The sequence below is a fragment of the Ancylomarina sp. YFZ004 genome (assembly GCF_054254355.1).
Genome location: NZ_JBTCHQ010000001.1, coordinates 519,041 through 576,711, shown reverse-complemented (window position 1 = coordinate 576,711; position 57,671 = coordinate 519,041). Strand labels below are relative to the sequence as shown.

At 34.9% G+C, this 57,671-nt stretch carries 39 protein-coding genes and 2 tRNA genes (1 of these 41 cut by a window edge); 25 read left to right on the top strand and 16 right to left on the bottom strand.

Features of this window, described 5'->3' with window-relative positions:
• Window positions 1-914 carry the 3' portion of an alpha/beta fold hydrolase gene (locus tag ACXR6G_RS02280; RefSeq protein WP_458359779.1) on the top strand. Its footprint begins 37 nt before the window's first position, so 914 of the gene's 951 nt are visible here — the last part of the coding sequence; the start codon falls outside the window, past its left edge; it ends in the stop codon at window positions 912-914.
• A gap of 356 nt (window positions 915-1,270) precedes the next feature.
• A complete protein-coding gene (locus tag ACXR6G_RS02275; protein ID WP_458359778.1) occupies window positions 1,271-2,512 on the top strand; it encodes a sensor histidine kinase in 1,242 nt (413 codons plus the stop codon).
• Window positions 2,513-3,421: 909 nt separating this feature from the next.
• Here the strand turns inward: ACXR6G_RS02275 and ACXR6G_RS02270 are convergent.
• Window positions 3,422-3,496, bottom strand: a tRNA-Arg gene (locus tag ACXR6G_RS02270).
• Window positions 3,497-3,529: 33 nt separating this feature from the next.
• Window positions 3,530-3,604, bottom strand: a tRNA-Arg gene (locus ACXR6G_RS02265).
• Between the two features lie 234 nt (window positions 3,605-3,838).
• Here ACXR6G_RS02265 and ACXR6G_RS02260 point away from each other — a divergent pair.
• Complete coding sequence (locus ACXR6G_RS02260) at window positions 3,839-5,023, top strand: MFS transporter (protein WP_458359777.1); 1,185 nt, start codon at window positions 3,839-3,841, stop codon at window positions 5,021-5,023.
• Between the two features lie 838 nt (window positions 5,024-5,861).
• On the opposite strand, the gene yidC is transcribed toward ACXR6G_RS02260, so the two are convergent.
• The 3 genes from yidC to ACXR6G_RS02245 all read right to left on the bottom strand — a co-directional run bounded on the left by yidC (window position 5,862) and on the right by ACXR6G_RS02245 (window position 11,489).
• Window positions 5,862-7,715: a membrane protein insertase YidC gene (gene yidC, locus ACXR6G_RS02255; RefSeq protein ID WP_458359776.1), complete on the bottom strand. Its 1,854-nt coding sequence runs from the start codon at window positions 7,713-7,715 to the stop codon at window positions 5,862-5,864.
• Between the two features lie 94 nt (window positions 7,716-7,809).
• Window positions 7,810-9,414: a CTP synthase gene (locus ACXR6G_RS02250; RefSeq protein WP_458359775.1), complete on the bottom strand. Its 1,605-nt coding sequence runs from the start codon at window positions 9,412-9,414 to the stop codon at window positions 7,810-7,812.
• A gap of 194 nt (window positions 9,415-9,608) precedes the next feature.
• Entirely contained in the window at window positions 9,609-11,489 is a 1,881-nt protein-coding gene (locus ACXR6G_RS02245) for a DUF349 domain-containing protein (protein WP_458359774.1), read from the bottom strand.
• A 303-nt stretch (window positions 11,490-11,792) separates the two neighbouring features.
• Here ACXR6G_RS02245 and trmD point away from each other — a divergent pair, with 303 nt between their 5' ends.
• Window positions 11,793-12,470 (top strand): tRNA (guanosine(37)-N1)-methyltransferase TrmD, encoded by a 678-nt coding sequence (gene trmD / locus ACXR6G_RS02240; protein ID WP_458359773.1) that lies wholly within the window; start codon window positions 11,793-11,795, stop codon window positions 12,468-12,470.
• Window positions 12,471-12,513: 43 nt separating this feature from the next.
• Here trmD and rbr read toward each other — a convergent pair whose 3' ends face one another.
• Complete coding sequence (gene rbr, locus ACXR6G_RS02235; protein ID WP_458359772.1) at window positions 12,514-13,086, bottom strand: rubrerythrin; 573 nt, start codon at window positions 13,084-13,086, stop codon at window positions 12,514-12,516.
• A 228-nt stretch (window positions 13,087-13,314) separates the two neighbouring features.
• On the opposite strand from rbr, the gene ACXR6G_RS02230 reads away from it, so the two are divergent.
• The 5 genes from ACXR6G_RS02230 to ACXR6G_RS02210 all read left to right on the top strand — a co-directional run bounded on the left by ACXR6G_RS02230 (window position 13,315) and on the right by ACXR6G_RS02210 (window position 20,028).
• Window positions 13,315-13,935 (top strand): CPBP family intramembrane glutamic endopeptidase, encoded by a 621-nt coding sequence (locus ACXR6G_RS02230; protein WP_458359771.1) that lies wholly within the window; start codon window positions 13,315-13,317, stop codon window positions 13,933-13,935.
• Between the two features lie 41 nt (window positions 13,936-13,976).
• Window positions 13,977-16,097, top strand: coding sequence for a thioredoxin domain-containing protein (locus ACXR6G_RS02225; protein WP_458359770.1), 2,121 nt, complete (start codon window positions 13,977-13,979; stop codon window positions 16,095-16,097).
• Window positions 16,098-16,114: 17 nt separating this feature from the next.
• Window positions 16,115-16,906 carry a M48 family metallopeptidase gene (locus ACXR6G_RS02220; RefSeq protein ID WP_458359769.1) on the top strand — a complete coding sequence of 264 codons (792 nt, stop codon included), beginning with the start codon at window positions 16,115-16,117 and terminating at the stop codon, window positions 16,904-16,906.
• 225 nt (window positions 16,907-17,131) lie between these two features.
• Window positions 17,132-17,986 (top strand): hypothetical protein, encoded by an 855-nt coding sequence (locus ACXR6G_RS02215; protein WP_458359768.1) that lies wholly within the window; start codon window positions 17,132-17,134, stop codon window positions 17,984-17,986.
• Window positions 17,987-18,225: 239 nt separating this feature from the next.
• Complete coding sequence (locus ACXR6G_RS02210; RefSeq protein ID WP_458359767.1) at window positions 18,226-20,028, top strand: MutS-related protein; 1,803 nt, start codon at window positions 18,226-18,228, stop codon at window positions 20,026-20,028.
• Here ACXR6G_RS02210 and ACXR6G_RS02205 read toward each other — a convergent pair.
• Together ACXR6G_RS02205 and ACXR6G_RS02200 are read right to left on the bottom strand one after the other, a co-directional pair.
• A complete protein-coding gene (locus ACXR6G_RS02205) occupies window positions 20,025-20,681 on the bottom strand; it encodes a rhomboid family intramembrane serine protease (RefSeq protein WP_458359766.1) in 657 nt (218 codons plus the stop codon). The two genes, ACXR6G_RS02210 and ACXR6G_RS02205, sit on opposite strands and share 4 nt — an antisense overlap.
• Window positions 20,674-21,483, bottom strand: a complete 810-nt coding sequence (locus tag ACXR6G_RS02200) for a cell division ATP-binding protein FtsE (RefSeq protein WP_458359765.1) — start codon at window positions 21,481-21,483, stop codon at window positions 20,674-20,676. Before ACXR6G_RS02200 ends, ACXR6G_RS02205 begins: the two co-directional genes overlap by 8 nt.
• A gap of 186 nt (window positions 21,484-21,669) precedes the next feature.
• On the opposite strand from ACXR6G_RS02200, the gene ACXR6G_RS02195 reads away from it, so the two are divergent.
• The 4 genes from ACXR6G_RS02195 to ACXR6G_RS02180 all read left to right on the top strand — a co-directional run bounded on the left by ACXR6G_RS02195 (window position 21,670) and on the right by ACXR6G_RS02180 (window position 29,663).
• The gene (locus ACXR6G_RS02195; protein WP_458359764.1) at window positions 21,670-24,870 is read left to right on the top strand and encodes a tetratricopeptide repeat protein; all 3,201 of its coding nucleotides are present in this window, start codon (window positions 21,670-21,672) and stop codon (window positions 24,868-24,870) included.
• Window positions 24,871-24,912: 42 nt separating this feature from the next.
• On the top strand, window positions 24,913-26,616 hold the full coding sequence (locus ACXR6G_RS02190; protein ID WP_458359763.1) for a hypothetical protein: 1,704 nt from the start codon (window positions 24,913-24,915) through the stop codon (window positions 26,614-26,616).
• 416 nt (window positions 26,617-27,032) lie between these two features.
• The gene (gyrB, locus tag ACXR6G_RS02185) at window positions 27,033-28,994 is read left to right on the top strand and encodes a DNA topoisomerase (ATP-hydrolyzing) subunit B (protein WP_458359762.1); all 1,962 of its coding nucleotides are present in this window, start codon (window positions 27,033-27,035) and stop codon (window positions 28,992-28,994) included.
• 96 nt (window positions 28,995-29,090) lie between these two features.
• Window positions 29,091-29,663 carry an LOG family protein gene (locus ACXR6G_RS02180; protein WP_458359761.1) on the top strand — a complete coding sequence of 191 codons (573 nt, stop codon included), beginning with the start codon at window positions 29,091-29,093 and terminating at the stop codon, window positions 29,661-29,663.
• 77 nt (window positions 29,664-29,740) lie between these two features.
• Here ACXR6G_RS02180 and dapF read toward each other — a convergent pair whose 3' ends face one another.
• Window positions 29,741-30,532, bottom strand: a complete 792-nt coding sequence (gene dapF / locus ACXR6G_RS02175; RefSeq protein ID WP_458359760.1) for a diaminopimelate epimerase — start codon at window positions 30,530-30,532, stop codon at window positions 29,741-29,743.
• Window positions 30,533-30,923: 391 nt separating this feature from the next.
• Here dapF and ACXR6G_RS02170 point away from each other — a divergent pair, with 391 nt between their 5' ends.
• A complete protein-coding gene (locus ACXR6G_RS02170) occupies window positions 30,924-31,241 on the top strand; it encodes a hypothetical protein (RefSeq protein WP_458359759.1) in 318 nt (105 codons plus the stop codon).
• A 111-nt stretch (window positions 31,242-31,352) separates the two neighbouring features.
• Window positions 31,353-32,213 carry a sigma-70 family RNA polymerase sigma factor gene (locus ACXR6G_RS02165; protein WP_458359758.1) on the top strand — a complete coding sequence of 287 codons (861 nt, stop codon included), beginning with the start codon at window positions 31,353-31,355 and terminating at the stop codon, window positions 32,211-32,213.
• A gap of 86 nt (window positions 32,214-32,299) precedes the next feature.
• Here ACXR6G_RS02165 and uvrB read toward each other — a convergent pair whose 3' ends face one another.
• Both uvrB and ACXR6G_RS02155 read right to left on the bottom strand, forming a co-directional pair.
• Entirely contained in the window at window positions 32,300-34,309 is a 2,010-nt protein-coding gene (gene uvrB / locus ACXR6G_RS02160; RefSeq protein ID WP_458359757.1) for an excinuclease ABC subunit UvrB, read from the bottom strand.
• 118 nt (window positions 34,310-34,427) lie between these two features.
• Window positions 34,428-35,447 (bottom strand): endonuclease/exonuclease/phosphatase family protein, encoded by a 1,020-nt coding sequence (locus ACXR6G_RS02155; protein ID WP_458359756.1) that lies wholly within the window; start codon window positions 35,445-35,447, stop codon window positions 34,428-34,430.
• A 365-nt stretch (window positions 35,448-35,812) separates the two neighbouring features.
• Here ACXR6G_RS02155 and hcp point away from each other — a divergent pair, with 365 nt between their 5' ends.
• The 3 genes from hcp (at window position 35,813) to ACXR6G_RS02140 (ending at window position 40,644) form a co-directional block, all read left to right on the top strand.
• Window positions 35,813-37,459, top strand: coding sequence for a hydroxylamine reductase (gene hcp / locus ACXR6G_RS02150; protein WP_458359755.1), 1,647 nt, complete (start codon window positions 35,813-35,815; stop codon window positions 37,457-37,459).
• 238 nt (window positions 37,460-37,697) lie between these two features.
• Window positions 37,698-39,203, top strand: a complete 1,506-nt coding sequence (locus tag ACXR6G_RS02145; RefSeq protein ID WP_458359754.1) for a PepSY domain-containing protein — start codon at window positions 37,698-37,700, stop codon at window positions 39,201-39,203.
• Between the two features lie 124 nt (window positions 39,204-39,327).
• Window positions 39,328-40,644 (top strand): cation:proton antiporter domain-containing protein, encoded by a 1,317-nt coding sequence (locus ACXR6G_RS02140; protein WP_458359753.1) that lies wholly within the window; start codon window positions 39,328-39,330, stop codon window positions 40,642-40,644.
• 1 nt (window position 40,645) lies between these two features.
• Here ACXR6G_RS02140 and ACXR6G_RS02135 read toward each other — a convergent pair whose 3' ends face one another.
• The 3 genes from ACXR6G_RS02135 to ACXR6G_RS02125 form a co-directional block, all read right to left on the bottom strand.
• On the bottom strand, window positions 40,646-43,039 hold the full coding sequence (locus ACXR6G_RS02135) for a TonB-dependent receptor plug domain-containing protein (RefSeq protein WP_458359752.1): 2,394 nt from the start codon (window positions 43,037-43,039) through the stop codon (window positions 40,646-40,648).
• 152 nt (window positions 43,040-43,191) lie between these two features.
• On the bottom strand, window positions 43,192-44,841 hold the full coding sequence (locus tag ACXR6G_RS02130) for a dipeptidyl-peptidase 3 family protein (RefSeq protein WP_458359751.1): 1,650 nt from the start codon (window positions 44,839-44,841) through the stop codon (window positions 43,192-43,194).
• Between the two features lie 242 nt (window positions 44,842-45,083).
• Window positions 45,084-47,201: an HD family phosphohydrolase gene (locus tag ACXR6G_RS02125; RefSeq protein WP_458359750.1), complete on the bottom strand. Its 2,118-nt coding sequence runs from the start codon at window positions 47,199-47,201 to the stop codon at window positions 45,084-45,086.
• A 223-nt stretch (window positions 47,202-47,424) separates the two neighbouring features.
• Between ACXR6G_RS02125 and ACXR6G_RS02120 the strand changes: the two genes are divergently transcribed.
• Window positions 47,425-48,219 carry a C40 family peptidase gene (locus tag ACXR6G_RS02120; protein ID WP_458359749.1) on the top strand — a complete coding sequence of 265 codons (795 nt, stop codon included), beginning with the start codon at window positions 47,425-47,427 and terminating at the stop codon, window positions 48,217-48,219.
• Between the two features lie 74 nt (window positions 48,220-48,293).
• On the opposite strand, the gene zupT is transcribed toward ACXR6G_RS02120, so the two are convergent.
• Window positions 48,294-49,112: a zinc transporter ZupT gene (gene zupT, locus ACXR6G_RS02115; RefSeq protein WP_458359748.1), complete on the bottom strand. Its 819-nt coding sequence runs from the start codon at window positions 49,110-49,112 to the stop codon at window positions 48,294-48,296.
• Between the two features lie 155 nt (window positions 49,113-49,267).
• Between zupT and ACXR6G_RS02110 the strand changes: the two genes are divergently transcribed.
• From ACXR6G_RS02110 to ACXR6G_RS02085, 6 genes are all read left to right on the top strand, one after another.
• Complete coding sequence (locus ACXR6G_RS02110; protein ID WP_458359747.1) at window positions 49,268-49,435, top strand: DUF362 domain-containing protein; 168 nt, start codon at window positions 49,268-49,270, stop codon at window positions 49,433-49,435.
• Between the two features lie 621 nt (window positions 49,436-50,056).
• Window positions 50,057-53,209, top strand: coding sequence for a SusC/RagA family TonB-linked outer membrane protein (locus tag ACXR6G_RS02105; protein WP_458359746.1), 3,153 nt, complete (start codon window positions 50,057-50,059; stop codon window positions 53,207-53,209).
• 21 nt (window positions 53,210-53,230) lie between these two features.
• Window positions 53,231-54,739 (top strand): SusD/RagB family nutrient-binding outer membrane lipoprotein, encoded by a 1,509-nt coding sequence (locus tag ACXR6G_RS02100; RefSeq protein WP_458359745.1) that lies wholly within the window; start codon window positions 53,231-53,233, stop codon window positions 54,737-54,739.
• A gap of 17 nt (window positions 54,740-54,756) precedes the next feature.
• Window positions 54,757-55,359, top strand: a complete 603-nt coding sequence (locus ACXR6G_RS02095; RefSeq protein ID WP_458359744.1) for an immunoglobulin-like domain-containing protein — start codon at window positions 54,757-54,759, stop codon at window positions 55,357-55,359.
• A 15-nt stretch (window positions 55,360-55,374) separates the two neighbouring features.
• Window positions 55,375-55,881, top strand: coding sequence for a lipid-binding protein (locus tag ACXR6G_RS02090; RefSeq protein WP_458359743.1), 507 nt, complete (start codon window positions 55,375-55,377; stop codon window positions 55,879-55,881).
• Between the two features lie 113 nt (window positions 55,882-55,994).
• On the top strand, window positions 55,995-56,756 hold the full coding sequence (locus ACXR6G_RS02085; protein ID WP_458359742.1) for a hypothetical protein: 762 nt from the start codon (window positions 55,995-55,997) through the stop codon (window positions 56,754-56,756).
• A 234-nt stretch (window positions 56,757-56,990) separates the two neighbouring features.
• On the opposite strand, the gene ACXR6G_RS02080 is transcribed toward ACXR6G_RS02085, so the two are convergent.
• The gene (locus tag ACXR6G_RS02080; RefSeq protein ID WP_458359958.1) at window positions 56,991-57,560 is read right to left on the bottom strand and encodes an AbgT family transporter; all 570 of its coding nucleotides are present in this window, start codon (window positions 57,558-57,560) and stop codon (window positions 56,991-56,993) included.
• Window positions 57,561-57,671 lie beyond the last annotated feature (111 nt).

Below are 57,671 nucleotides of genomic sequence, written 5' to 3'. Positions count from 1 at the left end.
CCTGGAGTATAATACAAGGATCGCGCTTAATATCAGTTTTCGTGCTGATACTTGCAAGTTTGTTGTTTACAGTTTGTGATGCCAAGGCTCAAACAGAATGGCCTCAGGTAGTTGCTTCGAAAGACGGTGCTCTGATTTCTTATGAAGTTTATGGAGCAGGAGAACCTATACTTGTATTTGTTCATGGCTGGAGTTGCGATACCCGGTATTGGCGTAATCAAATACTTGCTTTTTCCATGGAACACAAAGTTGTTATGCTTGATCTTGCTGGGCATGGACATTCGGGGGTGACACGCGAGACCTACTCAATGAAAGGATTTGGAGAAGATGTTTTGGCCATTATTGAGGCAACAGGAAGTCAAAACGTCATCCTGATAGGGCATTCGATGGGAGGAACAATTATTGCAGAAGCAGCCCGCTTAATGCCACAGCGTGTAATAGGAATCATCGGTGTTGATACGTTCCACAATATTGAATACCCCTTAAGTCGAGAAGAACTGAACATGATGTTGACGCCACTGCAAAAAGATTTTCAGTCTGGAACGCGTCAATTTGTTCAACAGATGCTCTCTCCCAATACGGATGCAAAACTTCGTGAGTGGATAATCGCAGACATGTCTGCAGCACCCCCTTCAGTAGCCCTGAGTGCTATGGAAGAGTTAATGTCGCAGAGTATTACAGGACAAGCGGCTAAAATTTTCGAAGAAATCCACATCCCAATCATAACTATCAATGGCGATTTGTGGCCGATTGATTACGAAGCAAATCGGAGACATATGTTCTCTTTTGATGCAATTGTTATAAAAAAGGCTGATCATTTTCTTATGATGAATCGCTCTGATGAATTCAATAAAGCTCTGAAGCAGGCTATTAAGTCTATTGCAGAAAATGTAAAGGAACATAACAAGTACTAAGCACAACATTTCCGATATAGAACAAAATGAAATTTTGATTAAAAAATTGAATACTAGTATTGATTGAAAATGAAAAACGGGCTGTAACAACGGCTTTACTCAATAAGAATTTTGATGTTAATTTGAACTTAATTGCAAGTAGTAAATTGAAACGGAAGTGATTCTTAATCCCTTAATCTAAGCAAGCTTACGGCATTTTTGTTGCGATGAGTTTGCTCGATTTGGCAGTATGATTATTAATAGAAAATTTGTATCTTTCTAAGAGAACTCATTAGGGTAAAGTATCATGTGATATGCCAGTCACATGTTTGTTCCAAAATAGTTAGTCACAAGTCAATAAAGGGAGTTATATCGATATGGGAGATATTAATAAACTTAAAAATCGGATCATTTCATTGAAAAGAGAAAATAAAGAATTGAAGAATTCTTTTCCTCTCATTCAGGCAGAACAAAACATGGATTTTTATTATTTGGAAGATTTGAATGATAAAGTTTCTATTCATGATATCATCAACTCAATAGATGACCTTTTGTTTATTCTTGATATGGATGGGAATTTTATTGAATATTTCAAATCTGAAAATACAGATTTATTATTAAGCCCAGAAGGTTTTATTGGCAAGAATTATAGAGACGTAATGCCTCAATCAATTATCGAACTTTTTGATGAAGCATATGAACATATCCTTGAAGGAAATAAAACTTATAGTCGCGACTATAAAATAGATCTGAAAGGAAAAGTTCAATGGTATAATACTAGAAATACACCATTGAAAAACCACAAAGGAGAGATAATTGGAGTCGTGTCATTATGTAGGAATATTTCCGATCGTATCGAATTACAGAACAACCTTAAGAATCGTGAAAAATTATTAAAAGAATCAAATGCTTCAAAAAATAAGTTGTTTTCTATCATAGGGCACGATTTACGAGGTCCAGTTGGTAGCTTAAAACAACTCACAAAGATGATGCTCACAGACTGCGATTTAAATGATACCCGTGTAATTACAGAAATGTTAAAGGCGCTTCAGAAATCAGCAAATTCGACTTATGATCTTTTGGAAAACCTTTTGGCATGGGCTAATAGTCAGCGAAATGAAGTTCTTTTTTTTCCGACGAACGTTAATTTATATAAAATAATTGAGGCTTGTATATTATTGGCATCGGATCTTGCGCAGAAAAAAGATATTACCATTCATAATCAAACTTCACCCAGTCAAATTATTTACGCTGACCGAAATATGCTTATGACCATTCTTCGGAATTTATTAACCAATGCAATAAAGTTTTCTCATTCAAAGACTAATATTTATTTATCGGTTATTGATACCGAATTGGGTGTTGAAGTCAGCGTGAAAGATGAAGGAGTTGGGATTAATTCTGAAAATTTAGTCAGATTATTTAAACCCACTGAATTTTTAACAACTTTTGGTACTTTAGGTGAAAGAGGGACTGGATTGGGATTGTTGTTGTGTAAGGAATTTGTAGAAAAACACGGTAGCGAAATTAGGGTGAAAAGTGATATTGGGAAGGGAAGTGTATTCTCTTTTTTCATTCCTTACAAAGAAAAGAATATAACAACATGTGATCTGAAATAATTGCTATATGATAGTAAAGACCCTTTTTTTTTGAACTAAACCAAAAGCTACTTATGGATCACCAGTAAAAGTTGGGTCTAATTATATAATTACTCAAATGTTTTTATTAAACACAATAAGAAAGACTCAATATCTACAACTCCTTTCAAAGAAGATCAAGAGAGATTTCTGGGTATAGATGAATAATCTTACTTTGTTAAAATAGGGAGAATTTCACTTTCATCAATTCTTGGGAAATTTGTTTCACAGCAAAATCAGATTCATAATACAAACTTTTTTTTTATTTACTTTTATTCATATTGTTATTTTAAATTAAGGAATTCATGATTTGTCAATGCCTTGATGAAAAGTAACAAAAATCAATGGCTCCGGCACTCAGTGACCCATCACGGTTCAAGGGCTAAACTACCGAACGAAGTGAGATAATGAACACCTATTAAGATTTATATTCGTGAATAAACTGAACTCGTTCGTACCTCACTCAAACAGCATTCTGTTTTTAACACCTTTTTCACCTATGGGGCCCCACTTGCGCTGCCGAGGCCAGATATAAAAATCCGTCTCACAATCTTAATCATATTTTTATCAAAAAAGTTTTGGGCGGGCTTTGTCAGCCTGCCGTGAGGCGTGCTGAAGCTCTGTTTCAGAGGCAGAACAAGGATCAGGCTGACTTGATTCTTTTGTTTACTTTTCTCATCTAAGGAGAAAAGTAAAAGCCCAGCGGCTCTAGCGAAAGATTTAAAATAGAATCCAAAATATATGCTTAATTAGAACGATTCCGAACCAGACCCAGAAAATGAATGTGATCCTAATTTCCTTCAAATATTTGTTTGAGTTTTGGGGTAGAACCCAAAGGATAATGTGGTGTTTTTAGGCATAAAAAAAGACGATACTTTCGTATCGTCTTTGTGATCCAGCCAGGGCTCGAACCTGGGACCTATAGCTTAGAAGGCTATTGCTCTAATCCAACTGAGCTACTGGACCATCCTATAAATGTAATGTTGCAAAAAAATAAAGTGATCCAGCCAGGGCTCGAACCTGGGACCTATAGCTTAGAAGGCTATTGCTCTAATCCAACTGAGCTACTGGACCATTTTTCCTTAATTGCGATGCAAATATAGGGATTAATTTTTGTCTCTCACAACTTATTTTGTCCTTTTCTCTTAGGTTTTACTGCAAGTACAAGCTAATTCTCTAACTGTCAGAATATCTATTTTCAAATTTTTATTTATTTTTTTTCAAATACATGTCTATTTTCGTTCTTCCCTTTACTAAATTCGCATGTTTCGAGCTTTTTCGGATGCTAAAGAATAAATAAAAAGACCTATGGCCAGGAGCTATTCCTCTAATATTCCCAAACTCTATATTATCAAATTGGCAAAATGGTTCATGTTGACCATGCCCATTATTGTCCTTTTTTATCAGGAGAATGGTTTGAGTATGCAGAATGTTTTAACTCTAAAAGCTTTTTATTCTGTTGCCGTAGTCATCATGGAAATTCCTTCGGGCTATTTTGCTGATATATGGGGGAGGAAGAAAACCTTAATTTTGGGAAGTATTCTGGGCTGTTTGGGTTTTGTGGTTTATGGCTTCAGTTCCGATTTTTATGGTTTTTTACTGGCCGAGCTTGTTTTGGGTGTTGGCTCTAGTTTTATTTCGGGAGCCGATTCCGCCTTGCTTTACGATAGTTTGTTGGAGGATAAAAAGGAGGGAACTTATTTGAAGCAGGAGAGTCGCATGATGTCGGTGGGTAATTTTGCCGAAGCTCTTGCGGGAATTGCTGGAGGTAGCCTGGCTTTAATCAGTTTACGAACCCCATTTATATTCCAGATTTTTATCGCTTTTATGGCCATACCTGCTTCCATGATGCTGATGGAGGTTGAAAGGAGTAAAGATAGCTCTAAGGGAGGCTTTATACACATTCTAAAGGTCGTTCGCTATGCCTTGTGGGAAAACCTACATTTGAGACTCAATATCCTTTATTCGTCTATTTTTGGTTGTGCCACACTTTCGCTGGCTTGGTTTGTTCAGCCCTATTTAAAGCAATTCGATATGGATGTGAGCCGAATTGGTGTGATTTGGACTCTTCTGAATCTAACGGTTGGTTTTACGGCTCTGTTTGCACATCGAATCGAAAGCCGTTTGGGTAAAATTGGAACATCATTGTTGATCGTCATCGGACTTTCTTCTGGTTTTATTCTGTCAGGTGTCATGACCACACAATTGGGTATTATTTGCCTCTTCTATTTTTATATTATTAGGGGGATTGCAACACCTATACTCAAGGATTATATCAATAGAATAACCACTTCGGATATGCGAGCTACGGTGCTTTCTCTGCGAAATTTTATTATTCGCATCCTATTTGCCATCATCGCACCCTTCTTAGGCTGGTATAGCGACCATTTTAGCATTGGAGAAGCCTTAATCTTTGCTGGTAGTATAATCTTCCTCTTGGGAGGTTTCACGCTCTTCTTTATTATTAAAACAGATCGTAAAGATAAGCCCTAAGTCTTCCTCATTTACAGTAATTCCCCATAATGGCATAATTTCCAGAATGGACATATTGAAATATTTTTGTATTGTCCTGCAATCAGATATAAGTAGTCGTGTGCGATTATTGATGTGTTTTAAGCTTCTTCCAAATATGTGAATATATTGATTAAGCTTTTGAATCAAATTTAATTTGGGAATTCGTGTTTTTTTATGAAAGCTGCCTTTGGGTCAGTGTATATGCCGTTTTTTTCATACAAAAATTGAAAGCCACAAATTTCACAGATTTTCTCAAATTAAAGTGAGTTAAGAAGCCTATACAGTAATAGATAAATACACTAAAACAATTTGTGTTATCCTCGATACTTATCGGGATGAGTAATTAGTGGACAATAGTTTAAGTAGTCGTGTGCGATTATTGACGTGTTTTAAGCTTCTTCCAAATATGTGAATATATTGATTAAGCTTTTGAATCAAATTTAATTTGTGAATTTGTGTTTATTTATGAAAGCTGCCTTTGGGTCAGTGTATATGCCGTTTTTTTCATACAAAAATTGAAAGCCACAAATTTCACAGATTTTCTCAAATTAAAGTGAGTTAAGAAGCCTATACAGTAATAGATAAATACACTAAAACAATTTGTGTTATCCTCGATACTTATCGGGATGAGTAATTAGTGGACAATAGTTTAAGTTAAGTAGTCGTGTGCGATTATTGATGTGTTTTAAGTTTCTTCCAAAATGGACATATTGAAATGTTTTTGCATTGTGCTGTCTCACACATTAGACTAGTGAGCAAAAAAAAAGAGTCTCAAACGAGACTCTTTTTTTTTTACTTTCAGACAAATTATTTTGTCTTATTTCTTTTTCTTACTTGCTTGCTTAGCCGCATCTTCCAAACGCTTTGCGAATTTCGATTTAGTAACCGGCTTTTTCTTCGAAGCTTCAAGCATAGCCAATACCTTATTATCATCAACCATCCATTTACGAATTGCCCAAGTTTGAACAACTGTAAATAATGTTGCAATAAAGTAGTAGTATGATAAACCTGATGCGTAGTTGTTGAACCAAACAAGGAACATCACTGGCATCATATACATCATAGCTTGCATACCTGGCATCTGATTCGATGTTTGCATCTGACCATTCATCTTAGTATAAACTAAGTTGGTTACTGCCATCAAAATACAGAACAATGAGATATGATCGCCATACATTGGAATATCCCAAGGTAAAGTTACAATTGAATCATAAGACGATAAGTCGGTTGCCCAAAGGAAACCTTTTTGACGAAGTTCAAAGGATGCAGGGAAAAATCGGAATAAAGCAATCAAAATAGGGAACTGTACCACCATTGGTAAGCAACCACCCATCGGATTCACCCCGGCCTTTTTATACAAAGCCATGGTCGCCTGCTGACGCTCCATTGATTTATCTTTCGGAATCTTCTCGTTTATTTCATCAATCTGAGGCTTTAATACTCTCATTTTTGCCGTTGATAAGTACGACTTATATGTAAGAGGCGATAAAACCAATTTGATAAGAATTGTCAGAATCAGAATAATTAGACCATAATTACTCATGTACTTTTCAAGGAAGTTGAAAACTTCAATTACGACGTATTTATTAACCCATCCAAAAATACCCCATCCTAAATTGATGACATTTTCTAATTGAATGTCCTTACCGTATTTTCTAAGCGTTTTGTAATGGTTTGGTCCAAAATAGAACTTCATAGGGTAGCTCTCTTTCACATCACCACTATATGGAAGTGAAATCTCAGCAGAGAAATTCTTCAAAATTGGAGAATTTTCATCCATATCTACAGATTTCAACTTAACCCCTTTGAAGTTATCTTTTGCTATAAGGGCTGAAGTAAAGAACTGTTGCTTAAAAGCGATCCATTTAACTTTAGTTGTTATATCTTCCTCATCATTACCACCTTGTTTTAAGTTATCAACACTGTCGTCTTCATCTCCATTATATTTATAATAAAGAGCTGAGTACATATTTTCATTATCGCGACCTTTTTCTTTACCATAAATATCGGCTTGCCAGTTGAATGTTAAGTCGCTTTGGCTACGAGAAATGATGTTGTTTAGACCTATAACTTTGATATCAAAGTCAAGCATATAGCTATCTGGAGCTAAGGTGTAAACATATTCAAGGTATTGATCGTCATTAGCCTTAAGCTTCATGCTTAAAGTCTTTTGACTAGAGCTAGCATCGATGTTATCAAATCCAGCATCAGTCGAAAAGAATAAATCTTGTGTGTCAATCGACTTGTTGTCAGCATAAAAATTCATGCCGAAACGATTCTTATCACCTTCCCAAAGGATTAATGGTAATGAATCATGTGTTTGATAGTCTTTAAGCTGAACTGAATAGATACGTCCACCTTTATTACTCACCTTAATCTTAACAAGCTTGTTCTCAAGAGTGATAAATTCTTCTTTTTGAGCTGCCGCTGAAGAAAATACACCAAACGTTTCTTGCAGATGTACTGGATCTTTTTGCTTTTCAGCCTCAATGGCCTTCATAGCAGTCAGTTGCTCAGTCTCTAATTCTAGATCACGTGCTTTTTCAACTCTAGCAATAGAGTCGCGGGTTTGAATAGTCTTTAATTCTTCAGCCGAAGGTTTGGTTAGGTAAGTATACCCAATCAAAATGGCTCCAATAATGACTAATCCCCAAATTGAATTTTTATCCATTTATTCTTTTTCTGTTTAGATAGACTGTGTGAGAGCAGTTCTCATTGAAAACTGCTCTATAAATAATGCAATCTATCTTATTGATAATTCTATATTATTTGTCGCTTTTAGCAACCTTCACAAACTCAACAAAAAGTGGGTGAGGATTTAAAACGGTACTCTTATATTCAGGATGGAACTGGACACCAACAAACCATTTATGATCTGTCATTTCAACAACTTCAACAAGACCTGTTTCCAGGTTAAAACCTGTTGCTTTTAAGCCAGCATCTTCAAACTGCTTAAGGTATGCGTTATTGAACTCGTAACGGTGACGGTGACGTTCTGAAATAGTTAAATTTGTATAGGCTTTAGCACAATTCGAACCTTCTTTCAACTCACACTCATAAGCACCCAAACGCATGGTTCCGCCTTTTTCAGTCACATTTTTCTGTTCCTCCATCAGGTTGATTACAGGATTAGGTGTCTGTGGGTTCATTTCTAATGAATCAGCATCTTCAAGTTTCAGTACATTTCTAGCATATTCGATAACTGAAACTTGCATACCCAAGCAAATACCTAAGAAAGGAACATTGTTTTCACGAGCATATTTTACAGCAAGAATTTTACCTTCCATACCTCTGTGTCCAAAACCAGGAGCAACTAAAATACCGTTAAGATCTTTAAGTTCGTCTTGGTAATTAGAATCTTTCAATTTTTCAGAGTGAATCCATTTCAAATTTACTCGACATTCATTAGTCGCACCAGCGTGAATAAATGCTTCGGCAATTGATTTGTAAGCATCCTTAAGCTCAACATATTTACCAACTAATCCGATAGTAACTTCCGATTTGGGATTCTTATGTCTATTCAAGAATTTTGTCCATTCTTTTAATTCGGGTTCACCTTCTGATGATAATCCTAGTTTTTCAAGAACGATGGCATCAAGTTTTTCCTCACGCATCTTCAATGGTACATCGTAGATGGTTTCCACATCGATAGATTGGATAACTGCTCTTGGATCAACATTACAGAATAAAGCTACTTTTCTTCTGATATCAGAAGAAAGCTCATGCTCAGTTCTTAATACCAATACATCTGGTTGAACACCAGTTTCCAATAGTGCTTTTACAGAGTGCTGTGTTGGCTTAGTTTTCAATTCGCCTGAAGCAGCTAAGTAAGGAACAAGAGTTAAATGAATAACTAAAGCATCGTTTCCTAGTTCCCATTTCAACTGACGAACAGCCTCAATATAGGGTAGTGATTCGATGTCACCAACGGTTCCTCCAATTTCAGTAATAACGAAATCGAATTTATTTTTAGTTCCTAATAGTTTTACGTTACGCTTAATTTCGTCAGTAATATGAGGAATAATTTGAACGGTCTTGCCCAAATAATCACCCTTACGTTCTTTGTTGATAACGGTTTTGTAGATTCTACCCGTAGTGACATTATTCGCTTGAGAGGTAGGTATGTTTGTAAAGCGCTCGTAGTGACCTAAGTCTAGATCTGTTTCAGCACCATCGTCAGTAACATAACACTCACCGTGTTCATATGGGTTAAGGGTTCCTGGATCTACATTTAAGTATGGATCCAATTTTTGGTTTGTAACAGAATACCCTCTGCCTTGTAATAGTTTAGCTAAAGATGAGGCTATAATTCCTTTTCCTAATGAGGAGGCCACCCCTCCAGTAACAAAGATGTATTTAGTTGCAGACACTTTAAGATGATTTAATGGTTGATTAAAACTGCAAAAATAGGCAAAATATAGCGTTTTGGAAAACTATTTCCCGAACTAAAGACAGTTGATGGAATAAAAAAAGATACCTCTTTGAATTTTCATAGAGGTATCTTTTGTATTTTGAATAGATCTTATGATATTATTCAATAATTATTTCATCTTTTAAACGATTGTTATTTAGCTAAATCGTCGATGAGTTTAATCTTTTGTTTTAATAAGTCGAGGTTCTTTTTACCTTGACTAATTTTTTCTGTCATTTCCTTCAGAATTGAACTTGACTTATCAGACAATGAGAAGAAGCCCATATTGTTTTCCCAAAGGGCGATATCAGTCTCTAGCTGTTTCGTTCTAATGCTAAGCTTGTTACGCTCGTATATAAGTTTATCTTCAGGTTTTTTACTTTCAAGAATAGAATCAAGCTTTAGCTTAAACTTTTGGATTTCTAAATTACTAGAGTCCATATTCATTTTATCATATAAAGCATTGATGGCTTTACCGAAATCATTCTGAATATTTTCCTTACTCTTAAATGGAACATGCCCAATTACTGACCATTCTTTTTGGAATTGTTTTACGGCATTTAAGTTGTCCTCATTATCTTCACTAAGCTTGAATTCGTTTACCTTCTCAATAATCGCTTCCTTAAGTTTTAGATTTTCACTTTGTTTTAAATCTAAGGAGCAGAAGTGTTCCGATTTACTATCAAAGAAGTGATCACATGCTTTTCTGAATCGATCCCAAATGTCATTTGAAACTTTTCGTGGAACATTACCAACGTTTTTCCATTTTTTTTGAATTCGGATTAATTCATTGGTTGTTTGTTTCCAATCAGTGCTGTTTTGTAATTCTTCAGCTTTTTCGCAAAGTTCAATTTTAACCTTCAGGTTTTCATTTAGTTTGTCTTTATGCTCCACATAGAAATCACGTTTGTGATTAAAAAACAGATCACAAGCTTCGCGAAAACGTTGATAAATAGAATTGTTATCTTTTTTTGGGGCAAAACCAATTGTTCGCCACTCTTTCTGAATTTCAAGCACTTCTTTTGAGGCTTCATTCCAGTCTTGATGCGAGTCTATAGTTTTGACAGCTATCTCTTCAACTTTAACGCAAAGGACTGTTTTTTTCTGAAGGTTGTAGACTTGTTCTTCACGAACACCATTATAGAAATTTTGTTGATTCTTATTGATGGTATTTGATATGGTTTTAAAACGCTGCCAAAGATCTTCTCTTAGACTACGGTCTACAGGACCAACTTCACGCCACATTTCATGCAGTTTCTGAAGGTCATTAAATGCTTTAACAGGAGAGTCTAATTCTGTGAGTTTCTCGGCATTGTCGCAAAGAACTAATTTTGCTTCATAGTTTTTGCGCAAATCCAGATCGCGCAATTCCCGATTTATTTTACTGTAATCATAGAACTGCTCAACAGCATGGTGGTAGTTTTCCCATAAGTGTTTAACGGATTGAGAAGGGACCATGCCGTATTCTTTCCACTTTTTTTGAAGAGCTCTGAATTCGTGGAACGTTTTCTCAAATGACTCTTGGCCCGTTATTAATTGTTTGATTTCATCGATAATAAATAACTTCTGCTTTAAGTTATTTTCTTTTTGTTGTTCAAAACTTTTCTGAACCACAGCTTTCTTGTCTCTATATTGTTGAAGAAGACTTTTTATTTCAATCTCTTGATCATCTCTTTCTGGATGAAAATCGGCCTCTAAGCCACCTTCTTTAATGAATACTCGTTTAAATTCCTCTAAACTTGCATTATGTTTCTTGTAAAAGTGAACCTTAATACTCTCAGCTCTTTCTTTAGATTCGTTATCTAAATCCGATTCTAGTATCAGTTTAAGCCTTTGTATTAACTCATGCTTTTCCATTGAAGCATAGTCCGGTTTTTCCTGAAGTTCTGTTTCGGTATTCGATTTCAAATCGTCAGTATTTAAGTCAGTTTCAGATTTCTCTTCTTTTTTTTGTGTTTCTGACTGATCATGAGAGGCTTTAGCTTTTGGCTCAGTTTCATTCTCATGTGAGGGTGTAAGATCTTGTTCTTTCATGTGCGTTTTATTGAAAAATAGGCTAAAAGTACCTATTAAATTGACAATATAGAGTTTAGAGTATTAAACAACTATTACGAATTTAGTTATTAATGTATGAAACATCAAAGAATAATGTGAAATATTTATTTGCCTAAAGAGTTAGAACAAGCATGAGGCAAGCTTTTTAAGGATTGCATGCCTTTTTATTTAGGCCTTGTATTTATCTTTTTGTTAAAAATATGTTACAATTAATTTTCCTAAATTAAGTTTTTTTTGTTTTACTAAGGCTTGATGTCTACTTTTGAGCAAAATTTAGAAAAGATGAGAATTGATATATTAACTGTTGTGCCAGAATTATTGGAAAGTCCATTAGACCATTCTATTATTCAAAGAGCAAAAGATAAAGGTGTGGTAGAAATTCACATCCATAACATTCGTGATTTTTCCGAAGACAAGCATAATAAGGTCGACGACTATGCTTTTAGTGGAGGAGCTGGAATGGTTATGCGATTGGAGCCAATAGTTAAGGCAATTGAAAGTTTGACTGATCAACGAAAATATGATGAGATTATTTTCACCTCTCCCGATGGTGATAAGTATGATCAGAAATCAGCAAATACACTTTCTCTAAAAGAGAATATAATAATCCTATGTGGTCATTATAAGGGGATTGATCAAAGAATTCGTGATCATTTTATTACTAAAGAAATTTCGGTTGGTGATTTTGTATTGACAGGAGGAGAGTTAGCTGCTGCAATTATTACTGATAGTGTTGTTCGTTTGTTGCCAGGAGCAATGGGGGATGAAACATCTGCTTTAACAGATTCTTTTCAGGATAATTTATTAGCACCACCCTTATATACACGTCCAGCAGAGTATAGAGGTTGGAGAGTTCCTGAGATTTTGCTTTCTGGAGATCACAAGAAAATTGAGATTTGGCAAGAAGATCAGGCTTATAAAAGAACGAAGCGTTTACGTCCTGATTTATTGGATGAATAATAAAAAAAAAGCTGCAAATTTTATTTTGCAGCTTTTCTTTTATCTAGTAGTTTTCACTTTTTTCTTCGAAATAAGCTTGAGGATGTTGGCAGGCAGGACAGCTGTTAGGTGCTTTTGTGCCATGGTGCACATAACCACAATTTCTGCAGTACCAATCTGTTTTTTCTTCTTTTTCAAATACTTTACCTTCCTCTATATTCTTCAATAGTTTCAGGTATCTTTCTTCGTGCACTTGTTCTACTTTAGCAATAGTTTTAAATGCAGAAGCAACTTCTTTGAAGCCTTCTTCTTGTGCAATTCTAGCAAATTCAGGATACAAATCGGTGTATTCCTCGTTTTCGCCCATAGCAGCAGCTTTCAAGTTTTCAGCTGTTGTTGCAATCGATCCAGCTGGGTAAGTTGCCGTAATTTCAACCTCACCACCTTCAAGGAATTTAAAGAAACGCTTAGCGTGTTGCATTTCTTGCTCAGCTGTCTCTAAAAATAAGGCAGCAATTTGTTCGTAACCTTCTTTCTTTGCTTGCTTTGCAAAATAAGTGTAACGACTTCTTGCTTGTGATTCTCCTGCAAATGCTTTCAGAAGATTCTTTTCTGTTTCAGTTCCTTTGATGCTCATACCAATTGAGTTTTGTTATGTTTTCTAATTTACAAATATCAAGCTTTTATTAGAAGTATAGAAGTATTAGTAAAACAAGCTGCCTAATTTATAATCGTGTTAAATAGGAGAGTGAGTTTGGTATATTGATAAGAAAATACAATTATTTTTTTTGTATAAAACCTGAATATTTTGTAACTTAAATAGGAAGCCTCCTTCGGTTTGTTTCTCAATTAAATTTTGCAATATATGTCTAAACTATACCTCTGGTCTGAGTTTGTGGCAATATTTTTTGTGGTGCCACTATTGTACTTTTTTGAATTGATTCCAATTCATAAGAGTATCCCCTTGGTGGTTGTTTTTATATACTGCTTAGTGGTTATGTATAACAAAAAGAATATATCGAGGCGTATCTTTAGAATTAAATCTTTTCTTTCATTGAAAGAAGTTGCTGTTAAGAGCTTGTTCTTGTTGGTTATATCTTCTTTGTGGGTTTACATCTTTCGAGAAGATGTTTTTTTTCACCTTCCCTTAAACAACTTTTGGTTTTGGATTTTTCTTGTTTTGACTTATCCCATTTGGTCGGCTTTTACTCAGGAGTTTATATACCGCTTCTTTTTCTATCAACGTTATAGAATCCTATTCGATAGTATTCTGGTGATGATTTTTGTAAATGCTCTTTGTTTCTCCATGGCTCATATCATTTTTAGAAATTGGGTTGCCTTGGTTTTTACTTTTGTCGGTAGTATCGTTTTTTCGCTGACCTATATACGTAGCAAATCTTTAAATGTAGTTTTTATTGAGCATTCCATTTATGGTAATATCTTCTTTACTAATGGATTCGGCATCTTCTTCTATCTTCCTCTTTAGTTTATTTAAAATAAATAAAAATAAGAAGTATATTTATCTCTATGAAAATCAGATTTAAATATGCCCTCTTAATACTAGGCTTTGTGTTTTTTGGAATACTGGCTGTGAATTTTGTTGAGGCTCAAACTCAAAATAAAGTAATGAAAGAAAAGCATACAAACTCACTTATAAATGAAACCAGTCCCTACCTACTTCAACATGCTCATAATCCCGTAAACTGGTATCCTTGGGGAGATGAAGCCCTACAAAAAGCTCAGGCTGAAAACAAACTCCTTTTAATCAGTATTGGCTACTCAGCCTGTCATTGGTGTCATGTGATGGAGCATGAAAGCTTTGAAAACGAAGAGATTGCTAAATTAATGAATGAACTCTTTGTTTGTGTGAAGGTCGATAGGGAAGAACGTCCAGATATTGATCAGGTCTATATGGATGCTGTTCAGTTAATTACCGGACGAGGTGGTTGGCCTTTGAATTGTTTCGCATTACCTAATGGTCGTCCTTTTTATGGGGGGACTTATTTCCCTTCTGATGATTGGGTGAAGGTTTTGAAGGCTATTAGTAATGCTTATATTACTGAAAAGGATAAGGTCTTGAAATCTGCTGAGCAGGTTTCTGAAGGCGTTAGGACAAGTGGCTTGATTGAAGAAAAAGCTGAGAGTAGCCTTTATGAGATGGCCGGATTAGTTACATCAGTAAACGCATGGAAATCGAGCTTCGATAAAAAATATGGTGGTGAGAACCGTGCACCTAAATTCCCAATACCAATTTCTCTGGATTTTTTATTGAACTACTATTTCTACACGAAAGATGTAGAGGTTTTAGATCATGTTGTTTTAAGTTTGGATAAAATGGCTGAGGGTGGCATATACGATCAGGTAGGAGGTGGTTTTGCTCGCTATTCAGTTGACGAATATTGGAAGGTGCCACACTTCGAAAAAATGCTTTACGATAATGCTCAACTTCTGAGTTTGTATTCAAACGCTTATAGATTAACAAAAAAGCCTCTTTATAAACGAGTTGTCGAAGAGACTATTGGCTTTCTAGAGCGAGAATTGTCTCTTGCAGAAGGTGGTTTTTATTCAGCACTCGATGCGGATAGTGAAGGCGTGGAAGGTAAGTTTTACGTTTGGGAAAAAGAGGAGATTGATCAGCTTTTAGGAGATGATTCAACTATCTTTTCAGACTACTATGAGGTTTCAAAATCTGCTAATTGGGAAGAAGGTAATATTCTTCATATTAAAAAGGATAAAAAAGAATTATTAGATAAATATCAGGTGTCAGAGACGGCATTCGACAATTTATTAAAGAAGTCGAAGCATAAACTTTTAGTGGCCAGAGAAGATAGAATAAGACCTGGCTTGGATGATAAATTCCTAAGCTCTTGGAATGCCCTTCTAATAAAGGGCTATCTTGATGCCTACAAGGCTATTGGGAATGAGGCTTATTTAAAAAAAGCAGATCAAATTGCCAATTTCATAATGGAAAGAATGACCCAGTCAGGGGTTCAGCTGTTTAGAACTTACAAAAAGGGTGATTCAAGAATAAATGCTTTTCTTGATGATTACAGTTTCACGCTAGAGGCTTTTATTGCTCTGTATCAAGCCACTTTCGATGAAGTTTGGCTTAGGCGTGCTGACGCTATGATGGCTTATGTCATTCAGAATTTCTATGATGATAAATCAGGCATGTTTTTTTATACTTCAGTAGAAGATGCTGCACTTATTGCTCGAAAAATGGAGGTGATGGATAATGTAATCCCTTCTTCAAATGCTTCAATGGCTGAATCTCTTTATCTTTTGGGTAATATATTGGGTAAAGAAAAGTATGTTGAATTGTCAGGACAGATGCTTGCTAACATGAAAGATCATACCTTGAAATACTTATCTTATCATGGCAAATGGGCGAATTTAATGTTGAAGCAAATTGAATCACCATATGAATTGGTCATATCAGGTACGGATGCCAAGCAAGTTCAGAAAGAGTTTAATAAAAGATTTTATCCTAACGTCTTGATATTGGGAAGTGAGAAAGAAAGTGAGCTGCCTCTATTGAAAAATAGATTTAATAATGAAACAACAAGTCTTTATCTTTGTAAGGATAAGGCTTGTTTCTTACCGACATCCAATATGAACGAAGTCATAAGACGTATCGATATCAAATAATTTTAAGACAAAATAAAATGATGAAGAAAATTTTCTTTTTGTGCCTAATTGCATTATTAACAGCTTGTGCTACGGTGCCAATTACAGGGAGAAGACAAATGAGCTTGTTTCCCGAAAGTCAGATGATTGCAACGAGTTTAACTCAGTATGATACCTTTCTTAAGGATAATAAGTTGTCAAGTAATAAAGAGCAGTCGGAGATGGTGAAGCGAGTAGGAAAGCGAATTGCCGATGTTGTTGAAATCTTTATGAAAGATAACGGAATGGCTGATCGAGTAGCAGGTTTTGCCTGGGAATTTAATTTGGTTGAGGACGATACACCTAATGCTTGGTGTATGCCAGGAGGTAAGGTTGTTTTTTATACAGGTATTCTGCCTTTTACTCAAACCGAAGCAGGCTTGGCAGTTGTGATGGGACACGAAATTGCACATGCCATTGCTCGTCATGGTAATGAGAGAATGAGTCAGCAGATGGGGATTCAGGCTTTAGGAACGGGCTTAAATGTGTTGTTAAACGAAAAGCCAGCCCAAACGAAACAAGTGTGGATGACTGCTTTTGGAGCGGGTTCAAATGTTCTTGTAACACTGCCTTTTTCAAGATCACATGAGACTGAAGCTGATAAAATGGGCTTGATTTTTATGGCCATGGCTGGATATGATCCTGCTGTTGCTGTAGACTTCTGGAAGCGTATGGGCGAGATTGGTGGACAAAAGCCACCCGAGTTTTTATCAACTCACCCAGCTGATGATACTCGAGTTCAAAACTTACAGGCTTTTTTACCAGAGGCAATGAAATATTATAAAAAGTAGAAAACGAAATTTTAGAATAATAAGAGAAGAGGTGCACATTGTGTACCTCTTTTTTTTACTGTTGTAATGAAAATTATGTAATGAATATTTATTATCTTCGCGGCCTGTTTTGAGTGTTGATATAAGTTTCCTGAATCATGAATATGATTTGAAGCTTTTATTTTTAAGATTATTGTTAGTTTGTGTTATTCACCTCCTTTTTAGGAGTTAAGCCTATATCAAAAGATGATGAGAAAAAATGTAAGAAAAGCAGTTCTGAGTTCAGTAAAAGTAGTCGTGTGTATTCTTTTTTTAGTACAAAGTGCACAGAGTGAGACGATAAGTAAAACTTCTAAATATACTACTTTGTCAGTGGTAGAAGTTAAAAATGAAATGGCATTTGAAACCAAAAAAGATATTTTGTCTGATACACTTAGTGCTGTCAAATCAATTAAGAAGATATCTGATGCTACAAAGCAAGTACAATTAGTTGGTGACGAATCGGTTCTGGATACTGATAAAAAGCTGAAGACTCTTTCTGAAAAGACAGATAGGCTTAATGAAAAGGTAAAGATTCTTTTGGAAAGGGTAGAGGCTATTTTAGGAAAAGTGAAGGCTGAGGCTCCTAGTCAGGAAGTGGAGCTTATTCAAGTCGAAGAATTGCCGAATTCAGACAACGAAATGAAGACACTGCTAGATGAGGACTTGGCTTTTAAATACCCAAGTCATGTTGTAGCTGGTGGAATTTCAACTTGTAAAGATTGGACTGGTTCTGGCTTACAGGGTAGTTACGCATATCGTCTTAACAATTATTTCTCCTTGGGATTACAAGTGAATGCCTCTTTTAATGATGGCAAATATAGTGGAGACCGTAGCCTTTATGCGGGAGTTCGTGCCAATTTTCACATTCTGCCTTTGTTGGTTAAGAGTTCTAACTTTGATTTGTACGCAGGAGGTACCCTAGGTGCTGGTTTTGATCATGATGATATGACACTTGAAGGAATGGGGTATATGGGAGTTTCCTACGATTTCAGTAAATCTTTGGGCGTTTTTGCCGAAGCTGGAAATATTGGAGTTTTGGGTCTGAGATTTAAATTTTAATGCCCTCTATCTATTGTCGTTTTGCCAAACATTAAGGGGATTGTAATGAATTTTAAAGAAAGTTAATTTATTAATTTAGGTAAAATTTAGCTTAAAAGAGATGCTTTAATGAGCATCTCTTTTTTCTTGTCAGTATTTCCGAATTTTATACATTTGATGCGTATTGAAATTGAAATTTTCAGTTTCAATCTAAAATTTTTTTGAGAAGAAAATAAGGATAATTAATTACACAATATAATATGCAAAACATACAGCCTGCAGACTTTTACAATGCTAATGTTTCGAAGTTTAATTCAAGAATAAAGAAGATAAAAAAGCAAATTTTCTTTTTATCACTGTTTAGGCTTTTCAGCTTTGTGACTTTTGTCGCTTTTATCGCTCTTTATATTTTTCATAAGCAGACTAATCTGTTTCTAGCTGTATCATTCATAGCTTTCGTATCTTTTTTGTATGTGGTTCAGCGCGATTTAAGGCTTGCGGCAGAATCTAAGCTGCTTGCAAATAAATTACGCTTAAATCAGAACGAAATCAAATTTTTAAATTATGAATTTGATCAGCAGCAAACAGGTTCCAACTATGCCAACTTAAACCCACACCTCGCTGCCGATTTCGATTTGTTTGGGGCAGGATCTCTCTATCAATATCTAAATCGATGTTTCACAAAAATTGGGAAAGATCGATTTGCAAACAGTCTTTGTCAGTCTGAATTAGATGAGGATGTGATTATCAAGAAGCAAGAGGCTATCAAGGAATTGTGTGAGAAGAATAAATTTGTACAGAACTTTCAGGCACATGCTATGCTCATTTCCGAAACGGGAAAGGAGTTATCTAACTTACAAGCATGGCTGGACGAACCCGTAGCTAAATTGAGGTTTTTGCAGATTTCGTCTATTATCTGTCCGCTGATTAGTTTGTCATGGTTGGCAGCTGTAGCCTTTGGACCATTTACTCTCGGTTCTCTTTTGTTGCCCATATTGATAAATATGTTGATAGTCGGTGCAAATAAGAAGCTTATCAATGATTCACACGCTCATCTAGGAAAGTCATCCTCTGTATTGAAAAAATACACCGCTCTAATTAAATTAACAGAGAGCGAAAGTTTTGAATCACCCTATTTAAATGCGATCAAGAAGAAGCTTTCAGATCAGGATACTAAGGCCAGCCTTGTTTTGAAATCCCTGTTTAATTTGTTGAATACTTTCGATTTGCGTTACAATTGGGTTGTTTCGCTAACACTAAATGCCTTATTTCTTTTCGATGTTCAAATTCTATTTCGTTTGATTAAATGGAAGGAGTTGCATAAAGAAAGCATTCCAACTTGGTTTCCTGTTTTATCAGAGCTTGAGCCTTTGATGTCTTATGCCGTATTTGCTTATAACAATCAATCCCAAATCACTTACCCTCAAATATCAAACGAGGACTTTAGCTTTCGTGCTAATGAAATTGGGCACCCTCTTTTGGCTTCATCACTTAGAGTAAATAATACCATAAATATTAAGAATACACCTTGCGTGAATATTATTACTGGAGCCAATATGGCTGGTAAAAGTACTTTTTTACGCACCATGACCGTGAACCTGATACTTGCTATGAACGGCGCACCCGTTTGTGCAAAAAAACTTGTGTTTAGTCCCTGCGAAATTATGTCGAGCATTAAGATTCAAGATTCCTTGTCGAATAATGAATCCTACTTTTATGCCGAGTTGTTAAGGATCAAAGAGATTATCTCTCATGTAGAAAAGCAACCCAGAACACTGGTCATTCTCGATGAAATTCTACGTGGAACAAACACAAAAGACAAGCAGTTGGGATCACTTGGTTTATTGGAAAAGCTCATCAGTCTGAATGCTGTGGTGATGATTGCCACCCACGATTTACTTATCGGTAAATTAGAAGACAAATACCCACTCTGTGTTACAAATAACTGTTTCGAAGTGGAGCTTACCGATGATCAACTAATCTTCGATTACAAATTAAAGCAAGGCATCAGCCAAAAACTAAACGCTTCCTTCCTGATGAAGAAGATGGGGATTATGGATTAAGTTTGGTCTTTATGATTCCAAACTTCTTCAGGAATTTCATCATCATCTTCCCAAATAATTTTTGGTTTTTGAGGGCCTTCTTTTCTAAAAGCAATTGCGTAAATTAGACCTGAACAAGCTCCGAATAAATGCCCTTCCCAGGAAACATCTTTAAGAACGGGGAAAATACCCCAAAATAAACCGCCATATAGAAAGGCTACTATGAATGAAATGGCTATTAATTTGTAATAGTTTCGAAACAGACCGCTGAAAAATAGAAAAGAGGCAAATGCATAAACCAAGCCACTTGCACCAATATGCCAGGCTTCACGACCACCTAGCCACAACAAAATATTGGTTGTGAATAAGCAATAAAGAACAATACGAAAGGCCAGTTGTCTGTAGAAATAGAAGATCCCCCAGCTTAAGGCAAATATGGGGATCGTATTGGCTATTAAATGTTCAAAATCACCATGTATAAAGGGTGAGGTAATAATTCCTATTAGGCCTTTGCTTTGCAAAGGAAATATTCCCAATTGGTAGAAATTTACATCAAGTCCCCATTCAAAGAGTTTTAGAAACCAAGCAATACAAATAAAGGCAATAGGGAATATAAGAGATTGTTTCGATCTAATCTCTTGAAGGTTTTTGTTGTATGGTTCTTCCTTATTCAAAAGTCTCCGTTTCGGTGAAATCGATTATTGTTTCAGCCGTGTTCTTCGAGATTTCATTTACCTGGCCATCTTTACATTCAATAACACGCGCAGGAAATCTTGCCAGTAAATCATGCTGATGCGTTGCCATGATAATTGTTTTTCCACTTTTGCTGATGTCATGAAGCAGTTTAACTAAATCATCTGAGGTTTCTGGATCTAAATTTCCGGTTGGTTCATCAGCTAAGATAATATCAGGAGAATTTAATAGAGCTCTTGCAATAACAATACGTTGTTGCTCTCCACCAGATAGCTCATGTGGCATTTTGTAGCCCTTATTATTCATCTTTACCTTCTCAAGAACTTCAGAGATACGAGATTTTATATCACTTGAATTTTTCCAACCTGTTGCCTTTAATACAAAATGAAGATTTTCTTCAATGTTTCTATCAGTAAGCAATTGAAAATCTTGAAAAACAATGCCAATTTTTCTTCTTAGAAATGGCACTTGTTTATTCTTTATAATAGATAAGTAGTAGCCTACAACTTTGCCTGAGCCTTCCTTTAAAGGTAGGTCAGCGTATAAGGTTTTTAAAAGGCTACTTTTTCCGCTCCCAACACGACCAATAAGATAGACAAATTCTCCCTTTTCAATATTTAAATCCACATCTTTCAAAATGATATTATCAGATTGACGAATAGTAGCGTTATTTAGTTTTATAATAGAAGTTTCAGACATAGTTCTTACTCTTGTTGAGATATGTTTAGACTTTAATAGAATATCAAAGCCACTGTTATACAAATCTAGAAAAATAATTGGCATGGCCTTTCTTCCCTTCCAAAATTATACAATTCCCTTAACAATTATTCATAATTGAGCAATTTCTGCTATATTTTAGCGTTCTTAAAGCAAGGGTGAGAATTTTATTAAAATAGAGCTTTTTCTATGAGAGCTGCTATCTGTTTTTGTATCTTTAAGCACTTTTTTTAAAGCTAATTTCAATCACATATGATAATTGACAATATGCGCCTTAGATTTCTACTTTCCATCATTTTGATATTCACATTAAGTCTTTCTTTTAAAAGTTCATTTGCACAAACAACTGCTGCGAGTCAAACTTTTTCTGACAATTGGAAGAAAGGGCATGATCTGTTTAAAAGACAGGATTATGGTGGTGCGCGCTCTTGTTTTCAGCTAGTGGCAGAGAAGGAAAATGATTTTTCGGATAGAAAAATTGAAGCTGAATTTTATTTGGCGTATTGTGCCATTGAACTCTCACGACCAGAAGCCGAGAAAAAAATGCTGAATTTCCTGGATAGATACCCTGGAAGCGTATTTGTCCATCAAGCCTATTTTCAGTTAGCAAAACAAAAATATAATCAAAAGAGATACAAGAAAGCTCTTGGATGGTTGGAGAGAACAGATGCTTATCAGGTAGGAAACGATCATAAAGATGAATTTTTGTTTATAAAAGGCTATTCTTATTTTAAAACAGATAATGCGGCGCAAGCAGGGAAATGTTTTTTCGATCTTATCGATAAAAAGAGCGAATACCAATTGCCTGCTAATTATTACTACGCACATATTGCTTACGAAAAAGGAAATTATCAAACGGCATTAAATGCCTTTGATAGGCTAAATGATGACGATAGATATGCTCCATTGATACCTTATTATATTACTCAGATTTATTACTTGCAAGAGAAGTATGATAAGTTGATTGCTTATGCACCCGAGTTTATTAAAAGAGCTGATGTTGAAAGAGTTCCTGAGATTGCGAAGATGATCGGTTTAGCTTATTATAACCAAAAAAAATATGCTGATGCTATTCCATATTTAATTCAGGATAAAGCCAATCTAATAAGAGAAGAAATATTTGCTTTAGCATTTTCATATTATCAAGAAGAAGATTTTAAAAATGCCAGTCAGTTATTCTCTAAAGTTAAAGCTAAGGACGATGTCATCTCGCAAGTCTCAAGTTATAACTTAGCTGATTGTTTTTTGAAAATTGGTGAAAAGGAAGAAGCCAAAAATGCATTCGAAAAGGCATCTAAAATGGATGCTGATGAAGATATAAAGAAAAGTGCACTCTTCAACTTTGCTAAGATAAGTTATGAACTATCTTATTCTAAAGTGAACGAAACGATAAGTGCTTTTGATGATTATTTAATTCTATATCCCAATTCTGATGAGAATGATGAGGCTTATGATTTCTTGGTAAATATATATATGACAACTAAGAGCTACAAGCAAGCTTTGGTTTCAATGGATAAGATAAAAGATAAATCTCCACGTATAAAGGAAGCTTACCAACGTGTTTCTTATTTTCATGCTTTAGAGCTATTTAAAAAATCACAATATAAAGCATCTCTTCTGTATCTGGATAAGTCTTTAACTTATAAAATATACAATAGAGATATAGCTGCTAACTGCTTATATTGGAAAGCAGAAGCTTATTATAGAGCTAACGAATTTATTGTAGCCATCAAAAATTACCAAGAATTTATATTAACGCCAGGGGTGGGAAACTCAAAATACTTTGGTACTGCCTATTACAATTTAGGCTATTGTGAGTTTGAATTGGATGCCTATGCCAAAGCCATTAAATGGTTTCGTAAATATGAACAGTTGAGGAAAGGAAAATCATCAGAATATTTAACTGATGTACAGAATAGAATAGGGGATTGTTATTTCTTAGATAGGAATTATGAAGAAGCATCGGCGTATTATTCCAAAGCTGCTTCAGCTAAAAACTGGTCTACAGATTACGCCGTATATCAGAATGCTCTTTCTCAAGGCTTGTCTGGACAATTAAATGAGAAGATTGCTCTTTTGAAAAACTTCTCACAAAAATTTCCTCAGTCAGACTATAAGGATGATGCCCTATTTGAATTAGCTAAAGCCAGGACTAAAAAAGGAAATGAAGGGGCAGCGCTGACAATTTATAACAGTTTAATTACAGATTATCCGCAGAGTGAATTTGCTGCAAAATCATTATTGCAATTAGGACAGCTGAATTATAATAAGAAGGCTTATACAGAAGCTATTAAGAATTACAAGCAGGTTATTTTGGAATATGCAGATAGTAGCGAAGCCAAAAGTGCTCTGATGGGAATGAAGAATGTTTATATTGACATGAACAATGTTCAAGCTTATTTTGCTTTCACAGAATCATTAGGAACCGGGTATGCTGTTGATTTATCAGAGAAGGATTCTCTTACTTATTTGTCAGCAGAACGTTTATATATGGATGGAGAGAATGAAAAATCGACACAAGCTTTTTCAGAATATCTTAAGGTGTTTCCTCAAGGTATGTTTAGAATAAATGCTGCCTATTATAAAGGAGAAGCAGCTTTTAATCGTCAGGATAATCCAGAAGCATTAGTGGCGTTTGAGATGGTTCTCGAAAGCGGGGATAATCTATTCACAGAAAAAGCCTTATTAGGTGCATCACAACTGTGTTTTAAGCAAAATGAATATTTAAAAGCTCAGGAGTATTTTCTATTGCTTAAGGAAAAGACTGAGGGATCTGAGACGAAACTAGTCGCTGATTGGGGTTTGTTTAGATGTTATCATGAGTTGAAAGAATATTCAGATTTGATTAAGCTTTCAAAGATCTTGCTTCTGTCTTCTAAAACTAATAATGGGGAAAAGAAAGAGGTTTTGTATAAGCGATCTAAAGCCTATTTAGCATTAAAGAATGATGCATTGGCAATAATAGACTTACAAGAGTTGGCAAAAGAAGTTCAAACTGTTGAAGGTGCTGAATCTCGGTTCTTATTGGCAGAACTCCTTTATAAAACTCAAAAAATAGATGAAGCAGAAAAACGGATCAATGAGTTTATTGAGATGAATTCACCACACCACTACTGGTTAGGTAAAAGTTTTATTTTGCTTTCGGATATTTTTGTCGATAAAAAAGATGTTTTTCAGGCGCGTTATACATTGCAAAGTGTGATTGATAATTATGCGATTAAAGATGATGGAATCATTGATGGAGCGAAGTTAAAGTTAGAACCCATTTTAGAAGACGATAAGATTAAAGAAAAGAATTTGAAGAAAAAATCTGCAACAAGTTCACAAATAAAAACTGAAACAAAATCAACTAATAAAAGACTTAAGAGCAAGAAACAGGTCAAGGTTGATTCTTTATCTACAAATGATGCAAAATCAATTTTAAATGAGATGGTTGGCGAACTTGAAGATTAAGATCTTTATAGAATTATATCTGAAAAAGAAAACACACAACATATGAGAATAAAATTATTATTACTAACCGGTACATTTGCATTAATGTGCCTGTTTGGTCAGGCACAAGAACAACGAGATTTAAAAAAAGAAGTTAAAGTAAGAACCAATTTCAAGCCTAAAATTAAAAAGGCAAAACGTATTGGAGAGATGCCTAGTATCGTTGATACGGTAACTTTTAAAAAGCGATTTGATTATTCAATCAGAAGTAAATCCTTGGATGTGAGTTTTAAGCCAGGGTCGATTAAAGCGGCTAAAATGACAAGTGAACGTTTTAAACAGATTCAGGGACATTCTTTTGATCTAGCTGCTGGGAATTATGCAAGTTTGTTTGCTGACTATCGTTATAATAACCTTCAATCCAAAAAGACAGATTTTGGTGTTCATCTACAACATTATTCTAGCAATGGGAAATTAGAGTTGGAGAATGGGAGTGAGGCGAAACCTGATTGGAAGGAATTCTTGGCAGAAGTCTATGGGAATCATTATTTAGATGATGCAAAACTTAGCTCTCGTATTTTTTTCAAGCATAAGTCATTCAATTATTATGGATCTCCTTTGTCTGATGGAGCGAATAATATATTCAATTATAATGAGCAAAGGTTTAATCATTTGGGACTTAATACAACTTATGAAAGCTTAAACAAAAACGCTAAAGATTTAAACTATAAGCTTGGTGTTGAATTTGAATATTTCACTGATAAATATAATGTGAGTGAAGTGGATATGGGCGTGAATGGTAGTGCTGACTTAAAGGCAGGGGACGGTTTATGGTCTTTAGAAAGTTCATTAAATTTCATTCAAACCAATAATTTAGTGTATTGGGATTCTGGATTGCAGGATCACAATCTTAGTTCTTCACTATTAATGGTGAATCCATCTTATAACATTAGTTTGGGTGGCTTTAATATGAGAATTGGTGTAAAAGCTCAAGCTGTATTAGGGAATGATTCTGACTTTAAGCTTTATCCTGATTTTAAAGTTAATCTTGTATTGGTTGATCGAATTTTGGATATGTTTGCTGGTTTAGACGGTAATTTGGACTTGAATACGCTTCGTTCTATTTCTGAAGCGAACCCATTTGTACAGTCTGGTCTCGATGTTGAAAATACAAGTACTAATTATCGAGTTTATGGTGGTTTTAAAAGTAAACTATCTGCTAAATCAAGTGCTTTATTTTCTATGGAATATTCGAATATAGATAAGCAATATTTTTTCTCAATGGCGAATATTGCTGTTTCACCACAGGGGGAATTACCAAGTCAATCATACTACTCAAATAAATATGCAGTTGTTTACGACGATTTGTATAAAATAAGTTTTACTGGAGAATTAGATTTACAGCTTAATAAGGAGCTTAATCTTTATGCCTTGGCAAAATACACACATTACTCATTAGATGGCTTAGAAGAGCCTTGGCATATGCCTAATTTCGAAATGGAGACAAGAGCAAGCTATCGTTTTACGGATCAATGGTTGTTTAATGCTCGATTGATGTTTATAGGAGAAAGATCTGTAATGACTAATGAGAATGCCGCTCAACTCGATGCCTTGGCTGATTTTGGATTAGGTGCCGAATATGAATGGAACGATGTTTTATCGCTTTATGCTAATGTGAACAATATTTTTGATGCTGAAACATATTTATGGCATAGCTACCCAAGTCAAGGCATTAATGGTATGATTGGTTTAAAATTGGTGTTTTAAAATTGAGAGTTTTGTATTTCATTTTAGTGAGATACAAATATTAGATATTTGAATTACAAGAATAAGGGTTTGAGTTAATATTCTCTGTTGAGATTAAAACTTGAACCCTTATTTTATGCCAAATAAATCATTCGTAAAAAACTCCATTTTTACTTGCTATTTTATTGCAATAAGGTGAGCAGAATTCATCATTTTTATTATCTTTGTTTATCTCAATAGAATTTAACTTGGGTTGACGTAATGTGCTGATTAACAGAAAAATTAATCGTTTTTAATTTTGATATTCATCTCCATTGTAACCTGATCTAGTTTGAGATCAAACATCGAATGTTTAGAATCTGTAAACGAGATTCTTTTTTTTTGAAAAAGAATGTTCTTTTTCAGACTTCTTCAAAATAATACTAAAGATCTGATAAATGAGTGATTTAGAAAATGTGAATAAAGGAAATGCCGACTATTCAGCAAATAGTATTCAGGTATTAGAAGGTTTAGAAGCGGTTCGTAAGCGTCCTTCAATGTATATTGGTGATGTTAATGTAAAAGGTTTACACCACTTGGTTTATGAGGTTGTCGATAACTCTATCGATGAGGCTATGGGTGGTTTTTGTAACAATATTGAGGTTTTCATTAATGAAGACAACTCTGTTACAGTAAAGGATGATGGACGTGGTATTCCTACTGAACTTCATGAGAAAGAGGGTAAGTCAGCCTTAGAGGTTGTTATGACTGTTTTGCACGCTGGTGGTAAGTTTGATAAAGATTCTTATAAAGTTTCTGGTGGACTACACGGTGTGGGTGTCTCTTGTGTAAATGCTTTATCTATTTTATTACAAGCTGAGATTCATCGAGATGGAAAAATCTATTTACAAGAATATTCAAAAGGAAAGCCACTTGCGGATGTAAAAGTAATTGGAGAATCGGATCATACAGGAACTAATATTACGTTCAGACCAGATGATTCTATCTTTTTAGTAACAGAGTATAAATATGATATTTTAGCAGCTCGTTTACGAGAGTTGGCTTTCTTGAATAGAGGAATTACACTTGAGCTTACTGATAAAAGAGATGTTCAAGAGGACGGTTCTTTTAGAAGTGAATCTTTTCACTCAGAAGAAGGTTTAAAAGAATTTGTTCAGTATTTAGATGGTACACGTGAACGTCTTATTGAAGATACGATTCATGTTTCAATTGATAAAAATGAGGTGCCTGTTGAGATTGCTTTGCAATACAACACGTCATTCTCTGAGAATATACATTCGTATGTGAATAATATCAATACGATTGAGGGGGGAACTCACCTAACAGGTTTCCGTAGAGGTTTAACCAGAACTCTAAAATCTTTTGCTGATAAATCAGGTATGTTATCAAAGCTTAAGTTTGATATTGCTGGTGATGACTTCCGTGAAGGTTTAACAGCTGTAGTATCAGTAAAAGTTGCAGAACCTCAGTTCGAAGGTCAAACTAAAACAAAATTAGGTAACTCAGAAGTTAGCCTTGCTGTTGATAAGGCTGTAAGTACAATGTTAGCTAACTATTTGGAGGAACACCCAAAGGATGCTAAAACCATCGTACAGAAGGTTATTTTGGCTGCTACTGCTCGTCATGCAGCTCGTAAGGCAAGAGAACTTGTGCAGCGTAAAACGATTTTAGGAGGTTCTGGTCTGCCAGGAAAATTATCTGACTGTTCTGATAAAGATCCTTCAAAGTGTGAAGTATTCCTTGTCGAGGGAGATTCGGCGGGTGGAACTGCTAAGCAAGGTCGTGATAGAAAATTCCAAGCTATTCTACCACTTAAGGGTAAGATCTTAAATGTGGAGAAGGCGATGCAACATAAGGTCTTTGAAAGTGAAGAGATCAAGAATATTTTCACAGCACTAGGCGTAACTATCGGTACTGATGAAGATAGTAAGGCTGCTAATATGGAAAAGTTGAGATACCATAAGATTGTAATCATGTGTGATGCCGACGTCGACGGTAGCCATATTGCAACGCTTATTATGACCTTCTTTTTCCGTTACATGAAATCATTAATTGAAAATGGTTACTTGTATATCGCGACACCACCTTTGTATTTGGTTAAAAAAGGAAAGAATCAGCAGTATTGCTGGAACGAAGATCAGCGTCTAAGATTAATTGATGAATGGGCTGGTGGAAAAGAAAGTTCAATGCACATTCAACGTTACAAAGGTCTTGGAGAGATGAGTGCTGAGCAGTTGTGGGAAACTACAATGAATCCAGAAGCAAGAACATTGCGTCAGGTTACAATTGAAGATGGTGTTGAAACGGATCGTGTATTCTCAATGTTGATGGGTGATGAAGTACCACCTCGTCGTGAGTTTATCGAACAGAACGCAACTTATGCCAATATCGATGCTTAATTGTTGCATCTAATAATAAAGAATTCTATTTGAGTTTTTATATAATGGCCCTTGTGACTCGTTCACGAGGGCTTTTTGTTTAAAGAAAAAACGACTATGAATAAAAATATATGTGTCTTTTGCTCATCGAGTGATTACTTGGCAGAAAAATATTATGAAGCTGCTAGAGTTCTTGGCACTGCGATTGGCTCCTCGGGGAATCATATTGTATATGGAGGAACAAGTGTTGGTTTAATGCACGCATCTGCTTTCGCTACAAAACAGTCAGGAGGTAAAGTAATTGGTGTGATACCTGAATTGATTCAATCAAAAGGTCTAGCTTCTGATTATGCAGATGAGTTAATAGTGACTTCAGATATGAAGGAACGAAAAGAGGTGATTCGTGAAAGGTCGGACGCTTTTATTGCTCTTCCAGGTAGCTTTGGTACCCTTGAGGAGATTATGGAGGTGATTACCCTAAAGCAATTAGGCTATCATTCTAAAGCGATCGTGTTTGTTGATGTGGATGGCTTTTATTCAGCTTTAAAAGCTCAATTCGATATGCAATATCAAGAGAGTTTTGCCAATGAATCGTTCCGTAAGATGTATGTTTTTGTAAATAATGCAGATGAAGCATTAGAGTATATTAACAACTATACCGTGGTAGATCAGCTTGCAAAATGGGACTAGATTCAAGTGATGCTATATATGGCGAGCCTTCAGTTTTTTAAGAAATGAAGGCTCGTTTTTTTTTTGCAATTTTCCTTTTAAATATCAAGCTTACCATCGAAAACAAAGGTAGCTGGTCCTTTTAGCCAAATATTCTCAAATTTGTCATTCCCTTTGTGATCAAAGAAAACTTCTAAGTTTCCTCCTTTGGTTTTAACAAAGAAATGATTGCTTTCAGTATTGAATTGCTGTTTTGCAGAAATACATGATGCAACAACACCTGTTCCACAAGAATATGTTTCGTCTTCTACACCGCGCTCATAGGTGCTAACTTGAATTTGATTATTACTCCCCGAAATGAAGTTAACGTTCGTTCCTTCTTCCTTAAAACGCTGATTATATCGAATCTTTTTCCCTTCAGAATAGGTGTCGAATTTCTCGTGCTTATTGATGAATTTCGTGTAGTGTGGAGAACCCGTGTTTAAGTAGTAGAAATCCTCTCCATTTTCAATCTGATCAACATCTTGCATTTGTAGGCTAATGATAGTTTGCTCGTCCGTGAAACTAGTGTTAGCAAAATGTTCCCCATCAACAGCGATGAAATGTGTTTTGTCTTTTATGATGCCCAGATGATAGGCAAAAGCCACAATACACCGTCCACCATTACCACACATGCTTCCTTCTTTACCGTCTGAGTTAAAATAGCGCATTCTAAAATCGAAACCCTCTTCGTTTTCGAGTAGCATAAGGCCATCGCAGCCAATGCCAAAACGTCTATCGCATAACTTTTTTATAAGATATATATTTTCAGATGGGAATGATTTATCTCTATTATCAATCAGAATGAAGTCATTACCAGTGCCTTGGTATTTTGAGAAACAAATTTGCATTTTTGTGATATGTTAATAAATGTTAACGAAGAGTAGTGGTTTGTTCAAACATGAACTTATAATCTTAAATTAAAGTCAAAAATAGTAATCTTGATTCAAATACGATTATACAATTAGGGATTTTTAAAAATACCTTAGGTTTAATATTGATTTAGTAAAGAGATTAAGCCTAAACTCAATTTTAGGTATCTATATAGAAGGTTGCATTGAAATGGAACAACTGATAAGGCAGATATTTGTTCAGCTTATGTAATTATTGAAATTGATGATAGGAAAACAAGAGTGAAGTCTGTATTAAAGGAAAGAATAAGTTAAATTTTTAGGAGATAAAATAAATATTTTAGTAAAAAGAAAGGGTAAAAAGAAACATTTTGACCTAACTTTACGTAATATGATAGGTGGTACCCAACTTATTAAGGATAATCAGATCTATTTATTGGGCGCGAAATCTCAAAAGATATCAAAAAAAGATAGTTATACTCAAGGGATTTCTAACGGAATGCGAGTGAGTAAATTTGTTGATGGAAAATTGAATCGTGCAGAAATAAAAGAAGGGTGTATCATTATTAATATCAACACTAAACCCATTTCTAGCGAAAATGATATTCGCAAGGTTTTAAGTGAGATAGAGGATGATGGGGTATTAAATTCGGGTGTTTATCCCAATGGGACGCATAAGTATTATGCTTTTTCTTTGGCAGTAAAGTAATGGACTCGAAATCGCAATTTAATAAATAACTTGAATAAAATGCTAATCAATTTTGGCTATAAATTTAAAAAGAGCTAATTTTGCCGAATATTTCGAGTTGAAAAAGGGACTATGAGACAATTAAAGATAACAAAATCAATTACCAATCGCGAAAGTGCTTCTCTTGATAAGTATTTACAAGAGATTGGTAAAGAAGATCTTATTACTGTAGAAGAAGAAGTTGAATTAGCACAACGAATCAAAAAAGGTGATCAAAAAGCCTTGGAGAAGTTAACAAGAGCTAATTTACGTTTTGTTGTTTCTGTAGCTAAACAATATCAGAATCAAGGTTTAAGTCTACCTGACTTGATTAATGAAGGTAACTTAGGTTTGATTAAAGCAGCTGAGAAATTCGACGAGACTCGTGGTTTTAAATTCATTTCTTATGCGGTATGGTGGATTCGTCAATCGATTTTGCAAGCTTTGGCTGAGCAGTCTCGTATTGTTCGTTTGCCATTGAACCAAGTTGGATCTTTGAACAAAATCAATAAAGCTTTTTCTAAATTTGAACAAGAGCACGAGAGAAAACCATCCCCAGAGGAATTGGCTGATACTCTTGAATTGCCAGCTGACAAAGTGGCTGATACATTACGTGTATCGGGACGTCACATTTCAGTAGATGCACCTTTTGTTGATGGAGAAGATAATTCTTTACTTGATGTACTGATTAATGACGACTCACCAGTTGCTGACCGTGCTTTGTTGAACGAATCGCTTACCAGAGAGATCGATCGTGCACTAGCTACGTTAACAGAAAGAGAGAGTGATATTATCAAGTTATTCTTCGGTATCGGTATTCAGGAAATGACTCTTGAAGAGATTGGCGAAAAATTTGGTTTAACGCGTGAGCGTGTTCGTCAGATTAAAGAGAAAGCGATTCGACGTTTAAGACATACTTCAAGATCTAAACTACTTAAAACCTACTTAGGTTAATCGTTTAGAACTGTGAAAAAATAGATTGAGGCTATTGAATTAATTTTCAATAGCCTCTTTGCTATTTAAGAGTTTTGTGATTTTAGCTATGATTTCTCTTTCAAGAGTTTTTCCAACTTGTACATTTCATCACGGAATTGTGCTGCCTGAAGGAAATCAAGCTCTTTTGAAGCTTTTTGCATAGACTTCCTAGTTTTAGCAATGGACTTCTCTAGATTTTCTTTACTCATATATTGAACAACTGGATCAGCTGCAATCTCAATAGTCTCTGGTCCAGAGTATGCGGTAGGACCTGAACTGCCACTTGTGTTCATGATACTGGTCTTGTCTTTAATGATTTGAGTAGGTGTTATGTTATGTTTGGCATTATAGGCCAATTGTTTCTCTCTTCTATAATCGGTCGAATCAATTGTCTCTTTCATCGATTTGGTAATCCTATCAGCATACATGATAACCATACCATTCACATTACGAGCTGCACGGCCAGATGTTTGCACCAAGGCTCTTGTGGAACGAAGGAAACCTTCTTTGTCAGCATCCAATATGGCAACCAATGAAACTTCTGGTAAATCTAGACCTTCTCGTAAAAGATTGACTCCAATTAAAACATCAAAAAGCCCCAGACGCAGATCTTCCATGATTTTGACTCGGTCAAGCGTATCGACATCGGAGTGGATATAACGACAGCGAATATTCAAATCTGCAAAATATTGCGAAAGTTCTTCAGCCATACGTTTGGTTAATGTTGTAACCAAAACACGCTCATCAATTTCACTTCTTTTATGTATTTCTGCAACCAAATCATCAATTTGATTTAAACTTGGGCGCACATCAATTTGTGGGTCGAGAAGTCCTGTAGGACGAATGACTTGTTCAACTACCACGCCTTCCGATTTTTCTAACTCGTAATCGGTAGGAGTAGCACTCACATAAATGGTTTGAGAGGTGAGGGCCTCGAATTCGTCAAATTTTAAGGGTCTGTTATCAAGCGCTGAAGGCAGGCGGAAACCGTAATCAACCAAATTTACTTTTCTGGAATGATCGCCCCCGTACATGGCTTTGACTTGAGAAAGTGTGACATGGCTCTCGTCAATAACCATCAGTAAATCGTCTGGAAAATAGTCGATCAGACAGAAAGGTCGTGAGCCTTGTGATCTGCCATCGAAGTAGCGAGAATAATTTTCAATACCAGAACAGTAACCCAATTCTCGAATCATTTCCAAGTCGAAATTAACTTTATCTTCAACACGTTTGGCTTCAATATGCTTGCCAATGCTTTTCATGTATTCTACATGAGCCACCATATCGTCTTGAATCATCCTAATGGCATTCTGTACTTTATCTTTACTGGTGACAAAAATATTCGCGGGATAAATGGTGATTCTATCGTAGCGATCAATCTTTTTCCCGTTTAAGGGATCGAAGGAGTAGATTTCATCAATTTCATCATCCCAAAAAATAATACGGTAAGCAAAATCAGCATAAGCAGGAAAAATATCGATGGTATCACCTTTAACTCTAAAATTTCCCCGGTTAAATTCGACTTCGTTTCTCGAATACAAGGCATCAACAAAGGAGAGCAGTAGTTTGTTTCTAGAGATGCGTTGACCTTGTTTCAACTCCAAAACATTGGCGTGGAAGTCCTCAGGATTACCAATACCATAAATACAGGAAACGGATGAGACAACAATTACGTCCCTACGTCCCGAGAGTAGGGCAGATGTTGCACTCAATCTCAGTTTTTCAATCTCATCGTTTATGGCAAGATCTTTTTCTATATAAGTATTGGTCGTTGGTAAATAGGCTTCAGGTTGGTAATAGTCGTAGTAACTCACAAAATACTCGACGGCATTATCAGGGAAGAAATTTTTGAATTCACCGTATAATTGAGCCGCCAGGGTTTTGTTGTGGCTTAAAACAAGAGTCGGTCGCTGAACTTCATTTATCACATTGGCGATAGTAAAGGTCTTTCCCGAACCTGTTACTCCCAAAAGAGTTTGGTAGGGATTACCATCATTCAGACCTGCTGTCAGCTGTTTGATGGCTTCAGGTTGATCGCCAGTAGGCTGGAATTTTGAGACAAGTTTGAAATCCATACGAGAATAATTACTTTGTTTGTGCTTGTAAAACTAATAAAAAGAGAGCATATACATGAAATGCATATGCTCTGAAAGATTTTATTGAAACTTAATTTGAAATAATATCAGTCCTTATTTATTTTTTAAGTTTGAAAAAAACAGGAAAGTGATCGCTAAATCCACCATAGTATTTAGGGCCACCGTAGGTTCTACTTGGAGTGTAATCACCTTTTTTGTTCTTATAACAAATGTGTTTATTGCGGTATATTCCACCTGCATTGTGCTGTGTTTCGAAACCTTTAGCTTCACCAAGTAGAGAATTAGAAACAATTAAATTATCTAGCATATTCCAATCGCCTCTATAATTGTACGAACCTTCACCATTAGCTTCAAAGTCATACATCAGATTATATAGTCCCATTGGGTTGGTTGTATTTGTATTATTATCAGCCTTAAGTGTTTCAGTTACTGCTTTATCAGTGGGTTCATCATTAAAATCACCCATGATGATAATTTTAGCAAATGGATTTTTTGCCTGAATACTGTCAACAGCTTTCCTTAATTGCTTGGCTACAAAAATACGATTGGGTTCTGATTTCTCCTGTCCGCCTCGGCGCGAAGGCCAATGATTCACAAAAATGTTTAAAGTATCTTTTCTGCCAACTAAGCCTTGTACGTATAATATATCTCTGGTTTTGTATTCCTTTTTCCAAGGAAATTCAATATTTATTGTTTCGTGCTTTAGGTATTTAAATTCACCTTTTTTGTATATCAATGCACAATCAATTCCTCTTTTATCTGGACTTTCGTTATGCACAATTTGGTATTTACCTTTCTTTAGCCTTTCTTCTTTAATAAGGTCCTCTATGACTTCTTTGTTTTCAATTTCACAAAGACCAATAATTTCAGGTAATACTTCTTTATTAATTGAGCTTAAAACGTAGCTAAGTTTGGAGAGCTTATCATTATATCTTCTAGTATTCCAATTGAGTTTACCCATAGGGGTAAAATCGTTATCTCTTTTGTCAGGGTGGTTGATTGTATCGAAAAGGTTCTCGACATTATAGAATACAACAGTCATTTCTTTTTTCCCTTTTGAAAAAGATGAAAGACAGATGAGAGTAGCGGCAAGCAGTAACAAAGCTTTTTTAAACATGAGCTTATTATTTGAATTTGATTATACCTTTTTGCGGTTTTCTTGTGGATTTATGGTCAGACTTCAAAGCTAATGAAATTATCGATTAGAGGAAAGTTATCTGCATTCCTTGAATCTAAAAGAATAAAACTAACATGACGTTTAAATATAAGAATTTTGAATTTCTTAATGTCTGATAAAGAGAATAAAAGATAAAAAACTCTGAAAAACTTTCATCTTTGTAACATTCGTTACACTTTTTGCTGATATCTTGCCTCATATTTGTGGAGTCGAAAGGGAATAAAGCTGATCAAAGATTACTAGTATTTTCTCTATCAATTTCGTAAATTTAGAACTCTAATAATATCACTATAAAAAATTAAATTATGGCTATGTTTTGTTATCAGTGCCAAGAGGCAGCAAAAGGAACTGGATGTACAGTAGTAGGTGTTTGTGGAAAAACCGATGAGGTTGCAAACATTCAGGATTTATTGATGTACGTAATGAAAGGTATTTCTGTTTTCAGTACTAAAGCTCGTGAAGCTGGCGTTGAAAACGATAAAGTGAATAACTTCATTATGACAGGTTTATTCATGACTATTACAAATGCCAATTTCGACAAAGTGAAATTTGTTGCTGCAATTCGCGAAGGTCTTAAACTACGTGAAGAGATCAAAACTCAAGCTGAAGCTGCTGGTGTTACTTTCGAGAATCTTCACCATTCTGCAACATGGTTTGCTGATGCTGAAAATGATTTTGATGCAAAAGCTCGTTTTATTGGTGTTCTTTCAACTGAAAACGAAGATGTTCGTTCATTAAGAGAATTATTGATTTACGGATTAAAAGGTTATGCTGCTTATGTAGAGCATGCTTATAACTTAGGTATTGAGAAAGCTGAAATGTATGCATTTATGCAGAAAGCTTTACAATCAACAACTAACGATACGTTGAGTTCTGACGAATTAGTTGCTCTTGTTATGGAGTGTGGTGCTAATGGCGTAACTGCAATGGCTATGCTTGACGAAGCAAATACAACTGCTTATGGTAATCCAGAAATTACAGAAGTAAATATAGGTGTAAGCGATAAGCCAGGTATCCTAATTTCAGGTCACGACCTTAAGGATATGGAAGTGTTATTGAAGCAAACTGAAGGAACTGGTGTGGATGTTTACACTCACTCTGAGATGTTACCAGCTAACTACTACCCAGCATTCAAAAAGTACAAGCACTTTGTAGGTAACTACGGAAATGCATGGTGGAAGCAGAACGAAGAGTTCGAAACATTTAACGGACCTATCTTGTTCACAACTAACTGTATTGTTCCTCCAACTGCGAAATCTACATACCAAGATAAAGTATATACTACAGGAGCATCTGGTTTCCCAGGATTCAAGCATATTGATGCTGATGAGAACGGAAAGAAAGACTTCTCTGAAATTATTGAGCAAGCTAAGAAATGTGCTGCTCCAACTGAAATTGAAACCGGAACTATCGTAGGTGGATTTGCTCACAACCAAGTGATGCAATTAGCTGACAAAGTTGTTGATGCTGTAAAAACAGGAGCTATTCGTAAGTTCTTTGTAATGGCAGGTTGCGACGGTCGTATGAAAGGTCGTGATTACTATACTGAATTTGCTGCTGCTTTACCAAAGGACACAGTAATTTTAACTGCAGGTTGTGCTAAGTACCGTTATAACAAGCTTGAGCTTGGTGATATCGGAGGTATTCCAAGAGTACTTGATGCAGGTCAGTGTAATGACTCATATTCATTAGCAGTTATCGCATTGAAATTGAAAGAAGTATTTGAACTAAACGATATCAACGATCTACCAATTGCATACAATATTGCATGGTACGAGCAAAAAGCTGTTATTGTATTATTAGCTCTTCTTTCTTTAGGTGTTAAGAATATTCATCTAGGACCAACATTACCAGCTTTCCTTTCTCCAAATGTAGCTAAGGTATTGATCGATACTTTCGGAATTGCAGGTGTTGGAACTGTTGACGAGGACATGAAATTGTTCCTTAACTAAGAACTGAATTTTTACAACTATACCATAGATACATAGTGGCGATCTAGTCACTATGTATCTTTTACAAGCATTTGATAGGTAACTATCAAATATAATGCAACAAAAATCTTGTTAGTAGGATTGGCGTTAGATCATATTTGGGTTAATGACTTAAACTGTTCAGAAAAGTATTCATTCTTTTTTGAGCAGTTTTTGTATATTTTAGGCATAGGTTTAAGTTCTCACAATACAGTTATCGATGAAGAATTGGACAAAGTTTTTTAAGAAGCATCATAAGTGGCCATCTTTGGTTCTCACTCTATTTATTCTATTGTTTGCATTCTCTGGTATTGTGATGAATCATCGAGAAACATTTTCATCGGTAGATGTTAATCGAGATTATTTAGGAAGTGAATATCAATATAAGAATTGGAATAAGGCTGCTATAAAGTCAGGACTTCAACTTGAAGGAGACACAGCATTAATCTATGGTAATATTGGTGTTTGGAAGACAACTGATAATTATAAAAGTTTCGAAAATTTTAATGAAGGTTTTCCTGAAGGGATTGATAATTGTAAAATTGAGAAATTACTCAAAACAAGCTCGGGAGAACTTTATGCAGGAACTTTATTAGGATTTTATCAGTTTAAGAATAAAGCTTGGGTTAAGATAGAATTACCCGTCTTAGAGAACCGTGTTGTGGATTTGATTGAAGTGAAAGGTGATTTTTACGTTTTGACGCGTTCTCATCTATTGAAACAAAACTCTTCAGGATTTGAAACGCTTAATCTTTTGGCTAAAGCCGACTATGATGGTAAAATCTCCTTGTTTAAAACTTTATGGGAGGTGCATTCTGGTGAAGCTTTTGGTTTGCTTGGAAAACTATTTGTCGATTTCATTGGTTTGATTTTTATACTTCTATCAATCTCAGGAATCATCTATTTTATTTACCCTAAATGGATGAAACGATTGAAGGCTAAAGGACAGGTTGTTAGGGGGAAAGCAATATTTCTAAAGTTCAATTTGAAATGGCACAATCGCTTAGGCTATTGGATGATAATTTTTCTGATATTATCTGCCTTGACGGGTATGTTTCTACGCCCACCTTTATTAATCCCTATTGCAAATGCCAAAATCGATAAGCTACCATTTACTCACCTTGATGATCCTAATCCCTGGTACGATCAATTGAGAAGAATAATGTATGATGAGGAGTTGGATAGGGTGCTTTTAGCTAGCAATGAGGCTATCTATTATTCAGATGATTTCTTCGAGACAGCACCGGTGTCATTCCCAAATCAAGCACCTGTTTCAGTCATGGGTGTTAATGTTTTTGAGGTCGTGAAACCCGGTCAATATCTGGTTGGCTCTTTTTCTGGCTTATTTTATTGGGTTCCTGAAAGGGCCTTAATCTTTGATTATTTTACAAAGAAACCACATGTGACTGTCAAGAGAATGGGACCACCTATTTCAGCGCACCCAATTGCGGGTTATTTGCGCGATGTCAATGGACTCGAATTTGTTTTCGATTACAATTTAGGGGTGGGGAATATGACTGACGAAACTCACTTTGTTAATATGCCTGAGCAAATTCAAAAAGCTCCAATGTCTTTGTGGAATTTTTGTCTCGAGATTCATACGGGTAGAATTTATCAATACATCTTTGGGCAATTCTATATTCTATTTATACCTCTTGCAGGCTTGACCATACTTTGGATTCTAATAACTGGCTTGGTACTGTACTTGAAAAGGCAGAAGAAGTGATAAGAACAAAATAATTTAATTTAGCTTCGAGTATTCTCGGAGCTTTTTATTTTACTGTATTCTGTGGACTAGTTATCTTAAAAATGTTTATTTTCGATATAAAATAAATCTTAATCTGTAGCAAATGTTCGAATTCGACTCATATCAATTAATTATAGCAGGCTGTTTAATCATTTTGCTCTCCTTTATTTTTACTAAAATCGCAAACAAAACCCATATTCCATCCGTTCTAATGCTTATTGCTTTGGGTATTCTAATTCAGTATGGTTTAAAGCTAATGCATGTCCCCGAAATTAATTTTTTCCCAATACTCGAAGTAATCGGAATTATAGGTTTAATTATGATCGTTTTAGAGGCTGCACTTGACTTAGAATTGAAGAAAGAGAAAATTAATGTCATTATTAAATCCTTAGTTGTTGCTACCCTTGGTTTGGCTACGTCTTTGCTTGTTGCTTCAGCTATTATTTATTATATGATTCCTAATATGGACTGGCTTACATCCGTTTTGTATGCTACGCCATTATCTATACTATCTAGTGCTATTATTATTCCAAGTGTTGGAAAACTAAGTGAAGAAAAAAGGGAATTTCATGTTTATGAAAGTACTTTTTCTGACATTATAGGGATCATGCTGTTCTATTTTGTTTTGAATGTTATCGACTTTCAAAATCCCGATCCTTTAGCCACATCAGAAGTTATGCATCCTATTCTAAGTTTTGGGATAAGTATTCTCGTATCTTGCATAGTCGCTTTTGCTGCCAGTTATTTACTCTTGTATCTCTTCCAGTTTATTAAAGATGGAGCACATTTATTCCTATTGATTTCTCTTTTGGTTTTGCTTTATGCTGTAGGGAAAATGTTACACTTATCACCACTAATTATTATTCTGGTATTTGGGATAATTGCTCAAAATAATGAATTGTTTTATCGTGGTCGTTTACGAAAATATCTTCATAAGGAGAGGTTTGATGTTCTCAAACGAGAATTACATGTCATAACAATGGAATCAGCCTTTGTTGTCAGAACTTTTTTCTTCGTAATATTTGGTTTGAGTATTGTCGTTTCTAATCTGTTCGATTTTAGGGTGTTGGAGATTAGTTTAATGCTATTGGTTAGCATTTATGCCATACGTTGGTTATTTCTTCGTGCTTTTATAGGTTTTGATATTTTCCCGCAAATATGGATAGCGCCAAGAGGGTTAATTACAGTTCTACTATATTATGCCATTCCTCAAGAATATAGTAACGAGTCCTTTGATCCTGGTATTCTTTTGTTTATCATTATTTCAACTAGCCTGATTATGTCTTGGGGACTAATCCATTCTGCCATTGTTAAGGATATTCCTTTAATCATTAATCCAATTATTGAAGAAGAAATGCTTGGAGATGAAGAATTAGTTCATGGGGCTATTGATGATGAAAATGATTCCACTGGAGAATAGATTATTTTATTTCAAAAGACAGGCTCAGGATAAAATTTCGTCCTGGAGCTGAGATACCTGATGAATAGGGACGGTAAGCTGTGTCTAAAATGTTCTCAATACTAAAACCTAAAATGATCTTATCTCTAAATTGATACGAGTTATTTAGGTTAACACAAAGCCATGCTGGAGAATAGGGTAGGCCATTATCATCTTTTGCATAAAGATGTGGTTTATCTTGTTCTGTATCGGCCAGATCTTTATTGGAAATTTCTCCATTGTACTCAACGGATAGATTTGATTTCAGTTTTTTCGACTTGTATTTAAGAGCCATAGATGCAAAAGTCGGCGGAACATGTCTTAATGGGCTTCCATCTTTATATTCGCCTTTAGAGCGATTGTAATAAGCATTCAATACTAGTTTAGAAGTTAGTTGAGCATTCGCTTTTAAGCTGAAACCATAAATAGTCGCTTTATCATCGTTCACTATAGCTTGTACTTGACTTTCAACACCATCGTACATCAGAGTTGATTGTCCATTGAAGTTGAAATCTCTTCGAACCATTGCATCTTTCAAAATGGAGTAGAATCCATTGATAGCTACGTGTAAATCAGACGTAATATTCTTGCTCAGACTTGCATCCAAATTATAGGCGTATTCTGATTTAAGATCTTTATTTGGAACAACAACTTTTCCTGGCTCTGAGTCAAAAACTTTCCCTATATCGTCAATATTAGGAGCTCTGAATCCTGTTGTTGCATTTAGTTTTAAAATGTAGTCGTTATTGGTTTGTAGTGTCGCCCCAATACTCCCATTTATAGCTCCGGTATTTAAATCTAAGTTGTCGAAAGGGAAGTCGTAAAATTCTGTATCTAAATTCGATTTTAACCAAATATGTGAATAGCGAAAACCTCCATTTATTGTCCATTTAGCATTAAGTTTCCATTTTAGGTTGACGTAGGATGCCAGACTTGAATAACTTGAATTATCAGGATAACGACTCGCAAGTGGTGAGGTCTCTGAGTTTAAAATGTTGTTTTTGTAAGCAGTAGAATTCAGGTGATTGAATACATATTCAGCGCCATAAAAAAGTTCGAATTGCTCATTAAATTTCTTGTTAAAATCGATATTAGTTGAGAAAATATCAAGCTCTTCGAATCGATTACTAATATTATCCTTGTTTAATTTTCTTGAATGTCTACTCTCTTTATAGTTTTGATAAGCAGAAATAAATTTAAAGCCATCGAATAATGTATTTGCTTTTTTATTTGTGATATTCAGTGAATGAAACTGAAGTTGTTGTGGACCATAATACCAGTCAGCATACTTTAGTTCGTCACCAGAATGCTGGATTAATCTATCGTATCTGGGGATGTCTGAAGTCGTGGAATATAGGAAGTTATATTGTAATTCAGTATTTTCGGAGGCTTTATATCTTAGCTTTTGAATGATATTAAATTGCTCAAATTTAGTCCCTTCTTGCACATGAGGATCTGAATTTGCAATGATTTTATCTTCATCATCTTTTCGAATTACATATTCGTTTCTATTGTATTGATTGGTACCATTTTGTCCCATCTTCAAATCCGAATAATCAGAATGACTAATACTTCCCGCATAACTCAATTTATGGTTTCCCACAAAGTATCGAGTGTGAACTCCAAGTTCATGATTAGCTGAGGCATATTTTGTTTTGTGGTTGAGTTGAAAATTAAAGCTTGAATCTGTCGAAAGTTTTGGCATGATTGTGTGAAAATCCATAACACCACCAATCGCATCGCTACCATATATAACCGATCCAGGTCCAAGAACCACTTCTGCTGACTCTAAGCTATAAGGATCTATATTGAGCAGATTCTGTAAGTTACCACTTCTGTATATTGCATTATTTAAACGAACACCATCTAGAACAATTAGAACTCTATTGGCTGCAAATCCTCTAATCATTGGGCTACCTCCACCCATCTGGCTCTTTTGAATAAAGACTTGTCCACTTTCCTTAAGCAAGTCAGCTGATGTAGAAACTTCTGAGTTTTTGATTGCTTCATTATCAATGTGAATCAAATTTACAGGAACTTCATTGGGGTTTTGTTCCCATTTATTAGCTGCAATAGTTACTTCATTTATTTTAAATAGTTGTGGGTAAAGTTCCACAATGAATTTGTTTTGAGCTATTTTTTTGTACGTCAGATGTGAATTTTGAAATGAAGGGTGTTGGAAAAAGATAATGGCATCTTTCGAGAATTGTGAAATATCGGCTTCCCCCTTGTAAGAACTGGTTGTCGATGTCTTCTTGGTATATAAATAAACGTTTTCTATCGATTTCTGGGTAGATGCATTTATAATTTTGATATTTTGAGACTGAGATAAAAACGAAAAGCCCACAAAAAGGCAGAAGAGTATAGATTTTTGCATATAGTATTATTAGAACCGACTTGTAAATCTAGTTTGTATATTGATTGTTTTTATGAACAGTACAAATTTATAATAAACTTTGATATAAATATTATAAAAACAAAAGCTTGTCTTTGTAGACAAGCTTTTGTTTTTTAAGGAATGGTTTAGCTTTATTGCATTGCAAGCTGATCACCTTGATCGTAAACAACATCTTTAGGAATCTTAGCTCTCTGAATACGATATAAGTCATTCAGAAGTTCATTATGAATATAACCTTTGTCACGAATGATTTCTGATGCCATTTCATAATCACCGTTACCCTGAATTTCTAGAACAATTTTTGAAAGAGATTCAATAGCCTTCTTCATCTTATAATCATTAACCTTGTAAGTGCCCGTTTTAGAGTCGTATTTGAAAGCCTCCTTTTCTCTAAAATAGTTGAATCGAATCATATTGGCAACTCCTTGAGCATCGGTTACTCCAAATCGAATAGAACGGAAAACATCGGCCATGTGAGTCACATAATTATCCATTAAATCTACTTCTTTAAGCTCATTCATTTCGTGAAGCTTGGTTATGAAAAACATTCTTAAAACATCATTTTTTAATTCACGAATAATAGCATGATGTTCTTTTAGGGCATCTTTAACGCTACCTTTATTATTTATTGTTTGAGAGATACCAAGACTATTAGAAATTTCATAAAAAATAGTGTTCTGGAAGAAAGATGTAAACTTCACATGTTTCCTTTGTTTTTCATCGATAACGAGATCAGTAATTGGTCGAAGGATTTTTTGAAACTTGGCTTCCATTACATTCTTGAAATGTACCTTTCTCGAATTTGAAACAACTTGTTCTGTTCCTATTGGTAGATTTAAACCGATGAGTTTATTACCTGCATTACAATAGCCTGAATTATAAAGAACATCGTAAATGACTATATCTGAACTCTGGGCAGGCGCTTCTACCTTGAATTTTTCATCAACAGGTAAGGTTTTTTGTAAGTAAGGAAGAAGTAAAGCATATTTCTTAACATTTTCTGTCCATTGAACATTTCTTAGTAGAATAAACGCACCATATGAATATTTAGTCCAGATTAGATGATCCTCTAGATTTTCAATTGGACCTGCAATAAAGTCAATTTTATTGTCTTTTAAGTTCAGCCAAAGGGCATCGCTTTTTTTAAAATTATCAGTAAGTAAATCTTCCGCACGTTGTAATAAATATTCTTTAAAATCATCACAATCACACAATTCTGCTCCTTTTCTGATATGTTCAACTGCTTTGTCTATTTGAACTTTATAGGCAATGTGATATGGTAAAACCTTTAGATTACCTTTTGCGTCTTTTTTTACGATAGTGAAAGGTTCAAATTTTTCATTTCCTGGAATTGCAAAGAAATCATTTTGATTCATATCGTTAGGGAAAAAGCTAGCACCAAGAGGGCGAGGTGGATAATCATCAGTAAAAGGCGAGTTACCATCTAATCTATCCCAAGGACCGTAATTAATCATGGCGTAAGCCTTAATATCTGGATCGTCACCCATTTTATTTAATAGTTCATTCTTATCACCATAAGCCTGAAGCCAGTACAATTCGTCGATGGCATCAGCAGCTTTTAAAAGGTGTGAAAATAGTTTAGCATGTCCTTCTGATAGGCTGCTTAAATCAGCGCTGAGCTTAACCTTTGCATAATTTGCAAGCTTGCGTTGCATTACCGTGTCTTTTGTGGTTTTAACCTCTTTTTTATTAGGTTGGCAAGCAGTAATAGAAAAGAGTACCAGCAGAATGCTTAGGAAAAAAAGGTTGTGACGTTTCATAATCGAGGGTGTTTGACGTTAGATATTAATTGGAATATGTCAGCAATTATTCTGTGCAAACTAATAATAATGAATTGTTTAATTTCTAAGTTAAGGATTGTTTCGATTAATTACAAGAAAATTTCCCTGCTCATGGCTAAGCTATCTACTAGGAGAATGTATCTTGATATTTATTTTTATATAAATGATAGATAATGGCAAAAAAAAACTTGACTGGTATAATTCAGTCAAGTTTTTTATTATTAATCTCGTTTTATTTCTTCAGGATACTCTATGCGTGCATGATAAATATTGATCAGCATAAGAGTAAATATTTTTTTGACTTGATGAATATTTTTAAAACTGATATCCGCCATTTCAAATCGATTTTCAGAAATCTGTTTGTCAATAAGGTTGGTCACCAGAGTTTCAATTGTTTCAGGTGTTTTTTCTTTTAAACTCCTTGATGCTGCTTCAACTGAATCGGCCATCATTAGTACGGCGGTTTCTTTTGAAAATGGATCTGGCCCAGGATAGGTGAATTTTTCTTCATCAATTTCCTTATCAGGATATTTATTCTTGAACGATGTGTAAAAATATTGCACTCGGCCTGCACCATGATGCGTCTGAATAAAATCGATGATCTGCTGTGGTAATTTGTGTTTTTTAGCAATCTGAACGCCATACTTCACATGATCTGTAATAATTTGTGCAGATTTATCAAATTCTAAACTATCATGCGGATTTCTATTGGTCATTTGATTTTCAATGAAGTAGATGGGGTTCTTCATTTTACCAATATCATGATAAAGAGCACCCGTTCTAACCAAAAGTGGGTTGCCACCAATTTCGTTAATAGCAGCCTCTGCAAGATTCGATACCGTAAGTGAATGTTGGAAAGTACCTGGCGATTGCTGAATAAGTTGTCGTAAAACCGGATGGTTTTGATTGGCAAGTTCAATAAGAGTGACATCAGAAATGAAACCAAATAACTTTTCGAAGATGTAAATAAGTGAATAAGAAAAAGTCAGTAGTAGCCCATTTATGGCAAACCAAATAAAGTTTTTCCATTCGATTTCTTGAATACTCCCTTCTTGTGTGATAGCAAAGGCGAAATAGACAATACTATATGTGAAGAAGGTTATAATAGCGGTAATGACAAGTTGACCTCTTCTTTCCAATTGAGGTAATGAGTATATAGCCATAATTCCTGCAGAGAGTTGCAAGAATAGGAATTCAAAACTGTTAGGGGCTAAGAAACCGCATAATAGCAGCGATATAATAAAAATAAATAAGGCTGATCGGGAATCGAGAAGTGTTCTAAGTACAATGGGAATCAGAACAAATGGAATAATATAAATGTTGAATTTTGGGAACTTCATGATTAAACTTGAAAGTCCAACAAAAAGAATGACTAGAAGTAATATAAAAAGAAGCTTTTTATTGTCTTCAAGGATTTGCGTTCGGAAATTACGTAGATATAAAAATAGTAAAACGAGGCATGCTAGAATAAGTAAGCTTTGTCCCCCCATAATGAGGTAGTGACTTTGTGAGGAACCTAATATACTTTCATATTCCCGTTTAAGAGATTCCAAAATTCTGAACGTATCCTCATCTATAATATCACCGATCAAAGCAATACGAGTTCCAGAAGTAACTAAGCCTTTGGTAAGCGAAATATTACTTAGCATGCTTTGCTTAACCTTCTCAGACATATCCTTGTTATATAGAAGATTAGGGCTTAAGTAAGTATCCAGATTTAAATTCTGAAAAAAGCTTTGGTAGCTTTGGCTTTTGAAATCATTTTTTAAGCTATTGCTAATATAATCATAAGCAATTTTAGGTGTGTATAAGCTTTTGGATTCAACTTTCTCACTTACATTATTAACTGTGCGATTAATTTTCTCAGGTAAGGTAAATTTAGTGTTGGAGTCTTCCAAAATTCCAACATCATAAATCCCTGAAATAATATCTTGAAAGTAGAGTAGTAGACGTTTTTTTTCTATCGAAACTGTCGATTTTTTGTTGTTGAGATTTCTGAAACTTTCAGTCTGAGAATAAGTATCCCATTTTTTCTCAAAATTGGTATTGAATTTACTCTTTATATCATTTAGAACTTCAGGTTTGTATTGATAATAAGGGGAATAGTTTGCAAGAAGACTATCTCTATTTTCGTTTAATTCTGCTTCCGTTTTATGAATGGCGAAATCGAAAGGAGCGATAAGTGTTTCGTGCATCCAGGGCTTACCCTTCTGATACTCATACCTGAAATTACCAATATTAGGATAAATTAGAGATAGAACACCTAAAGCGATAATGAAAAGTAAAACTCGATATATAGCATTGATATTCTGTCGAATCCAGCGAATGTATTTCTTCATATTTTATAGATTGGAGTCTGTCTTTAACCTGAGATTATAATCAAAATGTTCAGATAAAAGTAATCATTATCCTTTAAAATAAGGCCTTATTGCCTCTTTTTGCATTAATATTAAGCTTATGGGAAAAAAGGGAGTAATTCATTTGATTTATTTATATATTTGATACAATTACGTTCAATAAAATGATTTTAGTATTAATCTGTTTCTTAAACTTGTATTGCAAATGACCTATGGCATTTCTGATTTAAGTATTATTCCTGTTCGAAGTGAACCAACTGAAAAAAGCGAAATGGTAAGTCAAATTCTTTTTGGCGAGCATTTTGAGATAACAGAGTCTACTGAAAAATGGACGAAAGTTAAATTAGCTTTTGATAGCTATGAAGGTTGGGTAGATAGTCTGATGATTACAAATATCGAAGAGGATCTTTTTAATAAGTTGAATAAGGACTTTCCGGTTGTGGCAAATGATACTTTCAATTTAGTCTTTCAGGAAAAGGATTATTCAAATAAGCTTATTGTTCCTGGGAGTTCATTCCCATTTTGTAATTTGGATAAAAAAACTTTTTTATTGGCAGATAAGCTTTACCATTATCAAGGTGTTGTGTCATCTAATGGCAAAAAGTCTGAAGAGCTTAGAGATTCTATAATTGAATCTGCATTGAAGTATTTTAATGCACCTTATTTGTGGGGAGGACGTACACCTTATGGTATTGATTGTTCTGGTTTAAGCCAAATCGTATACAAGTTAAATGGTATTGGCTTACCTCGCGATGCTAGTCAGCAAGTAAAAGAAGGTGAAGTATTGACTTTTGTAGAAGAAGCCTTACCAGGAGATTTAGCCTTTTTTGATAATGCAAACGGTGCTATAACCCATGTTGGTATTATTTGGGACAGGCACAAAATTATACATGCCTCAGGGAAAGTAAGAATTGATAATGTGGATCACATCGGAATTTTTAATGTCGATACCCAGCAATATTCACATAAGCTTAGAGTGATAAAAAGGATTATTATTTAATATGAATATATGATATACTAATAAGGCCACTATTCCTCGAATAGTGGCCTTATTAATTTTTATATTGGAAGCTCTTATAAAAAAAGTAGTAAGCTAGCAGCCATAACTGCCATTCCAGCTATCAGACCGTAAATTGCAATATGGTGTTCGCCATATTCTTCGGCTGTTGGTAGAAGTTCGTCCAGTGAAATAAAGACCATAATACCCGCAACACCACCAAATAGAGTACCAAAGATGGTATCATTCAATCCCAAAAAGGAATAAATAAGTGCGAAACCGATCAATGCGCCAATAGGTTCAGCTAAACCAGATAGAAAGGAATACAAAAATGCTTTTTTTCTACTACCTGTTGCATAAAATATTGGGACTGATACTGCGATTCCTTCAGGAATATTGTGAATCGCAATAGCCACTGCAATAGGAATGGCAATACTAGGATCTGTCAAGGCTGCAGCAAATGTTGCTAACCCCTCAGGAAAGTTGTGGATGCCAATAGCTAATGCTGAAAACATTCCCATTCTCATTAATTTTTTATCTTTTAATTTTTTCTCATCAAGATCTTCAATTTTTTTGACTTCGTGAGGATTCTCATATGAAGGTATCATTCTATCGATGATGGCTATAAAAAGAATTCCCCCGAAAAAGGATAAAACGGTGTAAATGGTTCCGTTTACTTCTCCGTGCGCACCAACTAAGGCATCTTTTGCTTTTTGTAAAATTTCGACAAAAGAGACGTAGATCATTACTCCAGCAGAGAAACCTAGTGATAAGGATAAAAACTTAGTATTTGTTCGCTTTGCAAAGAAAGCAATAGCACTACCAATACCGGTAGAAAGTCCTGCAAAAAGTGTGAGCCCAAATGCAAAAGCAACTGTGTCAAAATCAAATTCCATATAGCTTGTTTTGTTTTTTTTATTGTTTTTTGAAATACAAAGATAGAATTATTAAGAACAAATCTTAATAAGGTGATTTATTTTTTTGTAAATGAAAAAATCATGTTTTAAATTTACTATAATTATCGATGAACGTTTAATCTAATGATTCTACTATGACTTATTTTATCTCAAATGAATGTATTGCATGTGGTTCTTGTATGAATGAATGCCCGGTCGACGCTATTTCGGCCGGAGATATATTTGTTGTTAATTCAGATGATTGTATTGACTGTGCTGCTTGTGCAGAGGTTTGCCCTGTAGATGCTATTTCTGAGATTTAATATTTTTTTCATAAAATACTAAAAAGAGGATGTTCAATTATGAATGTCCTCTTTTTGCATCTGGATTTCACTGGCGTTTATATATCTTATAATTAAACAAAATATCAGTGATTGTGATTATATGTGTCTTTGGCTATCCAATATTTATCGAGCTTTACATTCTGATTTGGTGGGTGCTGTTTTGTGAAAGTTTAGCTGTTTGAAGCAATTTTTGTTCGAAAACAGAAAGAATTAAAGAGTTGTGACAAAATAAAGTATAGTCTGTTAATTGTATCTGTTTGACTATAAGCTGTATATTATAATTTTTACTATGACGTTTTTAAGAACGAGAAATGGAATATGCTGATTAATAGGGTGTTGTTTATTGAATCGCCTATAGATAAGGGCTTGTTGCAAGAAACGGCAATAACAGATAAGTAGATGTGTTTATCCGTTGTTGTGCTTATGATCATAAAATCACAATACATATTTAATTATTCCAAAATGAACATGTAATTTTAATATGTGTAATAGGCTGAATAATAGTGATTTGAGATGTGTTAAATGTTTTTAAAAGATGATTTTATTTGTTAATTTATATGCTTGATAATCACAAGTTATTAATTAACTAAAAATTAATCTATGAAAAAACTGACCTCTCTTGTTTGTGCTTTCCTATTAATAATAAACGTTGTTAATGCACAAACAAAGCAAATTACTGGTACAGTTACCAGTGCAGATGACGGCTTAGGCATGCCTGGTGTATCTGTTGTTATTAAAGGTACAACAGTCGGTTCTAGTACCGATATTGACGGGAAGTATATTATAGAAGCTCAAGCTTCAGATATACTGGTATTTAGATTTGTGGGTATGGTTGCACAGGAAAAGACTGTAGGTAGCCAATCTGTAATTAATGTTGTTATGGAAACTGAATCTATTGGAATGGATGAGGTTATTGTAACTGCAATTGGTGTTTCCAGATCTCAAAAGAGTTTGGGATATGCAGCAACATCTGTAAATAGTGAAGAATTAACAAAGGCAGCACCAATGAGTGCACTCGGTGGTATTCAAGGTAAGGTTGCTGGTGTTCAAATTTCTTCTGCTTCTGGTTCTCCTGGAGCTTCTACTAAAGTTATTTTGCGTGGTTATTCTTCAATAACAGGTAGTAACCAACCTTTATATGTTGTTGACGGAACTCCTGTTGATAATAGACGTACAGGTGAAATTGGAGCAAATCGTTCGACTGACTTTGGTAATAATGCGAATGATATTAATCCTGATAATATTGAGTCTGTAACTATTTTGAAAGGTGCTTCGGCAACTGCTCTTTATGGTTCTAGAGCTGCTAATGGTGTGATCATGATCACTACTAAGTCAGGTAAAGCTGGTAAACTGAAAGTCAGTTACTCAGGTTCTTTCGACATAAGTACTCCATTGAGATTGCCTCAATTGCAGAATGATTTCGGTCAAGGTTGGAGTGGACATTTTGCTTCTGAGGAAAATGGTTCATGGGGACCTAGATTGGATGGCGAAATTCGTCCATGGGGAAACGTTGTTGATAACCAGCAATTACTTAAGCCTTTCAAAGCTCAAAAGAATAACTTGAGAGATTTTTATGACTTGGGAACAACCTTAAATCAGTCAGTTACGATTAGTGGTGGTAGCGAAAAGGCTTCTTATCTACTTTCTTATAATAATGTTGATGCTGATGGTATCGTTCCAACTGATGCAGACTCATATAAGAGAAATGCAATCAGTTTTAAAGGCTCTACGACATTCAATAAGTTTGTGGCTACAACTTCTATGAACTATGTTCGTAAGAATGCGAAGGCTGTTGCTACAGGACAAGGATCAAGTACAGGAGCAACTCTATTTCAGGAGATTATTCAGATTCCTAGAGATGTCAGTATTGTTGATATGAAAGATTACAATAACAAGTTCTATAATGTTGATAATTTTTATACGCCTTATGCACAGAATCCTTATTTCGTATTGAACGAAAATGGTAATGAATTTACTTCTGATAGAATTTATGGTAATATTGCTTTAGATTATGAATTTACATCAGAATTATCTGCTACAGCTCGTATTGGTACTGATGTCACGAATTCATATTTGCAAGACTGGCAGGCCATTGGTCGTCCTAAAGCAGGTAGTCCGAACTTTAGCCGTGCTCCTGATGTTGGTGGAGTACTAGAAGAGTCCCGACATTCAAGAGAGCTTAATGCTGATGTGATTTTGAAATACAAAAAAGATCTTAATGAGGATATTAATTTGAATGCTCTTGCCGGTTGGAATGTAACTCAAAATAATTTCAGGCGTCAAACGAGTTCTATTGAAGAGTTGACCATCCCTAATTTCTATTCACTATCGAATAGTCCTAATCCTCCAACAACTGAAACCTTTTACCAAGACAAGCGTTTGTATGGAGTTTATGCACAAGCTGACCTTGCATTCAGAAACTACTTGTTCTTGACATTGGTTGCTAGAAATGACTGGTCTTCTACTTTACCTTCAGATAACAACTCATTTTTCTATCCTGGTGTAAGTTTAGGCTTTATTTTATCAGATGCTATTGAGTCTTTAAAATCAAAGACAATAACTTTTGCGAAGGTTAGAGGTTCTTGGGGTAAGACAGGTAATGATGCAGATCCATATAATATCTTTAATACACTAGTTGCAGGTAATGCTGCAGGCGGATTTGGTAATTTGATATTTCCTCTTAAGGGTGTTTCTGGTTTCGAAATTGCTAACCAATTAGGTAATCCAGCTTTAGAACCAGAGATCACTACAGAGTGGGAATTTGGTCTTGATGCTCGTTTCTTTAATAGTAGAATTGGTATTGACTTTGCATACTATAGTAAAGAAACGGATGGACAGATTCTTGCCGTTGACGTTGCTGCAACCTCAGGTTTTACTTCTAAGGTTGTAAACTTCGGTAAGGTTGAAAATAAAGGTATTGAACTTCAAGTTACTTTAGTTCCTGTTAAAACTCCTGATTTTACCTGGGATTTAAATTGGACATTCTCCAACAATAGAAATAAAGTTCTTGAGTTACCTGATGGACTAGATAAGGTCGAGATTTATTCAGCATTCGGAATTGAATTTAATGCTGTTGTTGGTCAGCCTATCGGTGTATTTAAAGGACATACTGCCAAGAAAGATCCTAATGGCAATATCATCGTAAATGAATCTACTGGTATTCCTTTAGAAGGTGAAAAAGAAGTATATGGAAATGCAGAAAGTGATTTCCAAATGGGTCTTAGTAATAACTTTAAGTACAAGAACTGGAATTTAGGATTCTCATTTGATTACCGTCAAGGTGGTTTAATGTATTCTTATACTTCTCGTTTGAATTACTTTGTGGGTAATGCGACTAAGACAACTTATAACGGTAGAAATCCTTTTATAGTTCCTGGTTCTGTAATTGAGAATACTGATGGAACTTTCTCTGAAAATACGACTGCAGTTGATAAGCAGCACATTAATGAGTATTGGAATCAAACTAACAATCCTTCGATGTCTCGTGAGCACGTGTTAGACAAAACTTACGTAAAAATGAGAGATCTAACACTATCTTATAGTTTCAATGAAGCTATGTTGAAGAAAACGCCTTTTACTCAGTTGGCTTTAACTGCTTATGGAAGAAACCTATTCTTGTGGACTCCAAAAGGGAATAATTTTATTGACCCGGAAGGTTCAACTTTCGGTAATGATTTGAGAAGTGAGTTTGGTGAATTTGGTGGAGGACCATCGGTAAGAAGCTTCGGTCTTTCTCTTAAAGCTCAATTTTAATAAACCAATAAAATTTATAAGATGAAAAAAATATCAATATATATTTTAGGCCTAGTAATGTTATCTGCATTGTGGGGCTGTGAAAAGGATTATTTGGAAGTCAATATCGACCCCAATAATGCTCCTGTGGAGCAAGGAACTCCTGAATTAGTTTTTCCTGCTGCTATTGCATCTTCAGCTGCACGTATTGGTGGTGAATATGCTATTGTTGGTGGTATGTGGGCACAGTTTTGGGCTCAATCCAATGCGGCCAATCAATATAAATTAATTGACCAGTATAATGTTAATTCAAGTAGGTTTAATGGTTCGTTTACTGAAATGTTTTCAGGAGCTTTAAATGATTATACCTTTGTAATTAATAGTGCAGAGGAAACAGAGAATTGGATTTTCTACCTAATGGGTACTGTAATGAAAGCTTATAATTATCAGGTAATGGTCGATCTGTACGATCAGGTGCCTTACGATGAGGCTTTCCTTGGAGATAATAATTTGGCTCCAGCTTACGAAGATGGAAAAACAGTATATGGTAAGCTAATTGCTTCAATTGATAATGCTTTAACAAAGGATTTTGATGCAATAACCAATTCTGTTCCTGGTAAAACTGATCTACTTTTTAGTGGTAATTTGACATTATGGAAAAAATTTGCGAATACATTGAAATTGAAAATGTATTTAAGAATGGTGAATGCTGATCCTTCAGCTGGACAAACTGGTGTTGAATCTGTTTTTGCTAATGGTATTGGGTTCTTAGGACAAGATGCTGCTATGACTCAGTTTGAAGATGCACCCGATAAGAGTAATCCTCTTTACGAGTACAATTTCCGCCAACTTAATGTTGCAACTAATTTACGTGCAAGTAATACTCTAATGTCTTATTTAAAGTCAACTTCTGACGATGCTCGTTTAGCTGCTCTTTTCACGCCGGGTAGTGAAGGCCAATTTGCCTTATATCAAGGTCAATATGGTGCTTCTTCTACTGAAATTGACCCTGACAAACCTTCTGTAACGAAACAATCTGCTTTAGAGCCAGTACGTTTTATTTCAGCTGCTGAATCTTATTTTATGCAAGCTGAAGCAATTGTACGTTATGGTGTAGCTGGTGATGCAAAAGCAATGTATGATGCTGGTGTAACTGCTGCATTTAATCAATTCGGCTTTGATCCAGATAACTATGGTGATCTAATTTTTGATGCAAGTCCTTTTATTGCTCCTGGTGGTAAGTATGAGTTCCCAACTGCTGGAAGTCTTGAGAACATGATTGAAGCAATTATTGTTCAAAAATGGGTTTCATGTGCAGGTTCTCACTCCTTAGAGGCTTTCTTTGAACAAAACAGAACAGGTTATCCTCAAGTGAGTCCTGTTCCTGGTGATGATGATGCTTATGTAGCGGGTCAATTTACATACTCTTTAGAAGGTGTTACGGGTGGTTTATTTCCTAAGCGATTGGTTTTCCCTGATACAGAAATTAACCGTAACCCGAATACTCCAACTGTAGTTCCTGTTACTGAGAAAGTTTGGTGGTCTAAATAATTAAAGATATTATTATTATGAAAAAAATATTATTATATAGTTTTCTTCTGACCGTATTTTTTTGCGCTGTTTCTTGCGACAAAGATTCAGAAGATATAAGTACTGTTACAACATATGCTACCATTGAGTTTGAAGAATTTGTTGTTCGCTCATTAGGTGAGGCATTTACGCCTTCGGCAACTGCTTTTGAAGGTGAAACAGAGGTTGAGGTCATAATCTCAGGATCAGCAGATGTTAATACAGTAGGTGTATACATCGTTGATTATTCAGCTGTTAATTCTGATGGCTTTAGCGCAGCGTCTTCACAAACTGTTGTTGTTTATGATCCATCAGTAATTCCAACTGATGTTACAGGTGATATTCAGGACATAGGAAGAAATGAAAGAAAAGCGACTATCTCTTTAGTCGATGGGACAACAAATATTTTCTTTTGTACAGACTTTGCATTTGGAGGAACATTTCCAATGTATTTTACAATGGATGGAGATACTATGATTGTAATACCTCAGAATTTTATATTTGGTGTTACTAGTGTAGATGCTACATATGATCCTGCTGCAAAGGAATATGCTATTGTTGTAAATCCACAGGGGTTTGCTTATAATTTCGAATATCAATAACCTTAAAATCTTATTATGATGAAATTTAAATATATTATTGTTTTGTTGGTTATGGTGAGCTCTATAGTCGCCTGTGATCCGAACGATACAATCGAAGATTATTCTACCGAATATGTTTCTCCTTTAGGGGAAATGCTTGCCGGAGAGTGGTATGTTACCTATAAAGTAGATGGTGTAGATGTCTTTGATTTTGGTTACACTAAAGTCTCTTTATATAACGATGCTAAAAACGAAGGTAATAAATTATGGATTGATGATCATCAGAATTTCTGGTGGATGAAAGCTCTAGTAGATGCTAATTCAGAAGCTCTTACTTTCTCTGCAACTGATTCTGATGAAGTGTATGATGGCATTACTGTTACGATTACTAATGGTAAAGTTATTCCTGGTGGTGGTGTTACTGCTGCAGGTAATGTTTCAGATAGTATTTATATGGAAGTTGCTTATTCTAATGATGCTCCACGTGTGTGGACTGTTTCTGGTGTAAGAAGAACTGGTTTCCTTGAGGATGAACACGAATAATTCTATAATGCCTTGGTAATTAAAGAGCTGGATTTTATGATTCGGCTCTTTTTTTATTCTTCTTCAATTATTCTGATTAACTTATGATGTGTTTTTTATTTAAAATAATTGTGATGAAATCAAAACCTACTTCAGAACTGTTTTTTCAATTATCAAAATCAATTTTATTCTTTCCTAGAGTTTTTCTGGCTCTTATTTTCTTTATATCTGCTTTATCCCTTTCTTCTCAAGAAAAGGTTATTGTTGTAGGAGGATCTTTAGTTGCCCCTTTTTCTAGAGGTGCAAGTAAAACATCAAAAATCAATGAAATAGCCTACCAAAAGCAACTATTAGGTTCTTTTTATTTGGATGATGATTGGGCCGAAACTGATATCTACTTAATGAATGACAGCATTGTTTTGCGTGATATAAACACCAGGATAGATTTAAGTAATAATGTTTTAGAAATAAAAACGAAGGAAGATACATTGGTATTGCCAACTTATCGTATCAAGCGTATTTTCTTGAAAGAAAGAGAAGAAATTTTTGTTACTGAAAATATTGTTAAATCTGCTACTAATGGATTTTATCAAGTAATTGTGGATGATAAGTATTCTTTACTTTGCCAGCATAAAGTTAAGGTGGAGCGTTCGGATTTTAATATTATTACCAATTCGGGTAGTAGAGATGATAAGATTATTCAACAAGAATACTTCTATTTGTTTGTTGATGACAATCTTATAAAGCTTGAGAAAAGTAAAGGTAAATTCAAGAAACAATTTAAAAATAATAAGGAAATAGAAATGTTTTGTAGGCTGAGAAAAGTGAAACCGAAGAAAAAAGCATTTCTTATAGAATTGGTGAAATTTATAAATGAAGAGAAATTAGATCTTTAATTTTCTTTCGCTACTTCAAGCAGTTTGATGTATAGCTATTGAGGTGATATCTGCTTAATTTGGATGAAATCTGAAGCATTGTGCAATGATATTTACCCCTTAACGTAATTCAATATATAAATCTTATAAAAACAATTTGTTTCCTGTTTCTAATCCGAGAAGGCTTCATTACCTTTTGTTAGTATAACAAGGTTAGAATAGATTCTGAACTAATAATTAGTTTAGCAGAATTTTTTATTGTTTTTTAAGAATGCTTAATTGATAGACATTCAGTTTTATAGCCAGAATTAGAAATTCTAAAAGAATAAGGACTACCATAAATTTCTCAAGCCATTTTACCCACTTGTCGTCTGGGATTTTAGCAATTCCAAGTAAACCAATCAAAACACCAGAGGTTGGCGTAATTATATTGGTAAAATCATCACCAAACTGGAATGCCATAACAGTAGCTTGTCTTGATACACCAATTAGATCTGAGAATTGCGACATCATTGGCATTGTTAAAGCTGCCTTAGCAGATCCTGATGGAATAATAACATTGATGAAGTTTTGAATAATGTACATCATACCAACAGAGGTGATCTTACCAAAATCATTCATCGATTTTGAAATATAGAATAGGTTAGAATCAATGATCTGTCCTTCTTCAAGCACAATAAGAATACCTCCAGCCAAACCAACAATTAGTGCAGCCGATAGAATATCACTAATACTCTCAAGGAGTAGTTTGGTGATATCGTTGGCTGATTTACTATAGGCGATACTTGAGGAAATGGCCATTTTTGCCGTAAACCTAAAAAGAATATTGAAATTGGTATAAGCTACAGGTTAAAAACACCCGCTTCAATAAAATTGCATATAGACCCCATACTAAACGCAATTAAAGCCAGAAGGAACATTAATAAAATCAGAATA

Coding starts and splice junctions, on each gene's coding strand:
- ACXR6G_RS02275 (WP_458359778.1), top strand. CDS start 1,271: ATGGGAGATATTAATAAACTTAAAAATCGGATCATTTCATTGAAAAGA.
- ACXR6G_RS02260 (WP_458359777.1), top strand. CDS start 3,839: ATGGCCAGGAGCTATTCCTCTAATATTCCCAAACTCTATATTATCAAA.
- yidC (WP_458359776.1), bottom strand. CDS start 7,715: ATGGATAAAAATTCAATTTGGGGATTAGTCATTATTGGAGCCATTTTG.
- ACXR6G_RS02245 (WP_458359774.1), bottom strand. CDS start 11,489: ATGAAAGAACAAGATCTTACACCCTCACATGAGAATGAAACTGAGCCA.
- trmD (WP_458359773.1), top strand. CDS start 11,793: ATGAGAATTGATATATTAACTGTTGTGCCAGAATTATTGGAAAGTCCA.
- rbr (WP_458359772.1), bottom strand. CDS start 13,086: ATGAGCATCAAAGGAACTGAAACAGAAAAGAATCTTCTGAAAGCATTT.
- ACXR6G_RS02230 (WP_458359771.1), top strand. CDS start 13,315: ATGTCTAAACTATACCTCTGGTCTGAGTTTGTGGCAATATTTTTTGTG.
- ACXR6G_RS02225 (WP_458359770.1), top strand. CDS start 13,977: ATGAAAATCAGATTTAAATATGCCCTCTTAATACTAGGCTTTGTGTTT.
- ACXR6G_RS02220 (WP_458359769.1), top strand. CDS start 16,115: ATGATGAAGAAAATTTTCTTTTTGTGCCTAATTGCATTATTAACAGCT.
- ACXR6G_RS02215 (WP_458359768.1), top strand. CDS start 17,132: ATGATGAGAAAAAATGTAAGAAAAGCAGTTCTGAGTTCAGTAAAAGTA.
- ACXR6G_RS02210 (WP_458359767.1), top strand. CDS start 18,226: ATGCAAAACATACAGCCTGCAGACTTTTACAATGCTAATGTTTCGAAG.
- ACXR6G_RS02200 (WP_458359765.1), bottom strand. CDS start 21,483: ATGCCAATTATTTTTCTAGATTTGTATAACAGTGGCTTTGATATTCTA.
- ACXR6G_RS02195 (WP_458359764.1), top strand. CDS start 21,670: ATGATAATTGACAATATGCGCCTTAGATTTCTACTTTCCATCATTTTG.
- ACXR6G_RS02190 (WP_458359763.1), top strand. CDS start 24,913: ATGAGAATAAAATTATTATTACTAACCGGTACATTTGCATTAATGTGC.
- gyrB (WP_458359762.1), top strand. CDS start 27,033: ATGAGTGATTTAGAAAATGTGAATAAAGGAAATGCCGACTATTCAGCA.
- ACXR6G_RS02180 (WP_458359761.1), top strand. CDS start 29,091: ATGAATAAAAATATATGTGTCTTTTGCTCATCGAGTGATTACTTGGCA.
- dapF (WP_458359760.1), bottom strand. CDS start 30,532: ATGCAAATTTGTTTCTCAAAATACCAAGGCACTGGTAATGACTTCATT.
- ACXR6G_RS02170 (WP_458359759.1), top strand. CDS start 30,924: ATGATAGGTGGTACCCAACTTATTAAGGATAATCAGATCTATTTATTG.
- ACXR6G_RS02165 (WP_458359758.1), top strand. CDS start 31,353: ATGAGACAATTAAAGATAACAAAATCAATTACCAATCGCGAAAGTGCT.
- uvrB (WP_458359757.1), bottom strand. CDS start 34,309: ATGGATTTCAAACTTGTCTCAAAATTCCAGCCTACTGGCGATCAACCT.
- ACXR6G_RS02155 (WP_458359756.1), bottom strand. CDS start 35,447: ATGTTTAAAAAAGCTTTGTTACTGCTTGCCGCTACTCTCATCTGTCTT.
- hcp (WP_458359755.1), top strand. CDS start 35,813: ATGGCTATGTTTTGTTATCAGTGCCAAGAGGCAGCAAAAGGAACTGGA.
- ACXR6G_RS02145 (WP_458359754.1), top strand. CDS start 37,698: ATGAAGAATTGGACAAAGTTTTTTAAGAAGCATCATAAGTGGCCATCT.
- ACXR6G_RS02140 (WP_458359753.1), top strand. CDS start 39,328: ATGTTCGAATTCGACTCATATCAATTAATTATAGCAGGCTGTTTAATC.
- ACXR6G_RS02135 (WP_458359752.1), bottom strand. CDS start 43,039: ATGCAAAAATCTATACTCTTCTGCCTTTTTGTGGGCTTTTCGTTTTTA.
- ACXR6G_RS02130 (WP_458359751.1), bottom strand. CDS start 44,841: ATGAAACGTCACAACCTTTTTTTCCTAAGCATTCTGCTGGTACTCTTT.
- ACXR6G_RS02125 (WP_458359750.1), bottom strand. CDS start 47,201: ATGAAGAAATACATTCGCTGGATTCGACAGAATATCAATGCTATATAT.
- ACXR6G_RS02120 (WP_458359749.1), top strand. CDS start 47,425: ATGACCTATGGCATTTCTGATTTAAGTATTATTCCTGTTCGAAGTGAA.
- zupT (WP_458359748.1), bottom strand. CDS start 49,112: ATGGAATTTGATTTTGACACAGTTGCTTTTGCATTTGGGCTCACACTT.
- ACXR6G_RS02110 (WP_458359747.1), top strand. CDS start 49,268: ATGACTTATTTTATCTCAAATGAATGTATTGCATGTGGTTCTTGTATG.
- ACXR6G_RS02105 (WP_458359746.1), top strand. CDS start 50,057: ATGAAAAAACTGACCTCTCTTGTTTGTGCTTTCCTATTAATAATAAAC.
- ACXR6G_RS02100 (WP_458359745.1), top strand. CDS start 53,231: ATGAAAAAAATATCAATATATATTTTAGGCCTAGTAATGTTATCTGCA.
- ACXR6G_RS02095 (WP_458359744.1), top strand. CDS start 54,757: ATGAAAAAAATATTATTATATAGTTTTCTTCTGACCGTATTTTTTTGC.
- ACXR6G_RS02090 (WP_458359743.1), top strand. CDS start 55,375: ATGATGAAATTTAAATATATTATTGTTTTGTTGGTTATGGTGAGCTCT.
- ACXR6G_RS02085 (WP_458359742.1), top strand. CDS start 55,995: ATGAAATCAAAACCTACTTCAGAACTGTTTTTTCAATTATCAAAATCA.